Raw genomic sequence first — 56,877 nt, 5'->3', positions numbered from 1 at the left:
GCCTGGCGGGCGGGGCGACGGACGCGTCGGCGTGGCCGGAGGAGGAGCCGAGGGCGACGACCGCCCCCGCTGTCACGGCCGCCACGGCGACCAGTCCGGCCACGGCGCCGAACAGCGCGCCACGGCCGCGGCGGCGTACGCCACCGTCGTTCAGTTCCACAGAAGCCCCCCCGGGCGTACACGCGTGCGATGCACGCGGACTCGCATTATGTCGAGACGACACAGCGGCTTCACAACGAAATTTGCCGACGCCTGCGTGACGTACGACACAACCGGAGGGCAGAGGTGCCACCGGTACGGGTGCGGTGCGGCTCCGGGACGGCTGCGCCTACGCTGGCCGGATGGCGAAGAAGCTCGTGATCAAGGTGACGGCGGGCGCCGACGCGCCCGAGCGGTGCTCGCAGGCGTTCACGGTGGCGGCGGTCGCGGTGGCCAGCGGAGTGGAGGTCTCGCTCTGGCTGACCGGTGAGTCCGCGTGGTTCGCGCTGCCCGGCCGCGCGGCGGAGTTCGAGCTGCCGCACGCGGCGCCGCTGCCGGATCTGATCGACGCGGTGCTCGCCGCCGGGCAGGTCACCTTGTGCTCGCAGTGCGCGGCCCGCCGTGACATCAAGGAACAGGACGTCATCGCGGGCGTACGGATCGCGGGCGCGCAGCTCTTCGTCAGCGAGATCATGCCGGACGGCGTGCAGGCGCTGGTCTACTGAAGGCGCGGGCGCTACGGCGGACCGCCGCGGTCCAGCTCGTCCCACCACCGGTCGGACTCCGGGTCGCCGGACGAACCGTAGCTCTGGCGCTCGGACCGCGCCGGGGTCATCCTCCGGTGCTCCTCCATCGAGGTCGCGCCCGGCGGGGGCGGGTCATCGCGCTCTTTCCCGGTCGGCTTGCGCTCCTCGGGCCGCAGCGGCTCCTCGTCCCACCACCGGTCCTCAGGGCCCTTCCGGTTCGCCACGATCGCCGCGACCGGCGGGATCACCATCGCCACCAGGCACATCGCGATGGCCGCCGGCACCGACCAGATGCGGACAACCGACCACGCCATGACGAACAGCACCACGCAGGTGCCCATCATGGCGAAATACCAGTGACGGCGACGCGCGTTCACCCTTCAACGGTACGTCCGCCACGCCGGATCAGCACCCGCCGCGCACCCCCCGCCGGACGGAGTCCCGGAACAGCGAAGGGCCGCGCCCCCTTGCGCGGGGTGCGGCCCTTCACGGCGGGGTCAGACCGCGATGGCGACCTCGGACGGGGCGCCCTGCTGGGCGACGACGGTGCGGTCGACGGTGGCGCCGGGGACGAGGGCGCGGAGCGTCCAGGTACCGGGGGCCGCGAAGAAACGGAACTGCCCGGTCGCGGAGACCGGCACCTCGGCGGTGAACTCGCCGCCGCCGTCGAGCAGCCGGACGTAACCGGTGACCGGCTCGCCGTCGCGGGTCACCGACCCCTGGATGATCGTCTCTTTCGCCACGTCAACTCCTGCCAGATCGGGCCCACCGGCCTTGGCTCCACACATAACGTTCAGTCCTCCGGGGTCAGTTGGAGCCGAGCTCGATCGGAACGCCGACCAGCGAGCCGTATTCGGTCCACGAGCCGTCGTAGTTCTTGACGTTGGCCTGGCCGAGCAGCTCGTGCAGCACGAACCAGGTGAGCGCGGAGCGCTCGCCGATGCGGCAGTACGCGATGGTGTCCTTGGCCAGATCGACCTGCTCCTCGGCGTACAGCGCCGTCAGCTCGTCGTCCGACTTGAAGGTGCCGTCGTCGTTGGCGTTCTTCGACCACGGGATGTTGCGGGCGCTCGGCACGTGGCCGGGGCGCTGCGACTGCTCCTGCGGGAGGTGCGCCGGGGCGAGCAGCTTGCCGGAGAACTCGTCGGGCGAGCGGACGTCGACCAGGTTCAGCGAACCGATCGCGGCCACGACGTCGTCGCGGTAGGCGCGGATCGAGGTGTCCTGCTCCTTGGCCTTGTACGTGGTCGCGGGGCGCTCGGGCACGTCAACGGCCAGGTCGCGGGAGTCCAGCTCCCACTTCTTGCGGCCGCCGTCGAGCAGCTTCACGGAGTCGTGGCCGTACAGCTTGAAGTACCAGTAGGCGTAGGAGGCGAACCAGTTGTTGTTGCCGCCGTAGAGCACCACGGTGTCGTCGTTGGCGATGCCCTTGGCGGACAGCAGCGCCTCGAAGCCGGCCTGGTCCACGAAGTCGCGGCGGACCGGGTCCTGGAGGTCGGTCTTCCAGTCGATGCGGACGGCGTTCTTGATGTGGTTCTTGTCGTAGGCCGAGGTGTCCTCGTCGACCTCGACAATGACCACCTTGGGGTCGTCGATGTGGGCCTCGACCCAGTCGGCGTCCACCAGGACGTCACTGCGGCTCATCTTGTTTCTCCTCCGGGGCAGTACGGATGTGCGGTGCGCGACGGGCGCGCGGGGCTTGCGAGGGATACGCGATGCGCGTGATGCGCGGGGATTCGCCTGGCAGGCAGGGGAGGCAGGCTGCGCCGGGGGCCGTTACGGCCGGCATCGGCACGGAGGAACCGCCACCCCTAGGGCATGCGACAGAGCATGGCGGCGACGCGGCACAGGTCGACTGCCCGCCGCTTCGTGAGATCCGCCTGTCGCTTCATGGTCCCGATCGTAGGGATATCAACCCGTAGGTGTCACCGTCGTGTCATATACCGAGACAAGATTGTCCGCATGGCGGAATCACCATGCCACGCAACCCGTGTCTCGGCCCGTCCGGCGGCCTGCCGACGGCGTACGAGCGGCTTAATACCCCATGCCGGACCGTTCCGAACCACCCGATCGGGCGATACGGTCACCCCGCCCACCTGCGGAGGACTGCGGTACGGACACCGCCGTCTCAGTTGGCGAGAACGACGTTCTTGCCGCCCGCCGCCACCGACAGCCCGTCCGGCGTGCTGGTCACGGACGTCAGCGCGATCCCGGAGGGCAGGTGGGTGAGCTGCCGGGTGAAGTCGATCTGCTGCCGCACCTGGTCCTCCAGGCCCAGCTCGGTGAACGCCTTCGGCAGCTCCGCCGCCTGGAGGCCGATCTCGTCGGCGCCGCGCACCGTCACCTCGCTGAGCACGCTCAGCCTCGCGCCCATGAACTCGCCGGTGATCTTGACCAGCGCGCCGCCGTCCTTGCTCTTGGCGTCGCCCGCCGACGAGACCGTGATCCCGGTGGGCGCGGCCTTCGTCAGGTCCTCGTAGGTGAGGAAGGCGATGCCGTCGGCGGTGTCCGCGACCGCCCGCCGGTAGCTGTCGGAGAGCCGTACGCCGTGCAGGTCGGCGTGGAAGGAGTCGATCCGCAGGGTCTGCTCGCCGTTGCCCGCCGCGATGTCCTTCGCGGAGATCTTGACCTCGTCCAGCTTGCCGCCGGCGGCCTGGGTGAGGAACGGGAAGCCCTCGATGGACACCTTGGGCTTGGTGGTCAGGCCCTCGGTGAGCGCGGCGCGGTCGGCGGCCTTGTTCTGCGCCACCGACACCGTGATCCGGTCGGCCGCGACGAAGAGGCCGCCGAGGATCACCAGGACGATCAGAACTGTCCGCGCCACTCGCATGTGCTGTCGCTCCCCGCTCGTTCCCCGCTGATCTCCCCTCAGCCCTGACGGCGGGGCAGACCCGACGGTTCCCCTCGCGGCCAACCGTTACCGCGGCTCAATCCGCCCTTCACACGGTGCGCACGTGACCTGTGCGCCGCCTGTGCGAACAATTCACCGCCCGCGCGGACGGACCACCGCCCAGGCAGACGGATCATCGCCCGCGCGGACGGATCACCGCGCGGGCGGATCGAGCCGGTGGTCGCCGTCAGCCCGCGAGGACGCGGCCGAGGATGTAGACGGCCGGGGCCGCGGCGGTCAGCGGCAGCGCCACACCCGCGGTGAAGTGCACGAAACGGGACGGGAAGTCGTAGCTGGCGACCCGCAGGCCGATCAGCGCGCAGACACCGCAGGCCGCGGCGAGCAGGACGGCGTCCCCGCCGCTCATCCCGGTGGCCGGTCCGGTGGCGAAGCCGGTGGCCGCGGCGGCCAGCAGCGCCACGACGACGGAGGCGGCGCCCGGCAGCGGGAGGGCGCGGACGAGGGCCGCCAGGGCCACCGCGACGGCGCCGACCACGACCGGATCGGACCCGGCGTCGGAGGCCGCGGTGGCGAGGTAGCCCGCCGCGACGACCGTGAGCAGCGTGGACGCGGAGGTCGCCGTCAGCGAGGACATGCGTTCGTCGGCCGAGCCGTGGTGCCGCAGTTGCAGGACGAGCACGAGGAGCAGCCATACGCCGAGGGTGCCGATCAGCACCGCGGGGCCGTGGTCGTCACCGGCGATCAGCAGGCCGATGTCGGCGGTCACGCCGGACAGGAACGCCAGCGCGATGCCCTGCCGGGCGGGCCACATGCCGTTGAGCCGGAACCATCCGGCCGCCGTCACCGCCTGGAGCACCACCAGCAGCACCGCGAGGCCCGGCTTGCCGAGCGCCGCGCCACCCGCCATCAGCAGGCCGAGCGCCGCCGTCAGCGCCGCGGGCTCCAGCCCGGGGGCGATGATCGGTGAGCCGGTCCTGACCGGTGCCTGCGGCTGCCCCTGGGCCGGGGACTGGCCCTGGCCCTGGCCCTGGTCGCCGTGCCTGCCCGGCGTCTGCTGCGGCAGGCTCTCGACCACCGGCAGCACGGCGGTCTGCTCGACCCCGCCCGCCTGCGGGTGCGGGTGCGCCGCCCCCTGGGCCCAGTCCGCGCCTCCCGCGTGCCCGCCCCACGCGTCCCCGGGCGTCGGCGGCGCGTACGGCGCCCCCGGCTCCGAGTACGGCGGCATGGGCCCGGCCAGTGGCTCCGGCACGTACGTCCGGCCGCCGTCCGGGTGGTCCCCGTATTCGCGCGCGCCATACCCCTCGTCGTGGCCGCCGACCGGATAGACCCCGGCCCCCTGACCGGCGTGCCGGCCGCCGCCGTCCTGACCGTCACCGGCGTACGCGCCACCGGGCGCCGCGTACCCCTGACCCGCGTATCCCTGACCCGCGTATCCCTGACCCGCGGGCCCGCCGGGTGCCTGGCCGCCGTACGAACCGCCGCCGGTTCCGCCGTACCCGGCGTCCTGGCCCGCGCCGTGGCCGCCGCCCGGATACGCGGTCCCGCCGTTGTCCCCGGGCGCTCCGTACCCCGCGGCCGGGTAGCCCTCGGGCGCCTGGCCGCCGTACGGGCCCCCGTGGCTGCCGTACCCGGAGTCGTGTCCCTCGGGTGCGTAGGAGCCAGGGACGTAGGTGCCGCCGTGGCCCTCGGCCGGGTACGTGCCGGGGAGCTGACCGCCGTAGCCGGGGTCGTAGCCACCGCCGGTACTCGCGTCACCCGGGGCTCGGTGCCTGGCGTGGTTCGGGTCGGACGGGGAGCGGCCGTCGTGGTCGCCCTGGGCGGTGTCCGGGTCCGCGGGCCGCCGGCCGGATTCGTCGCCGGGCTGGAAGCCGTGCCATTCGTTGGTCATGTCATCCTCCCGCGAACGGTGGGAGGACCTCCACCGTGCCGCCGTCGGCCAGTTTGACCGAAGTGTGGTCCCGGGTGCCGACGGGGTTGCCGTCGACGAGGTATGAGCTGCGCAGCAGGACGCGGGCGAACTCCGGGCGCTGGGCGTGCCGTTCGCGTGCGGCGGCCAGGGCGTCGGCGAGGGTCGCCGCGCGGTACGGCTCCTCCGCCGTGCCCGCGGCGGCCTTGGCGGCGGCCCAGTAGCGGATCGTGCCCGCCGCCGGGCGCGCGGCCGTGTCGGGTGCGGCCATCGCGGCTCCGTCCTTCGTTCTGTCCTGTGCTCGCCGTGCGTGTCACTCGCCGTACGTGTCACTCGCCGTGCGTGTCTGACGTGTGGTGCGGCGTCCATCATGGCCCGTCCACGTCACCTCGCGGGAACGCGGCCCGTCAGCCAGTCGCCGATCCGGCGCAGCAGCGCGTCGTCCGCGGCGTTCTCCGCGTGGCCGAAACCGGGTTCGATCCACAGCTCCGCCCGGTCCCGCCCGGCCGCGTCGGCCAGCGAGAGCGGGTGGTCCAGCGGGAAGTATCCGTCCCGGTCGCCGTGCACGATGAGCAGCGGGATGTCCGGGTCGATCAGCGGGACGGCCTCGACCGGGGAGAGCGGCACCGGGTCCCAGTCCGCCGCGCGGATGCGGGTCTTCAGGCCGAGCCGCGAGACCAGGCGGCCCGCCGGGCGGGTGATCGCCCAGTGCACGCGGCGCATGGGCGCGGTGCCGCGGTAGTACCAGCGGGCGGGCGAGCTGACGGAGACGACCGCGTCCACACGCGCCGGTGAATGCGCCGTCGTGCGCCCGTCACGCGCCGGGCGCACGACCCCCCGCCCGTTCCGTCGTACGTCGCCACGTACGCCGTCCCCGCCTGCGTCGTTGCCGCGTACGTCCTGAGGCCCCGCCGCCGAGCACACCGCCGCGTGCACCGTCTGTCCCGCCGCGTGCCGCAGGACCACGGAGCCGCCCATGGAGAAGCCGACGGTGGCCACCCGCCGGTAGCCGAGGCGGCGGGCCCAGGAGACGGCCGCGTCGAGGTCGAGCACTTCGAGATCGCCGACCGTGGACAGGCCGCCGGACCGCCCGTGACCGCGGAAGGAGAAGGTCACGACACCGGCCGAACCGCCGAGGACACGGGCCGCCCTGCGCACCGCGGGCCGCTCCAGCGCACCGGTGAATCCATGGGCCACGACGATCGCCAATTCGCGCTCTTCGGCCATCGATTCGCGCACTTCGGCCGCCGATTCACCCCTCGAATCGGCGGCCGATTCACGGGTCGTTTCGACGCGCCGGACATCACCTGTCCGGTCCGCCGTATCGACCGCCGATTCCGTGTCCGCGGGCCGGTGTTCCGCCTCGATCCGTACGCCGTCGGCCGTCAGGAGCGTTCTCCGCCCAGCGGCATTACCGTCGCCGGAAGTGATCGGTGCTACACGGAAACGCTGGTCATCGGTCTCGGCAGGGCTGTCCATGTGGGCTATTCTTCCGTGCAAGAGGACCTGGGCAATGTCGCCCCCGGGTCCTTTCGTGCTTTCCGGCACGAGGTACGTCCTCGCAGGGACCGAGGAGGGTTCGGAAATGAGCAAGCGCACCGCGTGCGGAAACCGCGCACAGCCACGAGCACACCGACGAAACGTCCGGACGACCGACGGGAGCTGCCGGTGAGTTCTCTCCTGCTTCTGACCAATGCCCTCCAGCCCTCCACCGAAGTGCTGCCCGCGCTCGGGCTGCTGCTGCACAGCGTCCGCGTGGCGCCCGCCGAGGGCCCGGCCCTGGTGGACACCCCGGGCGCCGACGTGATCCTGATCGACGGCCGCCGCGATCTGCCGCAGGTGCGGAGCCTGTGTCAGCTCCTGCGCTCGACCGGGCCCGGCTGCCCGCTGATGCTGGTCGTCACCGAGGGCGGACTCGCCGCGGTGACCGCGGACTGGGGGATCGACGACGTGCTGCTGGACACCGCGGGTCCCGCCGAGGTGGAGGCCCGGCTGCGGCTGGCCATGGGCCGCCAGCAGATCACCACGGACGACAGCCCGATGGAGATCCGCAACGGCGACCTGTCGGTCGACGAGGCCACGTACAGCGCGAAGCTCAAGGGCCGGGTTCTGGACCTGACCTTCAAGGAGTTCGAGCTGCTGAAGTACCTGGCGCAGCACCCGGGCCGGGTCTTCACCCGCGCCCAGCTCCTCCAGGAGGTGTGGGGCTACGACTACTTCGGCGGCACCCGCACGGTGGACGTGCACGTACGGCGGCTGCGCGCCAAGCTCGGCGTGGAGCACGAGTCGCTGATCGGCACCGTCCGCAATGTCGGCTACCGCTTCGTGACCCCGGAGAAGGTCGAGCGGGCCGCCGAGGAGGCCGCCAGGAGCGAGGCCGCGCAGGGCCGCGGGCCGCAGCGTTCCGACGAGCCCGCGGACGTCCCCGTCGAGCGGCTGAAATCCGCCGAACAGACCGTATGACGAGCCATGTGACGACTGGATAGACACGCGTAGACTGCGCGACGTGCCCAAGGTGACGCGTGACGACGTGGCAAGGCTGGCGGGGACGTCCACCGCGGTCGTCAGCTACGTCATCAACAACGGACCCCGGCCGGTAGCCCCGGCCACCCGCGAGCGCGTGCTCGCGGCCATCAAGCAGCTCGGCTACCGCCCGGACCGTGTGGCCCAGGCGATGGCGAGCCGCCGTACCGACCTCATCGGCCTGATCGTGCCCGACGCGCGCCAGCCGTTCTTCGCGGAGATGGCGCACGCGGTGGAACAGGCCGCGTCGGACCGCGGGAAGATGGTGCTGGTCGGGAACTCCGACTACCTCGACGAACGCGAGGTGCACTACCTGCGGGCCTTCCTCGGCATGCGGGTCTCCGGGCTGATCCTGATCAGCCAGGGCCCCAGCGAGAACGCGGCGACCGAGATCGACGCCTGGGACGCGCGTGTGGTGCTGCTGCACGAGCGGCCCGAGGCGATCGACGACATCGCCGTGGTCACCGACGACATCGGCGGCGCGCAGCTCGCCACCCGCCACCTGCTGGAGCACGGGCACGCGTACGTGGCCTGCCTCGGCGGCATGGAGAAGACGCCGGTGATCGGCGACCCCGTCACCGACCACGTGGTCGGCTGGCAGAGGGCCATGCAGGAAGCGGGGCGGTCCACGGAGGGCCGCCTTTTCCAGGCCCCGTACAACCGGTACGACGCCTACGAGGTCGCGCTGGGCCTGCTGGCCGGGCCCGACCGGCCGCCGGCCATCTTCTGCGCCACCGACGACCAGGCGATCGGCGTGCTGCGCGCCGCGCGTGAGCTGCGGATCGACGTGCCGGAACAGCTCGCGGTCGCCGGGTTCGACGACGTGAAGGAAGCCGCGCTCGCCGATCCGCCGCTGACCACGGTCGCCTCCGACCGGCAGGCGATGGCCAGGGCGGCGGTGGACGCGGTGCTCGACGACTCGCTGCGGGTGCCGGGCGCCCGGCGCGAGCGGCTGCGGCAGTTCCCCTCCCGGCTCGTGGTGCGGGGGTCGTGCGGCTGCCACGGGTAGCCGCGGGAGCCGGGGCGCACGGCCGCCGCGCGTAGCCGTACGCGCGGCGGCGCACGGGCGGCGGTGTGCGGGCGGTCGCGGGCGGCGGTGCGCGGGCGGTCGGGACCGGGTGTTCCCGATCTTGTTTATATGGGGCATACCCACTTCTGCCGGGCTTCTCAGCGAGTGCTCAGGAAGCTCTCATCTTCCGGGCACAGAGTCATTGTCATGACCGAGAGCAGCCGCACCGGCGGCGAACACCAGAACCCGGACGAACCGCAGCTTCCGCTCTACTTCGGCGATGAGGCCCCCCAGGTCTCCGAGCCGGAGGCCCCGCAGTACCGCCAGGCCCCCGACTACGACGCCCCCTCCGCGACCGGCTTCCCGCCGCCGCCCCCGTACGACCCCGCCACGCCCGCCGTCGCCGGGGCGTCGCCCGCTCCCCGCCGCAAGGCCCGCAAGCCCGTCGCGCTGTTCGCCGCCGTCGCGCTCGCGGCCGGTGTGATCGGCGGCGGCGCGGGAGCGCTGATCGGCAACGCGACGCACGACAACGGCACGACGACGACGGCCAGTTCGGCGGTCAACGCGAGCGTCGTGAACGGCAGCGTCAGCAGCGTGGCCAAGGCGGTCAGCCCCAGCGTCGTCGAGATCAACGCGACGTCCGGCGCGGGCAAGTCCACCGGCGCCGGTGTCATCATCACCAGCGGCGGCGAGATCATCACCAACAACCACGTGGTCGCCGGATCGACCTCGGTGTCCGTGACGTACAGCAACGGCAAGACGGCCACCGCGACGGTGGTCGGCACCGACTCCGCCAAGGACCTCGCGCTGATCAAGGTGCAGGGTGCCAGCGGACTGCCCGCGGCCACGCTCGGCGACTCCTCGAACATCGCCGTCGGCGACTCGGTGGTGGCCATCGGCTCCCCCGAGGGCCTGACCGGCACTGTCACCAGCGGCATCGTGTCCTCGCTCAACCGCGACGTGACCGTGTCCACCGACGAGAACCAGGGCCAAGGCCAGGGCGGCCAGGGCAACGGCCAGTGGCCGTTCTCCTTCGGCGGCAACCAGTACAACGGCGACACCGGCAACTCCACCACCACGTACAAGGCGATCCAGACCGACGCCTCGCTCAACCCCGGCAACTCCGGCGGTGCCCTGATCAACATGAGCGGCCAGATCATCGGCATCAACTCCGCGATGTACTCGGACGCGTCCTCCTCGGGCAGCAGCTCCGGCAGCGTCGGCCTCGGCTTCGCGATCCCGATCAACACCGTGAAGTCCGACCTCGCGAGCCTGCGCGCGGGCGGCACCAGCGGCAGCGGCACGACCGACAACAACGGCAGCAGCAGCAGCGGGAACGGCAACGGGAGCAGCGGCGGCGGTAACAGCGGCGGCGGCTTCGGCGGCTTCTGAGCCGACGGGACCGCGGGCACGCGGAACCGCTGAGGGGCCGCCCTCGCCTCTCCGCCCCTCCGCCTCACCGACCCTCTGCCTCACCGACCCTCCGCCTACCCAACCGTCCGTCCCCCCCGCCCCTCCGGAAAGAACGGCACCACCCCGAACCACCCTGGGAGAACGCCATGAGCAGCAGCACCCTCACCGTCAGCGCCAACCGGCTGCGCCGCGCCCTCAGTGCCGCCGTCTCCTGGAGTCCGCACAACGCGGCCGTCGCCACCGGGCCCGCCGATCTCGACCTGCCGCTCGCCCACATCGCCGCCGGCGCGGCCCGCGACGCGGCGGCGGACCGGGCCGTCCGGCGGGAGTCGGCCCCGCGCCCCGCCGAGGTCTCCGCCTCCGCGAAACCCGTGAGCCGCGCGCACCGCGGGACCGCACGACGCGGGACGCGCGCCGTGCGACGCTGAGAGAGTTCCGGCACCATTCCGATGTCCATCAGTGAGGTACCCGACACCATGAGCCCCGGCGACAGCGGCGAGGCCCCCGCCCGCATCCTGATCGTGGACGACGAGCCCGCCGTACGGGAGGCCCTGCGCCGCAGCCTCGCCTTCGAGGGGTACGACACCGCCCTGGCCGCGGACGGGCTCGCCGCCCTCGACCAGGCGGAGGCGTACCGCCCCGACGCGATCGTGCTCGACGTCCTCATGCCGCGCATGGACGGCCTCACCACGGCGCGCCGCCTGCGCGCCACCGGAGTGACCACCCCGATCCTCATGCTCACCGCGCGGGACACCGTCGGCGACCGCGTCACCGGCCTCGACGCGGGCGCCGACGACTACCTCGTCAAGCCCTTCGAGCTGGACGAGCTGCTGGCCCGGCTCAGAGCCCTGCTGCGGCGCAGTTCCTACGCCACCGTCGGCCACGAAGGCGACGGTGGCGGCCACGCGCTCACCTTCGCCGATCTGCGGATGGACACCACCACCCGCGAGGTCACCAGGAACGGGCGCCCGGTCGAGCTGACCCGGACCGAGTACACCCTGCTGGAGCTCTTCCTCACCCACCCGCGCCAGGTCCTCACCCGCGAGCAGATCCTCAAGTCCGTCTGGGGCTTCGACTTCGAGCCCTCGTCCAACTCCCTCGACGTCTACGTCATGTACCTGCGGCGCAAGACCGAGGCGGGCGGCATGCGACGGCTCGTCCACACGGTACGAGGAGTGGGGTACGTCCTGCGCGCCCCGGACGGCGGCCACGCGTGAAGCGGCTCCCCCTGAGGTCCCGGCTCACCATCCTCACCGCGGCGGCGGTGGCCGTGGCGGTGGCGGTGGTGTCGCTGGTCTGCTGGCTGCTGGTGCGCGACCAGCTCATGAGCGAGCTGGACAAGTCGCTGCGCCAGCCGGACATCGTGCCGGTACAGCAGATCTCGCGCACGCTCAACACCCAGGGCTGCCAGTCGAGCGTTCCGGCGATGAACAGCACGCAGGGCGCCAACGGCGGCTCCGTCGGCTTCATCACCACCAACACCCTGGCCCAGGTGGTGCTCTCCGACGGCACGCCCTGCTGGGTGCAGGGCCGTACGACCATCCCCGTCGGCCCCGCCGACCACGCGGTCGCGGACGGCCAGCGACGCGACGCCCTCCACACGGTGACCGCGCCCAACGGCCAGAAGCTACGCGTCTACACCTCACAGGCACGGATCAATCTCCAGCCGGCGGCGATTTCCGTGGCCCGGCCGCTGAGCGATGTCGACCGCCCGCTGACCACCCTGGCCTGGGTCCTGCTGGCCGTCGCCGGGATCGGCGTGGTCGGCGCGGCGAGCGCGGGGCTGTGGATCGCGCGGACGGGGCTGCGGCCGGTCGACCGGCTGACCGAGACCGTCGAGCACATCGCCCGCACCGAGGATCTGAACGTCAACATCCCGGTGGAGGGCGAGGACGAGATCGCCCGGCTGAGCGCGTCGTTCAACGCGATGACGGCCGCGCTGGCGTCGTCGCGCGACCGGCAGCAGCAGCTCATCGCGGACGCCGGGCACGAACTGCGCACGCCGCTCACGTCGTTGCGGACCAACATCGAGCTGTTGGAGCGCAGTGAGGCCACCGGCCGGGCGATCCCGCCGGAGGACCGCAAGGCGCTGATGGCGTCGGTGAAAGCGCAGATGACCGAACTGGCCTCGCTGATCGGCGACTTGCAGGAGCTGTCCCGGCCGGACGCCGTACCGACCCTTGAGGTGGTGGCGCTGCACGAGAGCGCGGAGACGGCGCTGGAGCGTGCGCGGCTGCGCGGGCCCGACCTGAAGATCAGCGCGGAGCTGGCGCCCTGGTATGTGCGGGCGGAGCCGGCCGCGTTGGAGCGGGCGATCGTCAATCTGCTGGACAACGCGGTGAAGTTCAGCCCGCCCGGCGGCGGGATCGAGGTGCGGCTGGCCGACGGGCAGCTCACCGTACGCGATCACGGGCCGGGCATCCCGGAGGACGAACTGCCGCATGTCTTCGAGCGGTTCTGGCGGTCGCCGTCGGCGCGGTCGCTGCCGGGCAGCGGGCTCGGGCTGTCGATCGTGGCGCGCACGGTGCAGCAGTCGGGCGGCGAGGTCGCGCTGACCCGGGCGCCGGGGGGCGGCACGCTCGCCGCCCTCCGGCTGCCGGGAGCGCCGACCGCGCCGCCCGAGGGGCCCGCCGTGTCGTCCGGCGGCTCGACCGTATTCGCCGGTTTCGACGAATGACCGTGCTCTGAGCCCTACTTGATGACGGTGACCCGGTCGGCGGCGGGCGGGGCGAGGGGCGCCGCGGCCGTGGAGTGGGCGGTCAGGTAGGTGGCGAAGGCGGCCAGGTCGTCGCCGCCGATCAGCAGGGACGTGCCCTGGGCGAGGACGGGGAAGCCGTCGCCGCCGCCGGTCAGGAAGTTGTTCATCGCGACGCGGTAGCTGGCGGCCGGGTCGATCGGGGCGCCGTTGAGCTTGACGGAGTCCGCGACGACGCGCGCCGCGCCGGACTTGGTCAGGTCGAGCGTGTAGGTGAGCCCGGCCGAGATCTGGAGGATCTTCGTCGCCGCCTCGTTCGGCCCGCTGACCTGCTGCTGGAGCGCGGTCACGAGCTGCGCGCCGGTCAGCGTCTCCAGGTTCACGGTGTTGCTGAACGGCTGTACGGCGAAGCCCTCGGCGTAGGTGACGACGCCGTCGCCCTCGTTGCCGGAGGCCGCGTAGACCAGGTCGGTGCGGATGCCGCCGGGGTTCATGAACGCGATCTGCGTGGTCGGGTCGAGGGTCTTGGCGTATTCGAGCTGCGCGTCGGCGATGAGGTCGCCCAGCGGCGTCTCGTTGGTGCCGGTGCGGGCGATGTCGCCGCTGATCCAGCCGACGGTGCGGTTGGCGATCGGGGCGGCCAGCGCGTTCCAGCGGGTGATCAGCGAGGTCATGTCGGCGGCCTTGGGCTGGACGCGGTCCACGACGTGGTTGCTGCCCTTGACCGAGGTGCGCACGATGTCGCCGGTGCGCTTGTCGACCTTCATGTCCAGCTCGGTGTAGAGCCGCCCGAAGGACGAGGCGCTGGTGACCAGCCGGGGCTTGCCCGCCGGGTCGGGGATGGTGCAGACGTACGCGTTGTGGGTGTGGCCGGTGACCAGCGCGTCGACGTCCGGCGAGATCTTCTTCGCGATGTCCACGATCGGGCCGGAGATGCCGGTGCCGGGACCGCCGCTGTCGCAGTCGTAGTTGTAGCTGCCGGAGACCGGGAAGCCGCCCTCGTGGATCAGCGCGACGACCGACTTGACGCCCCGCTTGCGCAGTTCGGCCGTGTACTTGTTGACCGTCTCGGCCTCGTCGAGGAACTTCAGGCCCTTCACACCGGACGCGGTGACGATGTTCGGGGTGCCCTTGAGGGTGACGCCGATGAAACCGACGCGGACGCCCTTGACGTTCTTGATCGTGTAGGGGGCGAGCAGCGGGCGGCCGGTCTTCTCGTTGACGACGTTCGCCGACAGGATCGGGTAGTCGGCGCCCTTGAACTTCTTGCCCTTCTCGTAGCAGCCCTCGACCGGGTGGCAGCCGCCGTTCTGGAGACGGAGCAGTTCGTCCTTGCCCTCGTCGAACTCGTGGTTGCCGACGCCGGTGACGTCGAGGCCGATCTTGTTCATCGCCTCGACGGTGGGCTCGTCGTGGAAGAGGCCGGACAGCAGCGGGCTCGCGCCGACCAGGTCGCCCGCGGCGACGGTCAGCGAACGGTCGTGGCCCTTGCGGGCGTTGCGCAGGCTGGTCGCCAGGTACTCGACGCCACCGGCGTCGATGGTCTTGACGGTGCCGTCGGCCTGCTGCTCGGTGACGCGGCCGGAGGAGCCGGCCGGGGGCTCCAGATTGCCGTGGAAGTCGTTGATCGTCAGCAACTGGAGGTCGACCGTGTTGCCGGACTGCCCGTGGCCCGGCTTTCCGGGGTGGCCGGGCCGGTCGTGGCCGCCACCGTGCTGGGCGGGCCCGGCCGCGACAAGCGCGCCGACGGCCACGAGCCCGACGGCCGCGACGGAGATTCTGCGCGTCAGAGACATGGATCCCCTCGGATCAAGGACTGGCGTCGGCTGGGGTCAGCCGCCGTCAGATGAAGTCAACAACTGGTCAAATACGGGTCACGCGGAGGGCAGCATAGAGTCAACGCGCGTAGCGCGGCAGGGGGGCGGGGGTTAAGACCCGGTTACCGCCCGGTGGGCCGGGATCGTCCGGGTGAGGTCCGGTGGCGCGATGTCGCCGTATCGGGTCTCACGATGCGAAACGAACTGTCTCAAACTGCGGAGCAGCCGCCATAGTTGGATGCACCACCCACTCACCGAGGAGGTGCTTCCGACGTGCGTCGTTGGATCATGCTGGCGCTGGGAACGGCCGCGCAGACCGCGGCCTGCGCCTTCGTGTACGGGGTCCCGTATCTGGCCGACGAGCTGCGCGGCCAGCAGGGGCTGAGCCTCACACGGGTCGGTTTCCTGGTGGCGTGCCCGACCGCGGGGCTGGTGCTCGCGCTCTACCTGTGGGGCGCGGCGGCCGACCGGTGGGGCGAGCGGGTGGTGATCGCGCTCGGCCTCGGCATCGCGGCCGGCGCCCTCGGCGGGGCCGCCTGGGCCGCGCACGGCATGGTCGCGCTCGGCGCGCTGCTGGTGCTGGCGGGCGCGTCCGGCGCCTCGGTCTACTCGGCCAGCGGACGCCTGGTGATGGGCTGGTTCTCCGCCGAGGAGCGCGGGCTGGCCATGGGCATCCGGCAGACCTCCACCCCGCTCGGCATGGGCGTGGCCGCCCTCGCCATGCCGCCGCTGGCCGCCGCGCACGGGCTGCGCGGCGCCTTCGGCTTCCTCGCCGCGATCTGCGCCGTCATCGCCGTGCTGATCGCGGTCTTCGCCGCCGACCCGGCGCGCGCCGAGGCCGCCGCGGCGGGCCCCGCGCCGAACCCGTACCGCGGCTCGCGGCTGCTGCCCCGCATCCACGGGTCGGCCGCGCTGCTGGTGATCCCGCAGTTCACCGCGGGGGCCTTCGCGCTGGTGCTGCTGGTCGACGTACGCGGCTGGTCGCCGGTGCACGCCGGGCAGCTCATCGCCGTCGCCCAAGGTCTGGGCGCGGTGTCCCGCATCCTGGTCGGCCGCTGGTCGGACCGGGTCGGCGACCGGCTGCGGCCGATGCGGCAGCTCGCCGTCCTGACCGCCGCCGTGGTGGCCGCCACCGCCGTGAGCACCGCCTTCCCCTCCCCGCTGACCCCCGTGCTGCTGGTCGCCGCCATCGCGATCACCTCAAGCACCAACGGCCTGTCCTTCACCTCCACCGCCGAGCACGCGGGCCCCGCCTGGTCGGGTCGCGCCCTCGGGGTCCACAACACCGGCCAGAATCTGACCGCCGCCGTCGTCCCGCCGGTCATGGCCGCCGTCATCTCGGCCACCGCCTACTGGCCCGGCTTCGCCCTCGCCGCCGCCACGACCTGCGTCTCCGCCGTCCTCATCCCGATCCCCCGCCGCGCCGCCCCCGCCGACGCCGAGGCCGCCCGCCGTACGGTCTCGGCCTGACCGACGCTTTCGGCTCCGCGGGCACCCGCCGCCACCGATGCCGGGGGCACCCGCCGTACGATCTCCGCATGACCGACGCGCGGATCGAGGCCCTGACAGAACTGCCCGCTGACACCGCCGAAGCGGTGCTCGGCCTGATCGGGGCGGCGACCGCCGCGGACGGGCAGCCCGCCGTCTCCGAGAGCGGACGGCTCCATGTGCGCGGCGGCGCGCGCGAGGGCGTACGGCACCTGCTGCTGTGGACGCCTGGACAGGACGGGGCCGAGGGGGCCGACGGAGCCGGGGCCGACCTCACCGGATACGCGCAGATCGACGGCTCGGACCCGGTCGAGGCGCCCTCCGCCGAACTCGTCGTCCACCCCGCGCGGCGCTCCCGCGGCCACGGCCGCACCCTGGCCGCTGCCCTTCTGGACGCCACCGGCAGGCGCGTACGCGTCTGGGCCCACGGCGGGCACCCCGCCGCCCGGCACCTCGCCGTCCAGCTCGGCCTCAAGCTCTTCCGCGAGCTGCGGCAGATGCGGCGGCCCCTGACCCCGGACGCCGCCGACCTCCCCGAGCCGCGGCTGCCCGACGGCATCACCGTCCGCACCTTCGTCCCCGGGCGCGACGACGCCGCGTGGCTCGCCGTCAACGCCGCCGCCTTCGCCCACCACCCCGAGCAGGGCTCCCTCACCCAGCGCGACCTCTCCGACCGCCTCGCCGAGCCCTGGTTCGACCCCGCCGGCTTCTTCCTCGCCTTCCGCGGCGACGACCTCGTCGGCTTCCACTGGACCAAAGTCCACCCCGAAGGGCTCGGCGAGGTCTACGTCGTCGGCGTCCTCCCCGCCGAGCAGGGTTCCGGCCTCGGCCGCGCCCTCACCGCCGTCGGGCTCCGCCACCTCGCCCGTGACCGCCGCCTTCCCGCCGCCCTGCTCTACGTCGACGCCGACAATCCCGCCGCCCTCTCCGTCTACGAACGCCTCGGCTTCACCACCCACGAGGTCGACCTCATGTACCGCACCGAAACCTAAGCCCCCCCCCCGCAGGGCCTGCCCTTCCGGGGGCGCGCCCCCAGTGCCTCCGCCCCGCGCACGGCCTGCCTTCAGGGCGCGCCCCCAGTGCCTCCGCCTTGCGCAGGGCCTGCCCTTCCGGGGCGCGCCCAGTGCCTCCACCCCGCGCACGGCCTGTTTTTTTAGGGGCGCGGGGAACTGCGCGACCAGCCCCCACCGGGCTGTCAGCCCGAAAACAACCGCATCTGCCCCGCTGGGGCCGGTTCCTCACCCGCGCCACCGCGCGGGCTGAGCGCGCAGTTCCCCGCGCCCCTAACTACACGGCGTGCCGCCCCGGCAGAAGAACCGCCCCGGGGCCGCGCCCCTAAAAGATCGGCCCACCCCCCGGCAGAAGCCCCCCGGGCCGCGCCCCAAAAAACACGGGGCCGGCGCCCGGCAGAAGAACCGCCCCAGGGCGCGCCCCTGGGAAGATCGGCCCACCCCCCCGGCAGGGGACCCGCGGGGCCGCGCCCGTGGAAAGGGGCTCACCTGCGCGAGGTGGAGGGGGAGGGGGCGGACCGGAGGGTTCGGACGGGGCGCGAGCCGTGCTTCGAAGGCACCCCCGCTGGAAGCGTCCCGCTTGCCTGACGGCAACGCTCTCGTTACCGGCGATTCAACCTCGCTTGCGAGCATCGCAGGATGCAGCCCGCTGCCCCCGCACCCCCTCCCCCGCCCGACCTGCCGAAACCCTCGGGTACACGGGACAATGGACCGACGGCCCACGGTCGCCCCGAGCCGGCCGCAGGCCGCCCCGTGCCGGACCAGGAGGAGGGCTCGCATCCCATGGCCCAGACGAATCACCCCAGTTTTCCCGCCCAGCCCCAGCAGTCGTTGGCGTCCGGGACGTTCCGCCCCCGCGTCGTACCGAATCCGGACCCGGGATCGTCGAGCCTGGGCGAGGCGAGCGAGGAATTCGGTGAGGAATTGCCGCAGGGCCGCTTCCTGGACCGCGAACGCAGCTGGCTGGCGTTCAACGAGCGGGTGCTCGAGCTGGCCGAGGACCCGGCGACCCCGCTCCTCGAACGGGCTAACTTCCTGGCGATATTCGCCAGCAATCTGGACGAGTTCTTCATGGTCAGGGTCGCGGGCCTGAAGCGGCGTATCGCGACCGGTGTCGCGACCCGTTCGGCGTCCGGCGCCCAGCCGCGCGAGGTGCTGGACCTGATCCTGACCAGGTCGCGGGAGCTGATGGCCAGGCACGCGGCCTGCTTCCAGAACGACGTGGCGCCGCAGCTCGCGGACGAGGGCATCCACGTCATCCGCTGGCACGAGCTGACCGAGAAGGAGCAGGCGCGGCTGTTCACGCTGTTCCGGCAGCAGATCTTCCCGGTGCTGACCCCGCTGGCCGTCGACCCGGCGCACCCGTTCCCGTACATCTCGGGTCTGTCGCTGAATCTGGCGGTGGTGGTACGGAATCCGGTCTCGGGCAACGAGCACTTCGCGCGGGTGAAGGTGCCGCCGATCCTGTCGCGCTTCCTGGAGGCGGGTCCGCAGCGGTACGTGCCGCTGGAGGACGTGATCGCCGCGCACCTGGAGGAGCTGTTCCCCGGCATGGAGGTGCTCGACCACCACATGTTCCGGGTCACGCGCAACGAGGACCTGGAAGTGGAGGAGGACGACGGCGAGAATCTGCTCCAGGCGCTGGAGAAGGAACTCATGCGCCGCCGCTTCGGCCCGCCGGTCCGCCTGGAGGTCGAGGAGTCCATCGCCCCGCGCGTGCTCGACCTGCTGGTGCACGAGCTGAAGATGAAGCACAACGAGGTGTATCCGCTGCCGGGTCCGCTGGACCTGACCGGGCTGTTCGCCATCGCGGGCCTGGACCGCCCCGAGCTGAAATACCAGAAGTTCGTGGCGGGCACCCACCGCGACCTGGCGGAGGTCGAGTCCGCGTCGGCGCCCGACATCTTCGCGGCACTGCGCCGCCGGGACGTGCTGCTGCACCACCCGTACGACTCCTTCTCCACCTCCGTGCAGGCGTTCCTCGACCAGGCCGCCGCCGACCCCGACGTCCTGGCGATCAAGCAGACGCTGTACCGGACGTCGGGCGACTCGCCGATCGTGGACGCGCTGATCGACGCGGCCGAGGCGGGCAAGCAGGTGCTGGTGCTGGTCGAGCTGAAGGCGCGCTTCGACGAGCAGGCCAACATCAAGTGGGCGCGCAAGCTGGAGGAGGCGGGCTGCCATGTCGTGTACGGCCTGGTCGGCCTCAAGACGCACTGCAAGCTGTCGCTGGTGGTCCGCCAGGAGGACGACACCCTGCGCCGCTACAGCCACGTCGGCACCGGCAACTACCACCCGAAGACGGCCCGGCTGTACGAGGACCTCGGTCTGCTGACGGCCGACCCGCAGGTGGGCGCGGATCTGTCGCACCTGTTCAACCGGCTGTCCGGCTACTCGCGCCGCGAGGTCTACAACCGGCTGCTGGTCGCGCCGCGCAGTCTGCGCGACGGCCTGATCTCCCGGATCATGGAGGAGATCGCGCACCAGCGCGCCGGGCGTCCCGCGTATGTCCGGCTGAAGGTGAACTCGATCGTCGACGAGCAGATCATCGACGCGCTCTACCGTGCCTCGCAGGCCGGGGTCCCGGTGGACATCTGGGTGCGCGGGATCTGCGCGGTACGGCCGGGTGTCGCCGGTCTGTCCGAGAACATCAAGGTCCGCAGCGTGCTCGGACGCTTCCTCGAACACTCGCGGGTGTTCGCGTTCGGCAACGGCGGCGAGACCGAAGTCTGGTTCGGCAGCGCCGACATGATGCACCGTAACCTCGACCGCCGCATCGAGGCGCTGGTCAGGGTCGCCGACCCGACCCACCGCGCCACCCTCAACCGCCTGCTGGAGGACGGGATGTCGGACACGACCTCCTCCTGGCACCTGGCGGCGGACGGTAATTGGACCCGGCACAGCACCGACCCGGACGGGAAGCCGCTGCGCAATGTCCAGGAGATGCTCATCGACGCCCGGAGGCGCCGGCGTGGCCCAGCAGCAGCTACCTGACAGCCCCCCGCTGACCCCCGCGGGGAGCGGCGACCCGGGCCCACCGGCCGCCGCCCCCGCACCGGGCGGCACGACGGGGACACGTACGACGCAAGCGCGTACGCCGCAGTCGCGGACGGCCGCGGCGCCCACGGCCGACGCGGGCCCGGCGCCCGCGGGCCCGCCCGGCGGTACGGCGGGCGGCACCCTCGCGCGCTATCTGCACGACCAGGCCACCGCCTTCCTGCGGGCCCTGAGCCTGCGGGGCGAGCACGAGGGCGACGCCGACGAACTGCTGCGGGCCAGCGCCCGGCGGATCGGCGGGGTCCTGCACATCTACGCGCCGCTGACCGACCCGGTGTGGGCCGAGTCGCTCCGCGCCGAACTGGGCTGGCTGGCCACCACCTTGGCCCGCGAGCCGCAGTACACCGCCCGGCTGGCGCGGCTGCTGGAGGCGCTGCGGCGGCTGTCGGCCGCCGCGGACCCGGACCCGGACGCCGGCGGCAAGGCCCCCGCGGACACCGGCGACGTCCCGGGGCCGCCCGCGCCCGCGGTCCCGCCGCCCCCGGCCGGGAGCGGTCCGCTGGCGCTGGGCGCCGCGCGCGCCGGGGCGCTCCTGGAGCGGCAGCTCACCCTGGCCCGTACCCGGGCGCACTCGGCGACGCTCCAGGCGATGGGCTCCTCGCGTTTCCACGCGCTCGCGGACAACATCGCCGTCCTGGCCTCCGAGGTGCCGCTGACCGCGGCGGCCGAGGGACCGGCCGCGACCGTACTGCCGCCGCTCGCCGCCCAGGCCGACCGGCGGCTGGCCGACGCGGCGGGCGCGCTGCCGCTGCTGCGCGCGGCGCACCCGTACAACGCGGAGGCCGTCCAGGCGGCGCTCGGCACCGAGCTGACGGCCGACCTCCAGGACTCCCCCTGGCACCAGGTGCGGGTGCTGCTGCGGCTGAGCCGTTACGCGGCCGAGGTCTGCCGGGGCATCGACCCGGACGGCGAGGCGGCGGCGCAGCGGCTGGCCGAGGCGGCCGTGCTGCTGGCCAGGCACCGCGAGGCGGCCGAGTGCGCGGCGGCCGTCGCGGCGGCGGCCCGCACCCCGCGCATAGCTCCGGCGACCGCGTACGCGCTGGGCGTGCTCCACGCCGACCAGCGGCACGAGGTGGAAGCCGCGCGCTTCGCCTTCTCGCGGCTGTGGCAGCCGGGCTCTGGCGCCTCTCGGCCCGGTCCGCCCGGTCCCGCAGCGAGTGCCGCGCCGGGGTCCGCACCGGGACCCGTACCGGGCCCTGGGCCGAATTCCGTACCGGGGGCGCGCACGGAATGAAACGCGCGGGCGACAAGAGCGGAACGACCGTACGGGCGGCGGGCGTCGTGCTGTGGCGCGTCTCGCCGTACCACGGCGGGATCGAACTGGCGCTGGTGCACCGGCCGCGTTACGACGACTGGAGCCTGCCGAAGGGCAAGCTGAAGCGCGGCGAGGAGTTCCCTGCCGCCGCGCTGCGCGAGACCCGTGAGGAGACCGGCCTGGGCTGCTCACTCGGCGCCCCGCTGCCGACGTCGCGCTATCTGGTGGACGGCCGCCCCAAGGAGGTCCGCTACTGGGCGGCCGAGGCGTGGGAGGGCTCTTTCATCCCCAACGACGAGGTGGACCGGATGATCTGGCTGCCGCCCTCCGCCGCCCGCCGCAGGCTCACCCACGACCGCGACCGGCCCCTCGTGGACGCCCTGCTGCACGCGCTGGCGGGCTGACGGCCGTCGTCGGAGCGGTCCCACAGCGGGCTCACCGGGCCGCCCGCACCGGCTCGCGGGGCCCGAGCGGGGGCACGAGCGGGCACCCGAGCGGGTGGACGGCCGGTGAACCGACGTACCACCGCGTGCCGATCGGCCCGCCCGGCGGCCGTAACCGGCCCGTGTCACCCCCGTGACCTGCCCGTGTTCCTTTGTGACACAACGACAGCCCCGGATACCACTTCGTCACCACGGCGCGCGTAACGCGCGTAGCGGCACCACCCTGATAGACGAGGTTCACCTGGCGTTCACTCCCTTCCGTCGGTCGCTTCACTTCATCTGCCTAATTTCGGGCTTACCGGTGAGCATCACGCGACGCCGGGTGGATGCAGAACCCATAACCCTCTGCTTCGCCGTCCACCGGCGGGCTTTTGGAAGGAACACACGAAGGTGAAGCTTCAGCGTAAGAACGGGCTGCGGGCCCTGACCGTCGGCGCGGTCGCGATTACCGGCGCGCTGGTCCTGAGCGCCTGTGGTTCGGACAACAACAACGACTCCACGTCCACGCCCAGCGGCAGCGCCTCGGCCAGCTCGTCCGACAGCAGCGCCAACGCGAGCGGCATCGCCTGTGAGAAGGGCCAGATCCTGGCCTCCGGCTCCAGTGCCCAGCAGAACGCGATCGAGTCGTGGGTCAAGGACTACCAGCAGGCCTGCTCGGGCGCGACGATCAACTACAAGACCTCGTCCTCCGGTGAGGGCATCGTCGACTTCAATCAGGGCACGGACGCCTTCGCGGGCTCCGACTCCCCGCTGAAGCCCGAAGAGGTCACCGCCTCGAAGAAGGTCTGCACCAACGGCCAGGGCATCAGCATCCCGATGGTCGGCGGCCCGATCGCCGTCGGTTACAACCTCTCCGGTGTGAGCAACCTGGTTCTGGACGCGCCCACCCTGGCGAAGATCTTCAACTCGAAGATCACCAACTGGAACGACGAAGCGATCAAGAAGCTCAACCCGGGTGTCACCCTGCCGAGCTCCAAGATCCAGACCGTGCACCGCCAGGACGAGTCCGGCACCACGGACAACCTGACCAAGTACCTGAAGGGCGCCGCTCCGGCCGACTGGCCGTACGAGCACGCGAAGGCGTGGATGGGCAAGGGCGGCCAGGCCGCCGCGAAGTCCGCCGGTGTCGCCGCGCTGGTCAAGCAGACCGAGGGCTCCATCGGTTACTTCGAGCTGTCCTACGCGACCGCCAGCACCATCCCGACGGTGAAGATCAACACCGGTGCCTCCGCGCCGGTCGAGGCCACCTCGCAGAACGCGTCGGCCGGTATCGCCTCCGCCAAGGTCGTCGGCACCGGTTCCGACCTGTCCCTGGACCTGGGCGCCGCGTACACCACCAAGGCGGACAACGCCTACCCGATCGTCCTGGTGACGTACGAGATCGCCTGCGACAAGGGCAACAAGGCCGACACCCTGCCGCTCACCAAGTCCTTCCTGACCTACATCGCCAGCGACGCCGGTCAGGCGAAGCTCTCGGCGGCCGGCTACGCCCCGCTGCCGACCGAGATCGCCACGAAGGTCCGCTCCACCATCACCGCCCTGTCCTAGTCGAGTCGGCGGGCCCGCGGTCCTGGCGACCGCGGGGCCCGCCGTACATCCGGTGCACCGCCGCCGGGGGACCGAACGTCCCCCACCCAGACCGGAGAAATCCCTATGACCACCACCGCCCCTCCCCCTACCGCGCCACCGGTGGAGACGAAGACCGTCACCCGGCCCGGCGACCGGATCTTCGCGGGACTCTCCCGCGGGTCCGGCATCTTCCTCCTCGTCGTGATGGCGGCCATCGCCGTCTTCCTGACGGTCCGCTCGGTGAGCGCGATCTCCAAGGACCACGGCAACTTCCTGACCACCTTCGAGTGGAACGCCGGCCTCAACCCGCCGGTGTTCGGCATCGCCGTACTGGCCTACGGCACGGTCGTCAGCTCGGTCATCGCGATGGTCATCGCGGTCCCGATCGCCGTCGGCATCGCCCTGTTCGTCACGCACTACGCACCGCGCCGCCTGGGCGGTCCGATCGCCTACGTGATCGACCTGCTCGCCGCGGTGCCCAGCATCATCTACGGCCTGTGGGGCGCGCTCTTCCTGGTGCCGCACCTCAAGGGCCTCAACCTCTGGCTGGACAAGTACTTCGGCTGGACCGTCATCTTCGAGAAGCAGGACCCGAACTCGGCCGCCCGGTCGCTGTTCACCGTCGGCATCCTGCTGGCGATCATGATCCTGCCGATCATCACCAACGTCAGCCGCGAAGTGATCCGCCAGGTGCCCAAGATGCACGAGGAGGCGGCGCTCGCGCTCGGCGCGACCCGCTGGGAAGTCATCCGCCTGTCGGTGCTGCCCTTCGCGCGCTCCGGCATCATCAGCGCCTCGATGCTGGGCCTGGGCCGCGCGCTCGGCGAGACCATGGCGGTGGCCACCGTGCTGTCCGCCTCGCCGCAACTGTCCGCGCACATCCTGGACCCGCTCGGCGGCACCTTCTCGCAGAACATCGTCGCCAAGTTCGGTGAGGCCGACGAGTTCGGCCGCGACGCGCTGATCGCCTCCGGCCTGGTGCTCTTCTTCATCACCCTGCTGGTCAACGGCGCGGCCCGACTGATCATCGCCCGCCGCAAGGAGTACTCGGGGGCCAACGCATGAGCGACCTGATCGTGGACGACAAGCCGCCGGCCCCGGCGGAGGCTCCCGCCACGCCGCCGCTGGCCTCCCGTCAGCTCCCCAAGTGGGCTCCGCTGGCCATCGCGGCCGGAGCCGTCGTCGTCGCCGCAGCGATCGGCGCGGGCTTCGGGCTCGACAGCAAGATCCAGTGGGGCCTGATCGCGCTGCTCCTCTTCGTCGCCGGTTCGTACGTCATCACCGCACAGGTCGAGGGGCGCCGCCAGGCCAAGGACCGGGTGGCCACCAGCCTCGTCTGGTCCAGCTTCATCCTGGCCGTCATACCGCTCTACTCGCTGGTCGAGACGACGATCAGCAAGGGCGTCAAGGTCCTCGACGTCAACTTCCTGACGCACTCGATGAACAACGTGCTGACCATCCAGCCCGGCGGCGGCGTCTACCACGCCATCATCGGCACCCTGGAGCAGGTCGGCATCGCCGCGGTCATCGCCGCGCCGCTGGGCATACTCACCGCGATCTACCTGGTCGAGTACGGCAAGGGCGCGCTCGCGAAGTGGGTCACCTTCTTCGTCGACGTCATGACCGGCATCCCGTCGATCGTGGCCGGTCTGTTCATCCTCTCGATGTGGTTCGTGCTGATCGGCAAGGCCCCCGCGACCGGTTTCGCCGGCTCGCTGGCCCTGGCCATCCTGATGATGCCGATCGTCGTCCGCTCCACCGAGGAAATGCTCAAGCTCATCCCGAACGAGCTGCGCGAGGCCTCCCTCGCCCTGGGCGTCCCGAAGTGGCGCACCATCGTCAAGGTCGTCATCCCCACCGCGATCGGCGGCATCACCACCGGCGTCATGCTCGCCATCGCCCGCATCGCGGGCGAGAGCGCGCCGATCGCCCTGCTGGTGTTCGGCAGCAACCTGATCAACACGGACCCCTTCAAGGACCCGCAGTCGTCGCTGCCGTTCTTCATCTACCAGCAGTACGGCAACGGCAACGAGCCGAGCTACGACCGCGCGTGGGCCGCGGCTCTGGTGCTCATCGCCTTCGTGATGATCCTCAACCTGGTGGCCCGCGGCATCGCCCGCTGGAAGGCCCCGAAGCATCGATGAGCGGCTCCGCCGCGTGGCAGGTCGCTGACGCGGCCGACATCAGACGACCTTGAGAAGAGAAGTGATCCCCATGGCCAAGCGAATCGACGTCAGCGGCCTCACCGCGTACTACAGCGCCTTCAAGGCCATCGAGGACATCTCGATGACCGTGGAGCCCCGCACCGTGACCGCCTTCATCGGCCCGTCCGGCTGCGGCAAGTCCACCTTCCTGCGCACCCTGAACCGCATGCACGAGGTCACCCCCGGCGGCCGCGTCGAGGGCAAGGTGCTGCTGGACGACGAGAACCTGTACGGGACGGGCGTCGACCCGGTGACCGTACGCCGCACGGTCGGCATGGTCTTCCAGCGGCCGAACCCGTTCCCCACCATGTCGATCTACGACAACGTGGCGGCCGGTCTCAAGCTCAACGGTGTCCGCAAGAAGGGCGAGCTGGACACCATCGTCGAGAAGTCCCTCAAGGGCGCCAACCTCTGGAACGAGGTCAAGGACCGGCTCAACAAGCCCGGCTCCGGCCTGTCCGGCGGCCAGCAGCAGCGGCTGTGCATCGCCCGCGCCATCGCGGTCGAGCCGCAGGTGCTGCTGATGGACGAGCCGTGCTCGGCGCTCGACCCGATCTCCACCCTGGCCATCGAGGACCTGATCGGTGAGCTGAAGACCCGCTTCACGATCGTGATCGTCACGCACAACATGCAGCAGGCCGCCCGTGTCTCCGACCGCACCGCGTTCTTCAACCTGGCCGCGGTCGGCCAGCCCGGCAAGCTCATAGAGATCGACGACACCGAGCGCATCTTCTCCAACCCGTCGGTCCAGGCCACCGAGGACTACATCTCGGGCCGCTTCGGGTGACAGGACCGCCGCGCGGTGCTGCATGGCGGTGCCACCGCAAGGCGCAGGCCCCGCTTCCCGGTGACGGGAAGCGGGGCCGAACCCATGTCAGGGGGCGTCGCCTTGATGCGCGCGACGGGTCAGCCGAAGATCAGCCGGGGTCGCACGACGGGTGGGTCGGAGACCAGCCGGGGTCGCCCGACGGTCAGCCGAAGATCAGCCGCACCAGGTAGAAGCCGATGGCGGCCACGAGACCGGCGGCGGGCATCGTGATGAACCATCCGGCCACGATGTTCTTGGCCACCCCCCAGCGCACCGCCTTGACCCGCTTGGTCGCGCCGACGCCCATGATCGCGGAGGTGATGACGTGGGTCGTGGAGACCGGCGCCTGGAAGATGTACGAGGTCGCGTAGAGGATGCCCGCGGACGTCGTCTCGGCGGCGAAGCCCTGCGGCGGGTCGAGGTCGATGATGCGACGCCCCAGCGTCCGCATGATCCGCCAGCCGCCCGCGTACGTACCGAGCGACATCATCGCGGCGCACACGAACTTGACCCAGATCGGGATGCCGTACCCGTTGCTCGGGTCGTGGATGACCAGGGCGAGGACGACCACGCCCATCGTCTTCTGCGCGTCCTGGAGACCGTGGCCGAGCGCCATCGCCGCCGCGGAGACGGTCTGCGCGATACGGAAGCCGCGCTTGGCCTTGTGCGGATTGGCGCGGCGGAAGAACCAGAGGATCGCCAGCATCACGAGATAGCCGACGACCAGGCCGACCACGGGCGAGACGAACATCGGGACGATGACCTTGTCGACCACGCCCGACCAGTGCACGGTGACGCCGCCGGCCAGCGCGGCGCCGACCAGACCGCCGAACAGCGCGTGGCTGGAACTCGACGGCAGACCGAAGTACCAGGTGACCAGATTCCAGATGATCGCACCGGCGAGCGCGGCGAAGAGGATGCCCATGCCGTTGCGGCCGGTGGGGGTCTCGATCAGCCCCTTGCTGACGGTCTTGGCGACGCCGCTGCCCAGGAACGCGCCCGCGAGGTTCATCACGGCGGCCATGGCCAGCGCGGCCTTGGGGGTCAGCGCGCGGGTCGACACCGAGGTGGCGATGGCGTTCGCCGAGTCGTGGAACCCGTTGGTGTACGTGAAGAAGAGCGCGACCCCGATGGTCGCGACCAGAGCGAAGGTGTCCACGTAGGTCAGGACTCCTTGACCGCGATGGTCTCCACCGTGTTCGCCACGTGCTCGAAAGCGTCCGCGGCCTCTTCCAGTACGTCCACGATCTGCTTGAGCTTGAGCACCTCTATGGCGTCGTACTTGCCGTTGAACAGGTGCGCGAGCAGCTTGCGGTGGATCTGGTCGGCCTGGTTCTCCAGCCGGTTGACCTCGATCCAGTACTCGGTGAGGTTGGACATGGTGCGCAGGTTCGGCATGGCTCCCGCGGTCAGCTCGGCCGCCCGTGCCAGCACCTCGACCTGCTGCTCCACGCCCTTCGGCAGCTCCTCGACCTTGTAGAGGACGACCAGGTCAACGGCCTCCTCCATGTAGTCCATGATGTCGTCGAGCGACCCGGCGAGGGTGTAGATGTCCTCGCGGTCGAAGGGGGTGATGAAGGAGGAGTTGAGCTGGTGGAAGATCGCGTGGGTCGCGTCGTCCCCCGCGTGCTCCGCCGCCCGCATTCTCTCGGCGATCTCGGTCCGGGTAGCCGAATCGGCCCCGAGCAGTTCCATGAGGAGCTTCGAACCGGTGACGATGTTGTCCGCGGACGCGGCGAACATGTCGTAGAAGCTCGTCTCCCTGGGGGTCAGACGAAAGCGCACGTGAGGTCCTCGGTGTGCATCGGATTCGGTCTCGTTGATGCTAGGCGCATCATCCGGCCACGGCTAATGGGCGTCACCCAGTGTCGCCCATCCAGAAGTGTCCCCCTCACCGGGGATGCGTCGCACAAGGTGTCGATTCGGTACGATATACCCGGCAGGGGTATAACGGGACAGGAAGGGCGGGGTTGACGATGACGACGGAGGCCAGGGAACCGGCCGGGGTTGAGGCGGAGATCACGCCGGAACAGTCACCTCGGGACGCGGGGGCGGACACGGGTTCCGGCCCATCTTCGCGCCCCCAGGGGCCGCATGGATACAGCCATGACAAGGAGTCCCACCTCAAGCGGCTGCGCCGGATCGAGGGGCAGATCCGCGGCCTGCAGCGGATGGTCGAGGAGGACGTCTACTGCATCGACATCCTCACCCAGGTGTCGGCGAGCACGAAGGGCCTCCAGTCCTTCGCCCTCCAGCTCCTGGAGGAGCACCTGCGGCACTGCGTGGCCGCGGCGGCGGTCGGCGGCGGGCCGGAGATCGACGAGAAGGTGGCGGAGGCGACGGCGGCCATAGCGCGGCTGCTGCGGACGTAGGCGGGGGCGGCTCTTCCGGGGGTTCCAGGGGGTTCGGGGATTCCAGGGGTTCGCAGGGGTTCCGGGAGCGGCTTTCCCGGTCGTTCCGGGGGGCGTACGGGCGGCGCGCCCCGGTGTCAGCCGGTTGCGCGGTCGGAGAGCGGGGCGCGCACCAGGAGCGCGGGCATCGACTCTCGGTCGCACGCGACCCCCAGCACCTCGTCGATCCGGGCGAAGCTCAGCCGCTCCTCGTCGGCGGTGGACGCGGCGATCATCAGCTCACCGCAGAGTTCGATCTCCGCGAGGGCCACCGGATCGTCCTGGACGACCAGCATTCCGGGCGACGGCGCCATACGCGCACCACCTCCTCGTCCACGAGTGCCTGGCTCTTGGCTGTCTGCCACTGCCTCAAGCCAGGGTAGGGACCGGCACCCGGTCCGCGCATGGCACGGATGGACCATTTCGACAACGCCCTTTCCGGTGAGGGCCGTTACCGCGAAGACCCCTTACCCCTGCTGGGAAGAAACGATCTTGCCCGTCCAGATGTCGGCAGCTCGGGGCATGGTGACGGGGACGGCGCGGCCGAAATCGTCGAAGCGAGTGGTAGAGACCACGGTGACCTCGGGCGCGGCGGCGGTCGTCGTACGGCCGCCGGCAGCGGTCGTCGTACGGGTGGTGTCGGGGCCGCCCTTGGCGTTCTCGCCGGTCTGCTTGTCGTTCTGGCCGGCCTGCTTGTCGTCCTTCTTGTCGATCTTCTTGTCCTTCTGGTCGTCCGAGCTGAAGGTGAACCGCTGGCTCACCTGGCGCAGCCGCCCCGCCTCGTCCAGCCACGCGTCGAAGGGCACCCGGGTGACCGTGAACCCCTTGGCCGCCGCCTGCAAGGGCCCGCGTACGCCGGGCGCGGCGGCCTTCGCCGCGCGCCCGATATCGGCGGTCCCCCGGTAGTGCCACACCTTCGTACCGCGCAGGGTCTCGACGCCGACCAGCTCGACGTCCTGGGCGCCGCGCAGCAGTTCGGCGGCGGCCAGCGGCTCGGTGGCGCCGCCGGTCACCAGATTGCCGTCCGGCAGCCGGTCGGTGTCGACGCGTACCCACTTCCCCTCGGGCACGCCCTCGCCGCGGTCCTTCATGTAGAGGGCGCCCGGCGTGAGCAGTTCGATGATCGGCTTGTGCTCCTCGGCGCCCGCCGCGTCCCTGGGCAGCAGCAGCCGCAGTTCGCCCTGCCGCTTCACGTAGTCGAAACCGCCGGTGCCGGTGATGGTCAGCCAGGTGCCGCCGCTGGCCATCCGCATCGAGGTGTCCACGTGCGAGCTGCCCGCCCGTACGAGGACGTCCGCGGCGCCGCGTACCGCCTGCGCCGGGTCGTGCCCCTTGGCGTCTTTGCCGCTCTCGGCCGCCGCGCCCTGCCCGACGCAGCCGGTGAGCAGGGCGGCCCCGCAGGCGCAGCCGAGCGCCGCGGCCATGGCGGCCTTCGTACGTCCTCGGCGCCGCCGTACTGCCGTCGCGCGCCGTACCGTCGCTACCCCCGGGGCCATCGCCGCCACCATCCCTGAACCATTCCTGGAGCATTCCTGGACCGGCCTCGACCGGCCGGGGCCTTATGGCGTCTAACGACTGTCGGAAGTGCCCCGTCACGCCCGCTACGGTGGTCTCGTGCTCAACTTGCGTGCCGAGCAGGATTCCGCCAGGGCCTCCGTCACAGCTTCAGCCGGAACTCCATCGGGAACTCCGGCCGACGCTCCGGACGGTGGCCACCGGACGTCGATCGTCGAGCGCGGCTCCTTCGCCGTCGCCCGCTGCTCGTGTGGCTGGAAGGGTCCGGCCCGGCGGGCCAGGGACCGCGCGAGACGCGATGCGGAGGAGCACATCTCCGGCTGACGCGCGCCGCGTTCCCGCTCTTCGCGCCCGGCTGTACCGTTCCCGCCCCGCTGTAGTCTTCTCGCCCCGCACCTCGCGCTCCGCAACCGGGCTCATGATTCGCACGTCTACGGATAGGCGAAGGCGGTGGGGCAAGTGAGTCGTGTGGAGCCTGCGGTCCTGACGGACCCGGAGGACCGAAGTGACCGGGGTGACCGTATGGACAAAGGCGACCGGGTCGAGCGCAGGACCGCGCTCAAGGCGGGCGGGGCCGTACTGGCCGCCGCCTGGCTGACCGGCTGCGGACCCGACAGCGGCGACGACGCCAAGGGCGGTACGTCCGCGCCCCCGTCGTCCTCGGGCGGTTCCGCCACGCCGACCGCGGCCACCACCGCGCCGCCCGTCAAACCCGACTGGCCGGCCCTCGCCACGTCCCTGGACGGCGGCCTCGTACGCCCGGACGACAGCGCGTACGCCGCCGACCGGATCCTGTACAACACCCGCTTCGACGGCCTGCGTCCGGCGGGCATCGCGTACGTCACCGGCACCTCCGACATCCGCGCGTGCCTCGACTTCGCCCGCCGCACCGCCACCCCACTGGCCATCCGCAGCGGCGGCCACTCCTACGCGGGCTGGTCGAGCGGCGACGGCCGCCTGGTCATCGACGTCTCCCGGCTCAACTCGATCCGCCTCGACGGCACCACCGCCACGGTCGGCGCGGGCGCCAAGCTCATCGACGTCTACTCCGCCCTCGGCAAGCGGGGCCGGACGATCCCGGCCGGGTCCTGCCCGACCGTCGGCGTCTCAGGACTCGCGCTCGGCGGCGGCCACGGCGTCATGAGCCGCTCCATGGGCCTGACCTGCGACAGCCTCGTCGGCGCCACCATCGTGACCGCCGACGGCCGGATCCTCGACTGCTCCGCCGACTCCCAGCCCGAGCTGTTCTGGGCGCTGCGCGGCGCGGGCAACGGACAGTTCGGCGTCGTCACGTCACTGCGCTTCGCCACCCACCCGATGCCCGACGGCGTCATCACCGGCTACCTCACCTGGCCGTGGAGCCGGGCCGCCGCCGTGATCCGCGCCTGGCAGCGCTGGGGCCCCGACCAGCCGGACCACATCTGGTCCGCCCTGCACCTCGACTGCGACGCCGGCGGCTCCCCCACCGTGGCCGTCCCGATGCTCTCCACCGGCTCCCGCGACGATCTCGCCGCCGCCACCGACCGGCTCGCCGCCGGCATCGGCGCCGACGCCAGCACCGTCTCGCTGCGCCCGCACAGCTATCTCGACGCGACCTTCTCGTACGCGGGCTGCGCCGGTCTGTCCGCCGCCCAGTGCCGTCTGACCCCCGCCGGGCACCTGCACCGCGAGACCTACACCGCGCGCTCCGACTTCTACGACAAGGACCTGCCGGACGCGGGCATCTCCACGCTGCTCTCGGCCGTCGAGCGGCTCTCCGCCCGGTCCGGCGACGGCGCCGGCAGCATCGCCCTCACCGCCCTCGGCGGCGCGGTCAACCGCCCGTCCCCCACGGACACCGCCTTCTGCCACCGCACCTCACGTGTCCTCACCCAATACCTGGCCTCGGACGCCCTCTCCACCACCGGCTGGCTCGACACCACCCACAAGGCCATGTCCCCCTACGCCTCGGGCGCCGCGTACCAGAACTACGCCGACCCCACCCTCCCCACCTGGCGCACCGCCTACTACGGCCCCAACGCCCCCCGCCTCACCACCCTCAAATCCCACCTCGACCCCCACCGCCTCTTCACCTTCCCCCAGGCCCTCTAGCCCCCGGGGGAAACCCGAGCAAAGGTGAAGCGACCCACCGCGGTTCAGCGGTTGACAGCCTGAATCTCCTGCACGGTGACGTCCTGCGGCAGGTCGAAGACCCCGGGCGCCAAGGTCCCGCCTGTGCCTCCGCTCCCAGTCCACGTGATCGCCCAAGTGATGGTGGCGGTCAGGGTGAACGTTCCCTGCCCCGACGACCTCCGGTACGTCAGCCCGCAGGGCGGCTCGGCATTCCCGTAGCCGGTTTGATATGCCTTGCCGACCGAACCGTCACCGTTCAAAGGGCAATCGCCTGAGGATGGGAAATACTTCGCATCCGGTGTCCCGGCATCGAGATGCAGCCCGGCAGGCTTCGCTGTGACAGTCGCCCAGATCCCGAGTGAGTTCAAGCGCGCGGTGACGGAGACTGGCGGAATGTCCGCGCTTGCCAGCCACGCCCAGATGTTGAAGTTCACCGTCTGCGTATGCTGCGCGTCCGGCGACAAGGTCACCACCTTGTCCGGGATACGGATTCGATCGTAGGCCGATTCCGCGAGCATCTGCGGCGTCACCGCCGGGCCGGTGGGCGGAGCATCGCCATCCAAGACCCAATCATCACGCTCTTTGTCGCAGGACAGTGACGCGGGATCAGCGATCCTGTTGGGATTGGGCTGTCCGTTCCACCAAAAGCCCTTGTCCGCGTTCGCGATCTCAAAATCCTTGTGCGGATGTCCCTCGACGTAATACGCCCGCTCCGCCGCGTCCCACTCGTACCCCGTGGATTCCAACGCCCACGTGGCCTCCCGTTCCTTCTTCAACTGGTCCGGTGTGGCCACAGGTGCCATCCAGCAGGGGGGCGGGGTCCATCCGCTCGCCGCGACCACGGGATGCCCCGCCGGCGGATTCGCCGGCTCGTACTTGACCTGGAAGGCACTGGCGTCCAGAGTCCGGCCCTGATGCTCGACTTTCGTCCCCTGTCCGGGCGTCTCGTTCGCCGACGCAGGGGCGATCGACGGCAGCAGCAGGGCGAGAGACGCGGCCGCGACCATTGCGGCGCTCACCATCGAATGCGTTACCTTCGGCACTGCTTCGCCCCCTCGATCACGGTAATCTGCGAGGACTGCCAAACGCCGTTCGAGGCGGCGTCCTTGGTCAGGAGAAGGTTGTACAGAATGAAGCTGTCGTCGTTGGGCGCGCTGCGAAGCACCTCACCGGTCTTCACCTTCTTGCTGAACACCTTGCTCTGATCCCGGCAGAAACTCAGCGTCGCGGATCCGGACCGCACGATGCTGACCTTGGCGCTGTAGTAGTGGTCCTCACCGGTGGGCGCGAATCCGCCGTCGACATTCGCCTTGATCTGGTCATGGGCGTAGGTCAGGGCGGCGTTGCGCGAGTAGAACTGGTAAGCGGGGTCCTTGAGATCGTCCCTGGCGCTCGCACGCTTGAGGGCCCTCAGATACTGCTCGCCGTCGTTCAGGACCGCGTCCTTCGTCGCGTCACCGGTCTTGGGCCACTCGAATGCCATCGTCAGATCCTTCGGCAACTCTGTCGACGGCCGATTGACGCCGTCTCCCGCCGCCTGCGTAGGCGAAGCCGTCGTCGCCGTAGGCGCCGCCGTCGTCACCGTCCCCGACGGCTGAATCTTGTCCGAGCTGTCCGACCCACCCCCACCGCAAGCGGTCAGCAGCAGGCCCGCCGACGCTGCGAGGGCGACGGCGATGGGCAGGGATGAGCGGGTCACGATGAGATCCCCCGTGAGTCGTCCAGTTACCGAGTCAGTTGCGCGTAGCCCTTGACATTACCGGCGCGCGTCGTGGGGCTGTAGGGCCCTCCCGTGATCGGTACCGGTTCGCAGCACACTTCACACACCCTTCACTCCCGGAATCGCGCCCACCCCAGGGGCCCCACTTGTCACGTCGATCACCGTACGTATAGCGTCGATCACTCGAACACCAGAGCTTCGGGCGGGGCGGGGAGGGTGGGTTCGATGGGGGACGCGCGGGCGGGGAAGTTCCCGCTGCTCGGATTCGATCCGACGCCGGGGGACGTGGACAGGACGCGCGCGCTGGCGCGCCAACTAGGCGATCTGCACGGAGAGTTGACGGCGACCGTCACCGAGCTGGACCGGCTCGACTGCGGCTACTGGAAGGGCGAGGCCGCCACGGCCTTCGTCTCCCACATCGACAGCGACGTCGCGCCCCTGATCAAGAAGGCGCACGACTCGTTCGGCCGCGCCTCCAGCGCCCTGTCCCGCTGGGCCGACCAACTCCACGGCTTCCAGGCCGAGGCCGACGCCCTCGAAAAGGAAGCCGCCACCAAACAGGGCTCCCTCGACCACGCGAAGTCCGCCGCCGACCCGCCCCACCCCCCAGGCGACCGGCCCGCCTTCGTCACCCCCGCCCAACTCGGCAAGGACGCCAAAGCCCAACAAGCCGTCACCGACGCCACCAACGCCCTCGACGGCGTACGCCACCGCGCCGAAGAACTCCACCACCGCTTCACCAGCGCCGCCACCTCCATCAGCCACGACCTCGACAAGGCCGGCGACATCGCCCCGGACAAACCGGGCCTGTTCAGCCGTATCGCGCACGGCGTCGAGGACGCCTGGGACGACACTCTCCAATGGGTGAAGGACAACGCCGACATCATCAAGACCATCGGCGACCTCCTGGGCGCGGCCACCGCGCTGCTCGGCGCCATCGCGATCTTCACGGCACCGTTCGAACCGGTCGGCGCCTTCTTCGCGGCCGCGGCCATCACCTTCGGTGCCGCGACACTCGCCACACACCTTGTGGCCAAGCTCGCCGGAGCGGACGTGAGTTGGCTGACGCTCGGCCTCGACGTCGTGGGAGTGCTGCCGGGCATTCAGGGGTTCACCACGGGCGCGAAGGTGGCAGAAGTGGGCTCCGAGGCGGCGCGCTTCTCCGAATCGGCGGTGAAGGGGCTCTCGCTGACGGTGAAAGCGGTCAAGCCGTACGTGCTGTTCGGGGAACGCGTCGAGCAGGAGTTCATCAAGGGCTCAGGAGTGGTAGGGCGCAGCCGTGCCGCGCTCGAAGGCGTCATCCAGTTCAACCGTACGAATCAGCTCATTGGCACGAAGGTGCTCAACCCCGCGCTCAAGGTGTTCGGTGGCGCGCCGATAGAGGCCCTGTCTCCGGCGGCCCGCGCCATCGACGGCGGCATCAAGCTCACCACCCACGCGGTGACGGTCCCGCTGGAACTGGCCAAGGACATGAGGACGTTGGACAAGACCCACCCGCAGGTAGCCGAGAACATTCGAGTAGCGGGCAAGGCCCTTGCCTGGGCCGCGTCATTCTGACCCGGCAGACCGATCCAGCCGAGGAGGGCGGACATCCATGTCAACGACGACCCAGGACACCGAACAGAACATTCCGCCCTTCTTCTTTGAACTCCCGGACGGGTTCCACCCGTTGCCGCTGGACACGGCGGCCGAAGGCGAGGAGCGGCGGGAAGCGCTGGGACGGCTGGTGCGGGAGATCTACCCGAACGGCGACGACCGGATCTGGAACGGCTTCGCCCCGGTCTACAACGGCGTCACGGACGCGATGCTGGGTGCCGGGTTGGAGTTCGCCGCCATGGGATTCTTCGACACCGGCTCGGGCGGCGTGGCGCAGTGTTCGTTCACGATCGCGGTCGTGCCCTCACAGCACGCTTCGCCGGAGATCGCCGCCAACGGCATTCAGGAAGTGCTGACCCGTACCGCCACCGGAGTCGACGTCCTGCGGCTCGATCTCGCATGCGGCCCGGCGGTGGCCGGCATCTCGGTACAGGAAGTCACCTTCAACGGCGCCTACACGGCGACGGGCAAGGACGCGCCGCTGCGCATGGGCCGACTGCAGGCGTACGTCCCGTTCCCCAACGGACCGTGCCTGGCCGTTCTCACGCTGGAGACCGCCGCCATGGAGTACTGGGAGAACTTCTCGGTGATGCTGGGAACCGTCCTGAAGAGCGTCGCGTTTCCTACCGTGGACGCGCACGCGGCGGGCGAGGCAGCGGGAACTACTCCGCCTGGTCAGGCGTGACTCCGGGGCGGAGCGACGCCAGTTGCCCGCGCAATTCAATGTCCTTGTAGTCGGTCGTGGCGAGCCGGATCCACGATCCGTCCGTGAACGTCAGCACAACGTCCGGAATCAGGTTGTTGAGCCTTCGCAACGACGTGGCCTTGAGCTTGCTCCGCGACACCTCCCACAGCGGCTCACCCACGGGATCGGTGAACACCACGCGCCGCTGCGTCAGCCAGACGACAGCCTGTGGCTTGTCCGTATTGCGGCCAGGGTCCAGTTGCCAGGGGGCGCCGTACGCGACCGTGCCAGGGTCCGCCCACAGCACGGGGAAGTCGTCGTATTCGTTGGCCCGGTCCAGGTTGGCGGGAATGGCGTTGCTGTCCCGGCTGACGACGGCAAGGGACATGACCAACGACAAGGCGGACTCGGTGAAACGACCGGCCTTGCGCAACGCCGTCTGTCGGGTGTGCTTGACCGGCACTTCGGTCGGGGCGTCACTCGGTGGCCAATCCGGCAGGCTCTCCGAGATGTCCCGACGTTGGAAGTCCCGAAAGAAGCGCAATCCGTCGACCATCCCGAAGTGCCCGGTGGCGAATTTGACGCCGCCATGGGCAATCAGGCGCTCACCTGGCTCAAGGTCGATCCCGTCGACCCACACATCGTCGGCCACGCTTCGTTCCCTCCCCTTCGGCGGCAGGCTTCACACGGCCCCACACGTTCCGCCCGCGACACTGCCTACGCGGCGAGATCCTTGTCGTGGGCGCTTTGGTGGGGGTAGTGCTGGCCGCGGCGCGGGGGTGCGGGGGTGGTGGCGAGGCGGTGGCGGGAGTGGATGAGGGAGGCCGCGCGGGAGTGGGAGACCGCGGTGGTGAGTGAGGTGAGGAGGGCCAGGGCGAGGGGAGCGAGGAGGAGGGCCGTGGCGGCGCCGAGGGCGAAGCCGCCGATGACGTCCGTGGGGTAATGGACACCCATGTAGACGCGGCAGAAGCCCTCGCCGAGGGCGAGCAGTATGGCGACGGTGCCGACCTTGCGGCTGACCATGAAGAGGGCGACGGCCATGGCGGCGGTCAGCGTGGCGTGGTCGCTCACGAAGGAGTAGTCGGTCTTGCCGTGGACCAGGACGTCGATGCCGTCGTGGTCCACGAAGGGTCTTGGCCGCTGGACCAGGGCGCGGATCGGGATGTTGAGCAGCAGGGCGATGCCGGCGGCGAGGCCGGACCACAGCACACCGGCGACGGCGGCCGGGGCGTCCGGGACCGGGGCGCGGCGGGCGACGCGCCACCAGCACAGGGCGGCCAGCAGTACGGTGAGGCCGATCAGCCCGTACTCGCCGATGAACTCCACGGCCCGGTCGACACCGCGCGGGGCGTGCTTGGCCAGGTCGTTGATGTCGCGGAGCAGGCTGATGTCGGGGTTCACGCTGTCATTGGCGACCGCTGCCATGGGTGGTGCCCCTTACCTAGCAACTCACTGACTGTGCCTGTACGGCTCGGCTCGTCTGCAACCCCCGTCGCTTGCGTCCCGCGCCATTCTCCCCCGTACAACGACCGACACGCTACGTAGCGTTCCGGTCTTCGCCAGAAGATCACCATGCCGTTATCCAAGGGTGACCGGAGAGGACGATCTGGCCCATTTGCGGCCCGTCGCACAGGCCAGAGCCTTACGCAGAGCTGACACGAAAGCCGCGTCGGGCGGCGGGGACTTACAGAGCCGTCGGCAGCGCCGCCGCACCGTCACGCGTGACGCGGGTCGCCCCGATGTAGTCCGCCGAGCCGATCGGGTCGAAGCGGATCTTGGCCCCGGTGTGCGGCGCGTCGATCATGTAGCCGCCGCCGACGTAGATCCCGACGTGGTGGATGGTGCGCGGGTCGGTCAGGTCGGTGGCGAAGAAGACGAGGTCGCCGGGGAGGAGTTCGGCCCGTGACGGGTGCGCCCCGGCGTTCCACTGGTCGTTGGCCACGCGCGGCAGTTCGATCCCCACCGAGTGGTACGCGGCCTGCGTCAGCCCGGAGCAGTCGAACCGCCCGCCCTGCGCCGCCGTACCCTCACCGCCCCACAGATAGTCGGTGCCGAGCCGCTGCTGCGCGTAGTAGATCGCCCCGGCCGCCTGCTGCGACGGCGCGACCCGGCCGACCGGCGCGGCGAAGCTCTTCGACAGGCTGGTGATGATCTTCACGTAGTTCTGGGTCTCCGCGTACGGCGGGACACCGCCAGCGTTTATCACCGCGTACGCGCCCGCGTTGTACGACGCCAGCATGTTCGCCGTCCGGTCGCCCGGCACGTTCTTCACGTACGACGCCAACTCGCAGTCGTACGAGGCGGCCGACGGGATCGCGTCCTCCGGGTCCCAGACGTCCGCCTTGCCGTCACCGTTGGCGTCGATGCCGTGGGTGGCCCAGGTGCCCGGAATGAACTGCGCGATGCCCTGCGCGGCGGCCGGACTCTGCGCCCGCGGGTTCCATCCGCTCTCCTGGTAGAGCTGCGCCGCCAGCAGTGCCGGGTTGAGCGCGGGGCAGAGATTGCCCCACTTCTGGACGAGCGACTGATATATGGCCGGAACCGATCCCTTGGCGAGCGTCACCGTCCCGCCGCCGCCACTGCCCGCGAGCCCGGCCGCGGCCGAGTACGTGCCCACCACGAGCAGCGCGAGGAACGAAAAGCACAGGCCACAGCCGATAATGACGGGGAGCCAGATCTTCCGCGCCACAGGGCGACCCTTCCTCTCGGTTCCCGAACACGCACTCGTACGGTCTCGTACGTTCCTATCGTTGCCCTACGGTGACGCTCGTGATACACAGAGTAGTCGTCTACGTCCTATCGAACACCGGTCCGCGCACTATTTTGACGGCTACGGGCCGGATCACACGGACGATCCGCCGAGAAAGTCGTTGAGTCGACATGCAACAGCGTCATCCTCGGCCAAGATAGACCCTGGACCCTTGCGCCCCGGCGAGGGAGCCAACTGATCGAGCGGGGTGGTGAGTTACATGTTCGTGGCAGCCGCTAAGGGCGACATCAACACCATCATCGGTGGCATCGCACCGGACTGGGGACCCTTCGGGTCCCTCGGCAATGAAGCACGCGTGATGATCGAAGTGGTCATGGCGGTGGCGATCCTGCTGTGCCTGGCCATCGCGATCTGGGGCGCGGCGAAACAGAGGATCGGCGCGACCGCGCTGCGCGACACCTTCAGCGCGGAGCAGGGCAAGGGATTGATCATCGCCGGGCTGACCGGCGTGTTCATCATCGGATCACTCGGCACGCTGTTCACCATCGTGTACGGGATGGCCGTCTAGACCCGAGACCCGAGACCCGCTGGAAACAGCCGCCCGTCCCACTTCGTATCCGCTTCTCCGTCGACGTCCCTGGAGCCCGTCCCAGGCTCCACCTTCCCACCTGAGGCTGCGTGCTGATGCCCACTCAACCAAGCAGCGGTGCCGTCCGTGCCACACGCCGCTCCGGCGTGCCCGCGGCGCGGGCGCCCCAGGGGGCGAAGGCACGATGAGCCTCGGCCAGGACGGACCCCCGACCAGGACCCGGATGCCGGAGGGCCACGGCGGCCACGGAGGCGGTGCCCGCCGCCCCCAGCCCCGGCGCGCCCTGGTCACCGTCGTCAGCATCATCGCCCTCCTCGTCGCGGCCCTGGCCTTCGCCAACCGCGGCTCCCACCCGTCCTCCTCCGGCTCCGCCGACAACGGCACGGCGGCCGGTTCCGGCGCCACCGCCGGCTCCAGCAGCGGTGGCGGGGGCGGTGGCAAGACCGGCACGGACGCCCCGACCGCCCCCTCCGGCCAGAAGCCGGTCACCGGCAAGAGCGGCGGCATCCCCTCCGGCTTCGCGCACAGCGGGGAGGGAGCGCAGTCGGCGGCGGCGAACTACGCCGTCTTCCTCGGAGGCGACGGCATGTACTCCGCCGCCCGCCGCCACGAGATCGTCGACACCGTGTACGCGGCCGACGCCGCCGCGAAGGTGCAGAGCGATCTCGACAAGGCTTACTCCGACGCGGCCTTCCTCCAGCGGATAGGGCTCAAGCCCGACGGCACGGCACCGACCGGGATGACGTTCATCTCCCGGGTCAACCCGGTCGGCGCCAAGGCGGAGAAGATCAGCGGGGACACGGCCACCGTGAGCATCTGGTTTTCGTCGCTGTTCGGTCTGGCAGGCGAGGGGTCCACCAACCCGGTCGCCGAGAGCTGGTACACGAACACGTTCGAGCTGAAGTGGGTCGGCAACGACTGGAAGATCGTCTCCTTCCAGCAGAAGGACGGCCCCACTCCGGTAGGACGTGACCAGGCCGCCTCGTCGGCCCAGGACATGACCAACGCAGTGAACGGGTTCGGAGGCTTCACCTATGCCCGGTAGTCGTCGTGTCCTGACCCTGGCCGCCGTTCTGGGCAGTGTTCAGGTCTCCGCGGTGCTGCTCGCCACGCGCGCGCTGGCCGATCCCTCGCCCAGGGCCACGGCCCCGGGCTCGGGTACGGCGACCAAAGACCCCTGCGCGCTCATCCGCGGCCCGGCCAAGTCGTACTGCGAGAACGGCGCGCCCTCCACCTCCACCAAGGGCGGGACCGACTCCAGCACCACGCTCGACCCGCTCACGTCCCTCGGGCGGGGCTGCGCCGACGCCGCCGCGTGGACGATCGACAAGCTGTCCCAGGCGGTGACGAAGACGACGCAGGTCGACTTCACGAACACCGCGTTTCTGCGGCAGTACGCGGTGGTGTTCGCGGCGTCGACGATTCTGACGCTGGTGCTGTGGCTGCTGGCGGTGGCCAAGCGGGCGGTGCGCGGGGTGCCGTTGACGGAGGCGCTGACGGAGGCCGTCGGGTTTCTGTGGCTGACGGTCCTGGCGTCGGCGTTCACACCGCTGGTGCTGTACACGGTGGTGACGGCGACGGACGCGGTCACGGAGGTGATCTCGTCGGGGACATCGTCGAACACGGATGTGTTCTTCGGGTCGTTCTCGGGGGCGCTGACGAAGGGCAAGGACATCGGCGGCGGCCCGATCATGCTGATCGTGGTGTCGATGGTGTCGATCCTGGCCGCCGGTGTGCTCTGGCTCGAACTGGTGATCAGGGCGGCCCTGCTGTACGTGGGGGCGCTGCTGGGCACCGCGGTGTACGCGGGTCTGGTGGACAAGAACATGTGGGGCCACGTGCGCCGCTGGGCCGGGATCATGATCGCGGTGATCCTGGTGAAGCCGGTGATCGTGATCGTGCTGGGTCTGGCCGGGGCGCTGTCGTCGTCCAAGGACGGGCCTGACGCGTTCTCAGCGGTGGTGTCCGGCCTGTCGATCATCCTGCTGGCGATCTTCGCGAGCGCGATGATCTACCGCTTCGTGCCCGGCTTCGGCGACGACGTGGTGAATCTGCGGAACAACCGCAAGGCCAGCGGCCAGAGCCAGGCCGCCGCGGTGATCTCGTCGCCCGCGGCGCTGGTGCGGCAGGGCATCAACACGCACAGCGCGCGCGGCGGCCCGCAGGAGCAGGCGCAGGGCGGCGGCTCGCAGCCGTCGAACCCGGTGGCGGGCGGGGTGGCCGCGCACAGCAGCCGTACCGGCAATCCGGGACCGTCCGGCGGGAGCGGCGGCTCCGGCGGTGGCTCACGTACCGGTGGCAACGGCTTCGGGGGCGGAAACTTCGGCTCGAACTTCGGCAGAGGCTCGGGCTCAGGATCGAACAACGGCAATTCGCAGGGAGGTGATCGCCGGTGACGACCCAGCCCTTCACCCAGCCGCGCCGTACGTATCTGATCGGCAAGGCCCGGCCCAACGCGATCGTGGGCAAGAACCGGGAGACCGGCGAGATCGCGCTAATCGTGGCCGGAGCGGGCCTCGGCATGCTGTGCGGCCTGCTGGTCCCGGTGCTGCTGCTGCGCATCGTCGGCCTGGTCGGCTGGCCGATGCTGGCCCTGGCCGCGGTGTACATGCCGTACCGGCGGCGCACGTTCTACCGCTGGTTCGAGATCAACCGCACCTTCCGCCGTACGCTGCGGGTCTCACCCACCTACCGGTCGGGGATCGAGGAGGCCGGGATCGGGCTCGACGGGCGCGAGGTCGAGGTCGGGCCGCCGCCGGGGATCGGGCGGATCAGTTGGCTGGCGGCGCCGTTCGGGCCCGACGAGATCGCGGTGCTGCTGCACGTCGACCGGCGTACGGTGACGGCCGCCATCGAGATCGAGGGACCCGGCGTCGGGCTGCGCGACAGCGAGGACCAGGAAGCCCTGGTCGAGCGGTTCGGCACCCTGCTGAAGCATGTGGCCAACGGCGACGGCTTCGTGACCCGGCTTCAGATGCTCGCCCGCACCCTGCCCGCCGACCCTGACGCCCACGCCAAGGACGTCGCCCAGCGCGGCGACCCGGCGGCAGAGAACTGGCTCAAGGACTCCTACGACCAGCTCCAGTCCATGGTGTCGACCTCCTCCGAGCAGCACCGCGCGTATCTGGTGGCGTGCATGCACTTCACGCGCGAACTGGCCGCCGAGGGCAACGCGATGGCACGCGCCACCTCGGGCCGCGGCGTGAAGGTCGACAAGGACGCGGGACTCGCCGCGGTGATGGCCCGTGAGCTCAACGACATCTGCGCCCGTCTCGCCGAGGCCGACATCCGCGTCAGGCAGCCGCTGGGCCAGGCCAGGCTGTCGTCGCTGGTGCACTCGATGTACGACCCGGACCACCCCATCGACCACATCCAGGCGATGACCCGCCGCAACGCCTGGCCGGCCGAGCTGGACGCGACCGAGCCGACGTACTTGCAGGCCAAGACCCGTGAGTCATCGACCCGCGCGCCCTGGAACCACTCCACCGCGTGGGTCAAGGAGTGGCCCATGACGCCGGTCGGCGTGAACTTCCTGGCGCCGCTGCTGGTGCACACCCCCGATGTGATCCGTACGGTCGCGGTCACCATGGACCTCGAACCCACCGATGTGGCCATCGAGCGGATGCTGACCGAGAAGACCAACGACGACGCCGACGCCAGCCGCGCCGCGAAGATGAACCGGGTCGTGGACCCGCGCGACGTCGCCCACCACGGGCGGATCGACCAGCGCGGCGAGGACCTGGCGAGCGGCGCCGCCGGCGTTAACCTCGTCGGCTACATCACGGTGTCCTCGCGCTCCCCGGAAGCGCTGGCGCGCGACAAGCGCACCATTCGCGCTTCCGCCGGTAAGTCGTATTTGAAGCTTGAGTGGTGCGATCGTGAGCACCACCGGGCATTCGTTAATACGTTGCCGTTCGCGACCGGCATCCGCCGCTAGTCCGCCCGTACGAGGAGGCCACCGCCATGCCCATGCTGGACCCTCTTGCGGCGCTCACGGACGCCTTCACGAGCTTCCTGTTCGGCCGGGTCGAGTCGACGCGGCTGCCGGTGCGCACCTCCACCGGCCAGGCCCAGGCGGTGTACCTGCCCACCGCCGCCCCCGGCCTCGGCGACTCCGGCGTCATCATCGGCCGCGAGGTGTACTCGGGCAAGGGCTACATCTACGACCCCTTCCAGCTCTACGGCCAGCAGTTGCCAGCCCCGCACTGGCTGGTCCTCGGCGAGTCCGGCAACGGCAAGTCGGCGCTGGAGAAGACCTACGTGCTGCGCCAGCTCCGCTTCCGCGACCGGCAGGTCGTGGTGCTCGACGCGCAGGGCGAGGACGGCGTCGGCGAGTGGAACCTCATCGCGAAGTCGCTGGGATTAACTCCCATCCGGCTGGACCCGATGGCCGCGCTGGACGGCGGCATCAAGCTCAATCCCCTGGACCCGGCGATCACCCTCACCGGTCAGCTCGCGCTGCTCCGGACGATCATCGAGGTCGCGATGGGCCGCGGTCTCGACGAGCGGTCCGGCTTCGCGCTGAAGGTCGCGCACGCCTATGTGATCGAGACGATCACCGACCGGCAGCCGATCCTCACCGACATCGTGGAACGGCTGCGGCACCCGCTGGAGGAGTCGGCGGAGGCCATGAACGTCGACCTGGACGACGTCCGCGCCTGGGGCCTGGACGTGGCCCTGGTGCTCGACCGGCTGGTCGACGGTGACCTGCGGGGCATGTTCGACGGGCCCACGACCGTCGGCATCGACCTGGACGCGCCGCTGATCGTCTTCGACCTCTCCCACATCGACCGCAACTCGATCGCGATGCCGATCCTGATGGCGATCGTCGGTGTGTGGCTGGAGCACACCTGGATCAGGCCCGACCGGAAGAAACGCATCTTCCTGGTCGAGGAGGCCTGGCACATCATCAACTCGCCCTTCGTGGCCCAGCTCTTCCAGCGGCTGCTGAAGTTCGGCCGCCGCTTGGGCCTGTCCTTCGTCGCCGTCGTCCACCACCTCTCGGACGTCGTCGACGGGGCCGCGGCGAAGGAAGCCGCCGCCATCTTGAAGATGGCCTCCACCCGCACCATCTACGCCCAGAAGGCCGACGAGGCGCGCGCCACCGGGCGGGTGCTCGGCCTGCCGCGCTGGGCGGTGGAGATCATCCCGACGCTCACCCCCGGCATCGCCGTCTGGGACGTCAACGGCAATGTGCAGGTCGTCAAGCACCTGATCACCGAGGCGGAACGGCCCCTGGTCTTCACCGACCGCGCGATGACCGAGACCTCCCTGGAGCACGAAGCGGAGGTCGAGGCCGAAGCGGCGTCGGAGGCGGAGGCCGAGGCCCGTGCCGAGGCACACGCCGCCGCCGAGGTGGCGCTGGCCAAGCAGTTGGCCGACGACGCGGTGGCATGAGAGGTGGGGTGACATGGCCGGGAGGAAACGCGAGTCCTCTGGGGGCCTGCCGGACGGCCTGATCGTCGGCGTCCTCGGCTTCCTGCTGGGCGTGACGCTGCTGGTGTGGACCGCCACCGGCATCGCGGGGGTCCTCTCGCACGGCGGCTGGCCCGCCGAGGTGCACTTCACCCGCACCCCCCAAGCCATGCGGCACCTGATCGCGGAACCGCACGACGTCGCCGCGGCCTGGCCCGACTCGGCTCCCGGCCAACTGCCCGGCTCCGGGCTGTTCTGGGGCATCTTCATCAGCCAGTTCATGGTGCTGTTCGTCCTGACCGTCTTCGTGCTGAACGCGGTGGCCCGTACCCGCGCCCGCCTCAGGGCACCCCGCCAGGCCCCGCCCGCCCCGGCCCCTGAGGCGTCGCCCGAGCCGGTGGAGCGCGCCCCGCTGCCCTCGCCGCGCCGCCGCCGCGGCCAGCCGGTCGGGTCCAAGGCCGCGGGCGACGACGGCCTGGACGCCTGGTTCCGCTCCGTGCCGGGCGCGGCGGGCCCGCGCGAGGACGCGCCGACCACGGCCTTCGAGCCGATCCCCGCCACGGCCACCGAAGCGACCGGGCCCACCGCCGCCGGAGCCACCGGCACCATGGCCGCAGCCCCGATCCCGCACCCCGTCGCCGACCCACTGCCCGGCGGTGAAGTCACCCGCACCTATGCCCTGTTCGCCAGCCCGCGCGGCGACAAGTCCAAGCGCATCGTGCAGCCCGCCGTCCTGGCCGCCGCGGGACCCGCAGTGGTCACCACCGCGGACCCGGACACCTATCAGCAGACCGTCGGCAACCGCAGCAAGCTCGGTCCCGTCCACGTCTACGATCCGGCGCACCTCCTCGATGTGCCCGGGCGGCTGCGGTGGGCGCCGCACGGCGGCTGCGAGCGACCGGAGACCGCCGGGATACGCGCGGGCGCACTGCTGGCGCCACTGCGGCCCGCACGCGCCGACGAGGCCATCGTCCACGACACCGCCGTGACACTGCTGCGCTGCTGGCTGCACGCGGCGGCCCTGGACGGCGGGCCATTCCGCCAGGTGCAGCGCTGGGCGGCGAGCGGTTCAGCGGCCGGTGAGGCGGTGCGGATCCTGCGTACCGACACCGAGGCCGCCTCCGGCTGGAGCGGCGAACTGGAGTCGGTGCTGCACGCCCACCCCGAACGCCGGGACGCGGCGCAGGCGTTGATCCGCCAGACCCTCGAACCGCTGAACGCGGTGCACATCCGCGACGCCTGCAATCCACCGCGCTCAGGTGGCCTCGACATGGAGTCATTCGTCGCGGAAAGGGGCACACTTTACGTAGTGGGTGAGCGCATCGAGGATCCGCGGACCCACTTGGGTGCGATGCCCCTGCTCACCGCACTCGTCTCCAGCGTGGTCGAGCACGGCCGGCGCATGGCCGCAACGTCATCCGCCGGTCGGCTCGACCCACCACTGACCTTCGTCCTGGACGACGTCGCCGCGCTGGCCCCGCTCCCGGGCCTGTCGGACCTGCTGAGCACCGGTCACCACTCCGGTCTGCCCACCCTCGCCGTCCTGCGCTCCCCCGAACAGGCGCTCGCGCGCTGGCACGCGCCGCTGTGGCAGCACGCCGACATGCGCCTGGCCCTCGGCGATGAGACGGCCGACACGCTCCCGCCGTCGATCCCGGACGCGGTCCGCATCCGCTGATTCCGCGCGCGGGCGCCCGGCCGCACGCCCGCGCCCACGCGCCCGCCCGCCCGGCCGGTTCGCGCCCCTGCTTCCTCTGCTCCCTGTTGAGTTGTCAATGTCCGCTTGTCACTGATCATCAGTATCCGCTCCACACCGTCCTCGTGGGGCAACTGATTTCCAGCCTGTGGATAACTCATTCGCCGAAAGTCGCCCTGTGGAAAACTCCGCGAGCGAATCCGCCGACCCTGTTACCGTTCGAGAGTCGACCGCGGGACTCCGTCGCGACTTCCGGAACCTGCCTCTGAAGCAATGATTCGCAGCTCGCGCCCTCATTCCCCGGTCGACGCCGAACACCTCGAACACACCAGCACTCGACGCCCCAACACACCTACGCGAGAACAGGAGTCACCTCATGCAGCCAGAAGGACTGATCGCCGCCGAGGACGTCCTCCTGTTCGCCAATGCCGCGACCACATCCACCGCCCAACGCGAATTCCACTCCGACGCCGACACCCAGCACCTCTCGCTCGACTTCCTGCACGCGTACATGCTGGGCAACTACCGCGATCTGTACGCCGCCGCGCTCGCCCTCGACATCAACGACCACAACGCCGCCCTGATCATCCGCCGACTGCTGGAGAGCGCCACCGAAGCGACCCCCGAACAGCGCCGCACCGAAGGCCGGTTGATCGCCCGACGGCTGACCGCACTGCCCCCGCAGCGGGTCTACGCCCTCTTCGCCGCGCTGCGCCGGGCCAAGGTCAACAACCGCCGCACCCGCGCGATCATGCGGGACTGGCTGGCCACCCGCCCCGACCCGGCGTTCGACGCCGTCAAGTACCGGACCGGGGTGAAGACGGCGCTGCGGCACGCCCACCTGCCCGCACGAGAAGCCGAGTTGGGTGACTTCCTGTTCGCCCCGCGCCGCCGTACGCGCTACGGGACGCCGCTGCTGGAGACCTGGCGCCGCGCGCACTACGAGCAGGCGGCGGTCTACGAACTGCCGTTCACCGTCGCGGAGGGCTTCGCGGCCCGGCACGGCATCGCGCGCGCGGCTTTCCTGGAGCGGATCGCGCCCCGGATGACCCGGCTCGAGCGGCTCCGTTTCCAGGACTCGGCGCGCCGCCACGGCGCGACCGCCGTCCGGACCGACCTGACGCGGATGCCGCTGACCCGGCTTGCCTCGTACGTCCTCGGACTGTCCCTGGACGAACGAGCCGGGCGGCGGGCGGAGTTGACAGCGGCGCTGCGGGCCGCCGCGCGCCGGGCCGCGCGCGGCGAGCGCGGCTGGGGCCGGGTCGCGGCAGTCCTGGACGACAGCTTCTCCTCCTACGGCTCCGGCCAGAAGCGGCGCCGCCCGCTCGCGGTGGCGCTCGCAGCCCACCACCTGCTGGAGGCACTCGCCGACTCGTACACACCCCTGTGGACATCGGGACGGAGCGATCCGCTGCTGGCGTTCCCGCACGGGGCGACCCCGCTCGGCGAGCGGATTCTGGACGCACTGGAGACCGGCCCGGACCGGCTGCTGATCATCTCCGACGGCTGGGACAACGCACCGCCGGGGCTGGCCGCCGAGGTGCTGCGCGTATGGCGGACCCGGCTCGACCCGGACGGGCGGGTCACCGTCGTACACCTCAACCCCGTGTACGACGCGGACGACTTCGACGTGCGCCGCCTGGCCCCGACCGTACCCACCGCGGGCATCCGCGACGCCGAGGATCTGCCGTCGCTGGTCGGCCTGGCGCGGTTCGCCAGCGGCCGCACCGGCCTGCCTGAGCTGCGCGCCCACCTGGACAGCCGTATCACCGCGTTCCTGACCGCACCCGAGGAGGCCCGATGACTGCCACCGGCACCCTCCGCCTCGACCTGGTCGGACTCACCACGGGTCCTTCGCAGGTCTGGGGCGGCATCCGCCTCGTCCCGCTGGTCCGCGCCGAACCGCTGCCGGGCCTGCGGCTGCACGCCGAGCTGTACGGGGACGGCATCGGTGTGGTGACGGTTGGGCCGCGCACCACCTACACGTCGTACATCCCGCACGGCTTCGTCGCCGACTGGGGCGCGGACAGCGGTCATGCGGGCGCCGCGGCGGCGTACGGGACACAGTTGCGCGGCGACCGGGACGCCGAGCCCGTGACCGCGATGCCGCTGCGCATCCACCGCCGGATGGCACGCCGAGAGGCCAAGCACCGACTGCGGTTCCTGCCGCTGCACCTCGCGCTCGACGGTTATCTGGCGCTGCACTTCGGCGGCCCGACCATCGCGTGGGAGGAGTGGTCGCAGCGGGCGCTGCGGCAGGGCCTGTCGCCTCGGGTGGAGGAGGCGTACGTCGGCGTGACCGTGCGCGGGCTCGGTGACGCGCTGAAGGTGTTCGAGATACACCCGGGCCAGTGCGGGGTACTGCTCTACACGGCCGACGCCCTCGCCGCGGCCTTCGTCGTACCGCACCCGGAGGACTACCGGGCGCTGCACGCCACGCTCGTCCAGGATCTGTACGGGGAACTCATCTACCAATACGCCCTGTTGAGCGCGGCCGTGCCGGACTTCGTGCCGAGGATCGACGAGACGCGGGTGCGGACGACGGCGGATCTGCGAGCGGCGGTGGCCGCGGAACAGCGGGCGTGGGCGGAATTCCACGACGGGACGATGGCGGCGGGGCTGCTGAATACCGAGTACGCGACGCGGAAGGTGTACCGGGCGGGCGGGTTCACGCTGTCGCGATTCATACCGGCCTTTCGGCCCCGCGAGGAGAACCACATAGGTGAGGTCATCACCGCGGCGGACGGTCGGCTCGCGTATCTGAAGACCTTTCGTCTGTCCGAGACGCAGATTCGGCGCGGACACCTGTTGGAACGGTTGGCAGCGCACGACTGGCACCTGGGACGGACGGCGGAGGAATTCGGGCTGGACGAGAAGGAATTCGCTTCGCGCCTGCGGGCGGCGGGATTCGGTTCACTGCTCCGCCAGGGATGAGGACGCCTCTGCGGAGGGCCGCCTCCGAGAAGAACTCGGGGACCGCCCACCGCGGGAGCGAACGCGAAGGACCGCGCTCCTAAAGCGCCGACTCCTCCGCCGTGAGCCGTCGCACGGACTCCCGCAGGACGATGTGGGTGCCCAGGAGATGGCGGGTCTGGGCGGTGCCGCGGGCGGAGCCGGGGAGGCCGGCGTCCTCTTCGGCGAGGGCCAGGCGGACGGCGGCGCGGCCGAGCTCGTAGGAAGGGATGTTGACGGTGGTCAGGGGAGGGTTGAGGTCTTGGGAAACATCGTCGTTGTTGTAGCCGACCACCGAGATGTCCTCGGGGGTGCGGAGCCCGCGCTCGCGCATGGCGGCCATAGCGCCCGCGGCGACCAGATCGTCACCGGCGAAGACCGCGGTGAAGTCGGGGTTGCCGTCGCACCGCACGAGCAGATCTCGCATGGAGTTGTAGCCATTGGTGCGACCGAGGCCGATACCCGCGATCCGCTGGTGCTCCGGCCCGAGCCCGTGGTCGGCCAGCGCACGCTGGTAACCGCGCACGCGCGGCTCGGCCGTGCTGTGCCCCGGCATCGTGCCCAGGTAGAGGATCCGCCGGTGCCCGGCGGACAGCAGGTGGCTGACGGCGGCGTACGCACCGGCCTCGTTGTCGTACTCCACCGCGATGACCGGGGTGTCGGGGCTCGGCGCGGGGCGCCCGCACAGCACGAGCCGGGAGCCCGCGGCGGCGAGCCCGTGCGCGTACTCGGTCAGCCGCACGCGGTACGCCTCGTCCTCGACCGCGCCGCCGACCAGGATCACGATCTCGGCGCGTTGCTCACGCATCATCTGCACCAGCGCCAGCTCGCGCGCCTCGTCACCGCCGTGGCTGCACACCATGCACAGCCGGCCGCGCGCGGCGGCCTCCTGCTCAACGCCCTGGGCGACGGCGGCGAAGAAGTAGCTGTCGACCGACATCATGATCACCGCGACCGTCTTGGGCCCCGTCCCGGCCAGCGCCCGCGCCCGGCCGTCGATCACGTAGTCGAGGTCCTTGACCGCCCGCAGCACCTTGGCGCGCGCGGCGGCCGACGTCGGGTAGTTCCCGGCCAGCGCCCGCGAGACGGTGGCGACCGAGACACCCGCCCGGACGGCGACATCGCGGATGGTGACACGCCGGCTCCCGCCGCCCGCACCCGCCGCGGTCCCCGCACCCATGGGGCTTCCCGCGCCCGGCCCGTTACCCGGCCCCGGCTCTGGTGCAGTCTCCGCCATCCCCGCCATCCGATTCCTCAGCGGCCCGCGGCTCCGGATCCGCGACGGCCAACACGCGACGCAAGGACCGACCCACGGCCCGGCGCCAGGCTCAGCGCAGGGCCGGGTCCCACGCCCGACGCTTCGTTCGACACATCGTTCGACGCGGCGCCCGGCACCCCCCGCGCTGCCGCCCAGCGTAGTAGTGCGGGGCCGGGCGGCAGGCACAGGGCGTCAGTGGTTGGCCGCGTAATCCGCCGCGTACTCGTCGGCGATCTTGTTCAGGCCGTCGCCGCGCATCTTCTTCACCGCTTCGTCCCACGCGCTCAGCGGCTTGCGCCCGGCCACGATCGCGCCGATCGTGTCGAGCCGGTACTGCCCGATGGTGGCTCCCGACCGGGTGAAAGTCTCCGACTGGAGGCCGAACCGCGGATTGCGTACGAGCATCGGCGCGATCTTCACCTGCCAGGCGTGGCTGCGCTTGACGTCGTCCGGCCGCCCCGGCAGGTAGAGCACCTGCGGCGCGTCGGACAGGTACTTGATCGGAAGATTGACGGTGCTCTCCACCAGACCGAGGTCCGTCGGTATCGGCGAGCCATCCGCGTCCCGCGTGAAGTGCGTGCCCTCGATGCCGAAGTGCGTCAGCTCGTACTCCTTGGTGCCGAACGGCGCCGCCAAGTAGTCGAGCACCCGCAGGATCAGCTTGATCCGCTCGGGCGCGGCCTTCTTCAGCACCGTGTAGCCGAAGATCCCGCGCGCCCGCTCCATGCCGGGCTTGCCGCCGCCCGACGGCGTGTACGGCACCGCGCCGTCCAGGACGAAGGCGTCCTTGATGCTCGGGATGCTCGTGGTCAGTGCCCCGAAGCCGTCACCCATCGACGCGACCGTGCCGTTGTAGAAGAGCGTCTTGCAGTCGACGGTGGAGGTGCTGAGCGCGTTCGGCAGGTACGTCCCCGCCTGCCGCAGCTTCAGCATGAACTCCAGGCCCGCCTTGTACTCGTCCGTGCCGTACGCGTCGACGAAGTGCCCGCCGTCGAGCTTCCACTCCTGCGGCGCGCCGAACGCCATCGTGTGCACCGCGAAGCCGAAGCCGGTCTGCTGCGCCGCGCCCAGCGCGTACTTCTTGCCGTGCGTCGCCTCCTTGGCGACGGCCATGAAGTCGTCCGACGTCCAGCCGTCCTTCATGCCGGCCGCGCTGAAGATGTCGTTGTTGATCCACAGCGTGGTGCCGGGCGCGGACCGCTGCACCGGAATGCCGAGGATCCGCCCGCTGATCCGGCCCATGTCCTCCCACGCGTAGGTGGGGATGTTCGCCAGATTCGGGTAGTCCTTGACCGCGTCGCCCGCCAGGTACTCGCTCAGGTCCGCGCACTTGGCCTGCACGAATTGCGCCTCGCGCGGCAGTACGTGACCGCCGCCGAGGTTGATGACGTCCGGCAGGTCGTTGCCCGCCATCAAGGTGGCCATCTTGTTGTCGTAGTCGGAGTCCGGCACGACCGTGAACTCGATGTTCACCCCCAGCGCCTTGTTGACCGCCGCCCAGAACTTGTTCTCCGACGCGGGCTTCGGCGGCGTCCCGTACGAGATCGTCATCACCTTGATCGTCTCGCCGTTGCCCGGCTTGTCGGCGACCGCGCTGACCAGGTTCTTGGGATACGTCAGATAACCCGGCTGCACCCCGTCCGCCGTCCCCGGCAGATCGGGCGCGGGCCCGCTGACCGGCTTGTACGTCGGCCAGGGTGCGAGCTTCTTGCCCGCGTTGCTCACATCGTGGCCGCCGGACGAGGAGGACGAGCAGGCGGCGAGAACGGATGGGGCGGCCAGAGCGGCGCCACTTGCGGCGATCGAGCGCAGCAGCGTACGCCGCGAGAACGACGAGGTGCTCACGGTCAGTCCTTTCAGGGGTACGGGTGCGGTGATACGGGTACGGCGGCACGGTCCGCGGCCACTCGGCCGCTCGGCCGCTCGGCCGCTCGGCCGCTCGGCCCGCGTACGGCTCAGCTCTTGATGGCGCCGGTCAGCACGCCCTTGGTGAAGTACTTCTGGAGGAAGGGGTAGACGACGAGGATCGGCACGGTCGCCACCACCAGCACCGCCATCTGGATCGTCTGGGGCGACGAGACCATCCCCGCCTCGCTGGCCCCGGAGTCCGCGAGCTGCGCGCCCCCGATGACATACGTGCGCAGCACCTGTTGGAGCGGCCAGTGGTCGGAGTTGAGGTAGATCGACGCGTAGAACCAGGCGTTCCAGTACGAGACCGCGTAGAAGAGCCCGACGACCGCGAGGGCCGCCTTGGACAGCGGGAGGACGATCCTGCGCAGGATCAGCCACTCGCCCGCGCCGTCCAGCCGGGCCGCCTCGTACAGCTCCTCGGGGATCGACTGGAAGAAGCCGCGCAGTACGACGAGGTTGAACACATTGATCAGGACGGGCGCGATCAACGACTCGTAGCTGTCGAGCATGTTCAGGCCCTTGACCAGCAGGAAGCCGGGGATCATGCCGGGCGGGAAGAGGAAGGTGAACAGGATCAGCAGCAGGATCGGCTTGCCGCCGAAGACCTGCGGACGGCTGAGCGCGTACGCCAGACCGATCGTGCAGGCGAGGCTGAGGGCCGTGCCGATGATCGTCACACCAGCGCTCACCCACAGCGCGTGGGTGACGATGCTGCCGTCGAAGATCTCCCGGTAGGCGCGCAGGGTGGGGTGTTCCGGCCACAGCACCCAGCCGCCGTTGGCGACCACGTCCTTGTTGGACGCGAAGCTGGTCGACACGATGATCAGGAACGGGACGGTGACCAGGAGAACGACGGCGACCAGGGCCAGCGCCTTGGCCGCCTGGGTGACGGGCTTCGGCTTCTCCATCCACGAAGGACGGACGGGACGGACCGGGCGACTCGGACGACGCGGGCGGACCGAACGGAACGGGCCGGTACGAGGCGTGCGACCGGCGGACTGAACGGCGCTCATCGGTAGACCCCCTGCTCGCCCAGCCGGTGCGCGACCTTGTTGGCGGTGAAGACGAGTACGGCGCCCACGACGCCCTTGAAGAGACCGGCCGCGGCGGCATAGCCGAAGTCGCCGCCGATGATGCCCTTGTAGTAGACGAAGGTGTCGATGATCTCGGCCGCCTCGGGCCCGACCGCGGGCCGTTGGAGCAGCATCTGCTCGAAGCCGACCGACAGGATGTCGCCGAGCCTCATGATCAGCAGAAGAACGATGATCGGCCGCAGCGACGGCAGGGTGACGTGCCAGAACCGCCGCCACGGACCCGCACCGTCGATCGCCGCGGCCTCGTACTGCTGCTCGTCGACCTGTGACAGCGCGGCGAGGAAGATGATCGTGCCCCAGCCGCAGTCCTTCCAGATCACCTGGGCCACGACCAGCGGCTTGAACGCGTCGGGGTTGCCGATGATGTTCACGGTGTGCAGGTGGGCGTCGCCGAGCACGCTGTTGAGCAGCCCGGTCTCGCCGAGCACCTGCTGGAAGAGGGCCACCACGATGACCCACGACAGGAAGTGCGGCAGATACGCCACGCTCTGCACGAACCGCCGCACGCTGTCGCGGGTCAGGCTGTGCAGCAGCATCGCCAGCGCGATCGGCACGGGGAAGAAGAAGACGAGCTGGAGCAGCGCTATCCACAGGGTGTTGACGACCGCGGCCCAGAAGTCCGGGTCGCCGAACATCCGCTGGAAGTTCGCGAAGCCCACCCACTGGCTGGCCCAGAGCCCGTCGAAGGGCACGTAGTCCTTGAACGCGATGACGTTCCCGACCATCGCGCCGTAGTGGAAGAGCAGGAAGTACGCCACGCCGGGCGCCATCAGCAGGACGAGGGCGGCATCCCTGCGCAGCCGCTTGCGGCGCGAGCCGGGCTCGGGCTTCACACGGTTCGCCCCGCCCCTACGGGCCAGGCGTTTCGCGCGTCTCACGCGTCGTTCGGACGCGCCCACCGCATCGGCGCGGCTGGTGGCGTCCTGTTCGGCAATCGCCATCGCGTCCTCCTCGACGCTTAAGGTGGGACGGAACCTAAACCGGTTACTACGACAGGTCAACCCCTCGCGCAGCCCAAGACGTTGACCTCTGATGGCGTCGGCCCTAATCTCGAAGCCAGAGAAAGAAACCGATTACACCGACGTGCGCGGACAGCGGCCCGCACGCACGGCGCCGCACACGCACGACGACGAAGAACATGAACACGAGCAGGACCACGCACACGAGCACGTCACCGTGCACAGACACACGCAGACCTGCGGACACGTGAGGGGCAGACATGGCGGAGCGTCCGAATCTGGTGCTGGCGATGCGTCCGGACATCCTCGACCTGGTACTTCCGGCCCCCCTGCGCACCCGGCTCGACGCCCTCGCGGCCGTCCACCCCGCCCTCGTCACCGACACCACGACGCCCGCCGCGCGGGCGGCGCTCGCCGACGCCGACGTGCTGCTCACCGGCTGGGGCGCGCCCGCCGTCGACTCCGCCGTCCTGGCCCTCGCACCCCGGCTCGGCGCCGTCATCCACGCCGCCGGCACCGTCAAAGGCCATGTCGGGCCCGAGGTCTGGCAGCGCGGCATCGCCGTCTCGTCGGCGGCCGACGCCAACGCCGGTCCCGTCGTGGACTTCACCATGGCCACGGTCGTCCTCGCCGCCCGCCGCGCGCTCGGCACCGCCGCCGAGTACACCGACGGCCAACTCCTCGGCTACCGCGACCGGCGCGGCGCGGACGGCGCCGTCGTCGGCGTCATCGGCGCCTCCCGCATCGGCCGCGGCGTGATCGCCCGGCTCCTCGCCGCCCCCTCCGACTTCCGCGTCCTGCTCGCCGACCCGTACCTCTCCGCCGCCCAGGCCACCGCTCTCGGCGCGGCACTCGTGGACCTCGACGAGCTGTGCGCGACCTCCGACATCGTGACCGTGCACGCACCCGATCTGCCCGAGACCCACCACCTGCTCGACGCCCGCCGCCTGGCCCTGATGCGCGACGGCGCCTCCGTCATCAACACCGCGCGCGGCCGGCTGGTCGACACCGCGGCGCTCACCCGCGAATGCGCCGCGGGCCGCCTCGACGCCTACCTCGACGTCACCGACCCCGAACCACTCCCCCGCGGCCACCGGCTGCACAGCCTCCGCAACGTTCTGCTCACCCCGCACATCGCGGGCTGCCAGGGCACGGAGGTCCAACGGCTCGGTGCCTACGCCGTCGACGAGGTTGAGCGCTGGACACGCGGCGAGGCCCTCCTGGGAGCCGTGCTGGCGGACGACTTGGCGCGCATCGCGTAAGGCGGCGCGCATCGCGTACGGCGGCGTGCAGCGGTACGGCGGTACGGCGGTACGGTGCCGGATTCGTCGTCGTCCGGCGGCGCGGCCTAGGGCGTTTCGTTTGGATCATCGGGCGGACCAGATGAAGATGCCGGCGAGGTGGAGTCCGGCGAGGTAGATGGTCGCGGTCTTGTCGTATCTCGTGGCGAGGCCGCGCCACTGCTTCAAGCGGTTGATGCACCGCTCGACGGTGTTGCGCTG

The 56,877-nt window shown here is 70.8% G+C and carries 52 protein-coding genes and 1 pseudogene (1 of these 53 only partly in view); 29 read left to right on the top strand and 24 right to left on the bottom strand.

Annotation, left to right across the window (positions count from 1 at the left end):
• On the bottom strand, nt 1-160 hold the start of the coding sequence (locus tag ACIP4Z_RS31515) for a hypothetical protein (RefSeq protein ID WP_401313726.1). Its footprint begins 584 nt before the window's first position; 160 of the gene's 744 nt are visible here — the first part of the coding sequence; the start codon lies at nt 158-160; its stop codon lies off the left edge, out of view.
• A 181-nt stretch (nt 161-341) separates the two neighbouring features.
• Between ACIP4Z_RS31515 and ACIP4Z_RS31510 the strand changes: the two genes are divergently transcribed.
• A complete protein-coding gene (locus ACIP4Z_RS31510; protein ID WP_355341920.1) occupies nt 342-704 on the top strand; it encodes a DsrE family protein in 363 nt (120 codons plus the stop codon).
• 11 nt (nt 705-715) lie between these two features.
• Here the strand turns inward: ACIP4Z_RS31510 and ACIP4Z_RS31505 are convergent, their stop codons facing one another.
• From ACIP4Z_RS31505 to ACIP4Z_RS31470, 8 genes are all read right to left on the bottom strand, one after another.
• Entirely contained in the window at nt 716-1,102 is a 387-nt protein-coding gene (locus tag ACIP4Z_RS31505) for a DUF3099 domain-containing protein (protein WP_355341917.1), read from the bottom strand.
• A gap of 120 nt (nt 1,103-1,222) precedes the next feature.
• A complete protein-coding gene (locus ACIP4Z_RS31500) occupies nt 1,223-1,513 on the bottom strand; it encodes a DUF1416 domain-containing protein (RefSeq protein ID WP_355341914.1) in 291 nt (96 codons plus the stop codon).
• A gap of 19 nt (nt 1,514-1,532) precedes the next feature.
• On the bottom strand, nt 1,533-2,369 hold the full coding sequence (locus ACIP4Z_RS31495; RefSeq protein ID WP_355341911.1) for a sulfurtransferase: 837 nt from the start codon (nt 2,367-2,369) through the stop codon (nt 1,533-1,535).
• A 167-nt stretch (nt 2,370-2,536) separates the two neighbouring features.
• Nucleotides 2,537-2,617 carry a putative leader peptide gene (locus tag ACIP4Z_RS31490; RefSeq protein ID WP_355342331.1) on the bottom strand — a complete coding sequence of 27 codons (81 nt, stop codon included), beginning with the start codon at nt 2,615-2,617 and terminating at the stop codon, nt 2,537-2,539.
• A 236-nt stretch (nt 2,618-2,853) separates the two neighbouring features.
• Complete coding sequence (locus tag ACIP4Z_RS31485; RefSeq protein ID WP_355341908.1) at nt 2,854-3,555, bottom strand: DUF2993 domain-containing protein; 702 nt, start codon at nt 3,553-3,555, stop codon at nt 2,854-2,856.
• 247 nt (nt 3,556-3,802) lie between these two features.
• Nucleotides 3,803-5,464, bottom strand: coding sequence for a hypothetical protein (locus tag ACIP4Z_RS31480; protein WP_401313723.1), 1,662 nt, complete (start codon nt 5,462-5,464; stop codon nt 3,803-3,805).
• 1 nt (nt 5,465) lies between these two features.
• The gene (locus tag ACIP4Z_RS31475; RefSeq protein ID WP_355341902.1) at nt 5,466-5,753 is read right to left on the bottom strand and encodes a MoaD/ThiS family protein; all 288 of its coding nucleotides are present in this window, start codon (nt 5,751-5,753) and stop codon (nt 5,466-5,468) included.
• A gap of 113 nt (nt 5,754-5,866) precedes the next feature.
• Nucleotides 5,867-6,709 carry an alpha/beta hydrolase gene (locus ACIP4Z_RS31470; RefSeq protein WP_401313720.1) on the bottom strand — a complete coding sequence of 281 codons (843 nt, stop codon included), beginning with the start codon at nt 6,707-6,709 and terminating at the stop codon, nt 5,867-5,869.
• A gap of 441 nt (nt 6,710-7,150) precedes the next feature.
• On the opposite strand from ACIP4Z_RS31470, the gene ACIP4Z_RS31465 reads away from it, so the two are divergent.
• The 6 genes from ACIP4Z_RS31465 to ACIP4Z_RS31440 all read left to right on the top strand — a co-directional run bounded on the left by ACIP4Z_RS31465 (nt 7,151) and on the right by ACIP4Z_RS31440 (nt 13,104).
• Nucleotides 7,151-7,945 carry a response regulator transcription factor gene (locus ACIP4Z_RS31465; protein ID WP_355341896.1) on the top strand — a complete coding sequence of 265 codons (795 nt, stop codon included), beginning with the start codon at nt 7,151-7,153 and terminating at the stop codon, nt 7,943-7,945.
• 43 nt (nt 7,946-7,988) lie between these two features.
• Nucleotides 7,989-9,014, top strand: a complete 1,026-nt coding sequence (locus tag ACIP4Z_RS31460) for a LacI family DNA-binding transcriptional regulator (protein WP_355341893.1) — start codon at nt 7,989-7,991, stop codon at nt 9,012-9,014.
• Between the two features lie 207 nt (nt 9,015-9,221).
• Complete coding sequence (locus tag ACIP4Z_RS31455; RefSeq protein WP_401313717.1) at nt 9,222-10,406, top strand: S1C family serine protease; 1,185 nt, start codon at nt 9,222-9,224, stop codon at nt 10,404-10,406.
• A gap of 167 nt (nt 10,407-10,573) precedes the next feature.
• Entirely contained in the window at nt 10,574-10,855 is a 282-nt protein-coding gene (locus tag ACIP4Z_RS31450) for a hypothetical protein (protein ID WP_355341887.1), read from the top strand.
• 48 nt (nt 10,856-10,903) lie between these two features.
• A complete protein-coding gene (locus ACIP4Z_RS31445; RefSeq protein WP_401313866.1) occupies nt 10,904-11,644 on the top strand; it encodes a response regulator transcription factor in 741 nt (246 codons plus the stop codon).
• Nucleotides 11,641-13,104 carry a HAMP domain-containing sensor histidine kinase gene (locus ACIP4Z_RS31440; protein ID WP_355341884.1) on the top strand — a complete coding sequence of 488 codons (1,464 nt, stop codon included), beginning with the start codon at nt 11,641-11,643 and terminating at the stop codon, nt 13,102-13,104. Before ACIP4Z_RS31445 ends, ACIP4Z_RS31440 begins: the two co-directional genes overlap by 4 nt.
• 14 nt (nt 13,105-13,118) lie before the next feature.
• Here the strand turns inward: ACIP4Z_RS31440 and ACIP4Z_RS31435 are convergent, their stop codons facing one another.
• Nucleotides 13,119-14,918: a bifunctional metallophosphatase/5'-nucleotidase gene (locus tag ACIP4Z_RS31435; RefSeq protein ID WP_401313715.1), complete on the bottom strand. Its 1,800-nt coding sequence runs from the start codon at nt 14,916-14,918 to the stop codon at nt 13,119-13,121.
• A gap of 294 nt (nt 14,919-15,212) precedes the next feature.
• On the opposite strand from ACIP4Z_RS31435, the gene ACIP4Z_RS31430 reads away from it, so the two are divergent.
• The 9 genes from ACIP4Z_RS31430 (at nt 15,213) to pstB (ending at nt 26,752) form a co-directional block, all read left to right on the top strand.
• Entirely contained in the window at nt 15,213-16,409 is a 1,197-nt protein-coding gene (locus tag ACIP4Z_RS31430; protein WP_391049747.1) for an MFS transporter, read from the top strand.
• Between the two features lie 68 nt (nt 16,410-16,477).
• A complete protein-coding gene (gene mshD / locus ACIP4Z_RS31425) occupies nt 16,478-17,419 on the top strand; it encodes a mycothiol synthase (RefSeq protein WP_401313712.1) in 942 nt (313 codons plus the stop codon).
• Between the two features lie 801 nt (nt 17,420-18,220).
• Nucleotides 18,221-20,431, top strand: a complete 2,211-nt coding sequence (locus tag ACIP4Z_RS31420) for an RNA degradosome polyphosphate kinase (RefSeq protein WP_355341872.1) — start codon at nt 18,221-18,223, stop codon at nt 20,429-20,431.
• Nucleotides 20,409-21,728, top strand: coding sequence for a CHAD domain-containing protein (locus ACIP4Z_RS31415; protein ID WP_401313710.1), 1,320 nt, complete (start codon nt 20,409-20,411; stop codon nt 21,726-21,728). The genes ACIP4Z_RS31420 and ACIP4Z_RS31415 overlap by 23 nt, the downstream gene beginning before the upstream one ends.
• A complete protein-coding gene (locus ACIP4Z_RS31410) occupies nt 21,725-22,153 on the top strand; it encodes an NUDIX hydrolase (protein ID WP_401313708.1) in 429 nt (142 codons plus the stop codon). Before ACIP4Z_RS31415 ends, ACIP4Z_RS31410 begins: the two co-directional genes overlap by 4 nt.
• A 429-nt stretch (nt 22,154-22,582) precedes the next feature.
• Nucleotides 22,583-23,740, top strand: coding sequence for a phosphate ABC transporter substrate-binding protein PstS (gene pstS / locus ACIP4Z_RS31405; protein WP_355341863.1), 1,158 nt, complete (start codon nt 22,583-22,585; stop codon nt 23,738-23,740).
• Nucleotides 23,741-23,845: 105 nt separating this feature from the next.
• Entirely contained in the window at nt 23,846-24,826 is a 981-nt protein-coding gene (gene pstC, locus ACIP4Z_RS31400; protein ID WP_391128451.1) for a phosphate ABC transporter permease subunit PstC, read from the top strand.
• A complete protein-coding gene (pstA, locus tag ACIP4Z_RS31395; RefSeq protein WP_401313705.1) occupies nt 24,823-25,905 on the top strand; it encodes a phosphate ABC transporter permease PstA in 1,083 nt (360 codons plus the stop codon). The genes pstC and pstA overlap by 4 nt, the downstream gene beginning before the upstream one ends.
• Before the next feature lie 70 nt (nt 25,906-25,975).
• Nucleotides 25,976-26,752, top strand: coding sequence for a phosphate ABC transporter ATP-binding protein PstB (gene pstB / locus ACIP4Z_RS31390; protein ID WP_188285540.1), 777 nt, complete (start codon nt 25,976-25,978; stop codon nt 26,750-26,752).
• 184 nt (nt 26,753-26,936) lie between these two features.
• Here pstB and ACIP4Z_RS31385 read toward each other — a convergent pair whose 3' ends face one another.
• Both ACIP4Z_RS31385 and ACIP4Z_RS31380 read right to left on the bottom strand, forming a co-directional pair.
• Nucleotides 26,937-27,932: an inorganic phosphate transporter gene (locus ACIP4Z_RS31385; RefSeq protein ID WP_355341853.1), complete on the bottom strand. Its 996-nt coding sequence runs from the start codon at nt 27,930-27,932 to the stop codon at nt 26,937-26,939.
• Between the two features lie 5 nt (nt 27,933-27,937).
• Complete coding sequence (locus ACIP4Z_RS31380) at nt 27,938-28,558, bottom strand: DUF47 family protein (protein WP_188285542.1); 621 nt, start codon at nt 28,556-28,558, stop codon at nt 27,938-27,940.
• Nucleotides 28,559-28,749: 191 nt separating this feature from the next.
• On the opposite strand from ACIP4Z_RS31380, the gene ACIP4Z_RS31375 reads away from it, so the two are divergent.
• Nucleotides 28,750-29,145 carry a metal-sensing transcriptional repressor gene (locus tag ACIP4Z_RS31375; protein WP_391049799.1) on the top strand — a complete coding sequence of 132 codons (396 nt, stop codon included), beginning with the start codon at nt 28,750-28,752 and terminating at the stop codon, nt 29,143-29,145.
• A 116-nt stretch (nt 29,146-29,261) separates the two neighbouring features.
• Here ACIP4Z_RS31375 and ACIP4Z_RS31370 read toward each other — a convergent pair whose 3' ends face one another.
• Nucleotides 29,262-29,477 (bottom strand): hypothetical protein, encoded by a 216-nt coding sequence (locus ACIP4Z_RS31370; RefSeq protein ID WP_355341850.1) that lies wholly within the window; start codon nt 29,475-29,477, stop codon nt 29,262-29,264.
• Between the two features lie 153 nt (nt 29,478-29,630).
• Nucleotides 29,631-30,587, bottom strand: a complete 957-nt coding sequence (locus ACIP4Z_RS31365; RefSeq protein ID WP_401313702.1) for a hypothetical protein — start codon at nt 30,585-30,587, stop codon at nt 29,631-29,633.
• Between the two features lie 613 nt (nt 30,588-31,200).
• On the opposite strand from ACIP4Z_RS31365, the gene ACIP4Z_RS31360 reads away from it, so the two are divergent.
• Nucleotides 31,201-32,769 carry an FAD-binding oxidoreductase gene (locus tag ACIP4Z_RS31360; protein ID WP_401313701.1) on the top strand — a complete coding sequence of 523 codons (1,569 nt, stop codon included), beginning with the start codon at nt 31,201-31,203 and terminating at the stop codon, nt 32,767-32,769.
• 44 nt (nt 32,770-32,813) lie between these two features.
• Here ACIP4Z_RS31360 and ACIP4Z_RS31355 read toward each other — a convergent pair whose 3' ends face one another.
• Nucleotides 32,814-33,812 (bottom strand): hypothetical protein, encoded by a 999-nt coding sequence (locus ACIP4Z_RS31355; RefSeq protein WP_391049758.1) that lies wholly within the window; start codon nt 33,810-33,812, stop codon nt 32,814-32,816.
• A gap of 8 nt (nt 33,813-33,820) precedes the next feature.
• Nucleotides 33,821-34,489, bottom strand: coding sequence for a hypothetical protein (locus ACIP4Z_RS31350; RefSeq protein WP_391164022.1), 669 nt, complete (start codon nt 34,487-34,489; stop codon nt 33,821-33,823).
• Between the two features lie 246 nt (nt 34,490-34,735).
• On the opposite strand from ACIP4Z_RS31350, the gene ACIP4Z_RS31345 reads away from it, so the two are divergent.
• Both ACIP4Z_RS31345 and ACIP4Z_RS31340 read left to right on the top strand, forming a co-directional pair.
• Nucleotides 34,736-36,067: a putative T7SS-secreted protein gene (locus tag ACIP4Z_RS31345; RefSeq protein ID WP_401313698.1), complete on the top strand. Its 1,332-nt coding sequence runs from the start codon at nt 34,736-34,738 to the stop codon at nt 36,065-36,067.
• A 37-nt stretch (nt 36,068-36,104) separates the two neighbouring features.
• Nucleotides 36,105-36,791: a hypothetical protein gene (locus ACIP4Z_RS31340; protein ID WP_401313696.1), complete on the top strand. Its 687-nt coding sequence runs from the start codon at nt 36,105-36,107 to the stop codon at nt 36,789-36,791.
• Here the strand turns inward: ACIP4Z_RS31340 and ACIP4Z_RS31335 are convergent.
• The 3 genes from ACIP4Z_RS31335 to ACIP4Z_RS31325 form a co-directional block, all read right to left on the bottom strand.
• Nucleotides 36,769-37,443, bottom strand: coding sequence for a hypothetical protein (locus ACIP4Z_RS31335; protein WP_401313695.1), 675 nt, complete (start codon nt 37,441-37,443; stop codon nt 36,769-36,771). The two genes, ACIP4Z_RS31340 and ACIP4Z_RS31335, sit on opposite strands and share 23 nt — an antisense overlap.
• A gap of 65 nt (nt 37,444-37,508) precedes the next feature.
• Nucleotides 37,509-38,216, bottom strand: a complete 708-nt coding sequence (locus tag ACIP4Z_RS31330) for a phosphatase PAP2 family protein (protein ID WP_401313693.1) — start codon at nt 38,214-38,216, stop codon at nt 37,509-37,511.
• 259 nt (nt 38,217-38,475) lie between these two features.
• A complete protein-coding gene (locus ACIP4Z_RS31325; RefSeq protein WP_401313691.1) occupies nt 38,476-39,480 on the bottom strand; it encodes an NlpC/P60 family protein in 1,005 nt (334 codons plus the stop codon).
• A 280-nt stretch (nt 39,481-39,760) separates the two neighbouring features.
• Between ACIP4Z_RS31325 and ACIP4Z_RS31320 the strand changes: the two genes are divergently transcribed.
• The 8 genes from ACIP4Z_RS31320 (at nt 39,761) to ACIP4Z_RS31285 (ending at nt 50,135) form a co-directional block, all read left to right on the top strand.
• Nucleotides 39,761-40,069 (top strand): hypothetical protein, encoded by a 309-nt coding sequence (locus ACIP4Z_RS31320; protein WP_093717809.1) that lies wholly within the window; start codon nt 39,761-39,763, stop codon nt 40,067-40,069.
• 205 nt (nt 40,070-40,274) lie between these two features.
• Nucleotides 40,275-41,135, top strand: coding sequence for a hypothetical protein (locus tag ACIP4Z_RS31315; protein WP_401313689.1), 861 nt, complete (start codon nt 40,275-40,277; stop codon nt 41,133-41,135).
• The gene (locus tag ACIP4Z_RS31310) at nt 41,125-42,486 is read left to right on the top strand and encodes a hypothetical protein (RefSeq protein WP_391164017.1); all 1,362 of its coding nucleotides are present in this window, start codon (nt 41,125-41,127) and stop codon (nt 42,484-42,486) included. The genes ACIP4Z_RS31315 and ACIP4Z_RS31310 overlap by 11 nt, the downstream gene beginning before the upstream one ends.
• Nucleotides 42,483-44,027 carry an SCO6880 family protein gene (locus ACIP4Z_RS31305; protein ID WP_188285554.1) on the top strand — a complete coding sequence of 515 codons (1,545 nt, stop codon included), beginning with the start codon at nt 42,483-42,485 and terminating at the stop codon, nt 44,025-44,027. The genes ACIP4Z_RS31310 and ACIP4Z_RS31305 overlap by 4 nt, the downstream gene beginning before the upstream one ends.
• Before the next feature lie 32 nt (nt 44,028-44,059).
• Nucleotides 44,060-45,487 (top strand): ATP-binding protein, encoded by a 1,428-nt coding sequence (locus ACIP4Z_RS31300; protein ID WP_188285564.1) that lies wholly within the window; start codon nt 44,060-44,062, stop codon nt 45,485-45,487.
• A gap of 13 nt (nt 45,488-45,500) precedes the next feature.
• Nucleotides 45,501-47,183: a type VI secretion protein gene (locus ACIP4Z_RS31295; RefSeq protein WP_401313687.1), complete on the top strand. Its 1,683-nt coding sequence runs from the start codon at nt 45,501-45,503 to the stop codon at nt 47,181-47,183.
• Between the two features lie 394 nt (nt 47,184-47,577).
• A complete protein-coding gene (locus ACIP4Z_RS31290) occupies nt 47,578-49,005 on the top strand; it encodes a hypothetical protein (RefSeq protein WP_401313685.1) in 1,428 nt (475 codons plus the stop codon).
• A complete protein-coding gene (locus ACIP4Z_RS31285) occupies nt 49,002-50,135 on the top strand; it encodes an ARPP-2 domain-containing protein (RefSeq protein WP_401313683.1) in 1,134 nt (377 codons plus the stop codon). The genes ACIP4Z_RS31290 and ACIP4Z_RS31285 overlap by 4 nt, the downstream gene beginning before the upstream one ends.
• A gap of 79 nt (nt 50,136-50,214) precedes the next feature.
• Here ACIP4Z_RS31285 and ACIP4Z_RS31280 read toward each other — a convergent pair whose 3' ends face one another.
• The 4 genes from ACIP4Z_RS31280 to ACIP4Z_RS31265 form a co-directional block, all read right to left on the bottom strand.
• Nucleotides 50,215-51,333: a substrate-binding domain-containing protein gene (locus ACIP4Z_RS31280; protein ID WP_391164012.1), complete on the bottom strand. Its 1,119-nt coding sequence runs from the start codon at nt 51,331-51,333 to the stop codon at nt 50,215-50,217.
• Nucleotides 51,334-51,603: 270 nt separating this feature from the next.
• Nucleotides 51,604-53,256 (bottom strand): extracellular solute-binding protein, encoded by a 1,653-nt coding sequence (locus ACIP4Z_RS31275; RefSeq protein WP_401313681.1) that lies wholly within the window; start codon nt 53,254-53,256, stop codon nt 51,604-51,606.
• 110 nt (nt 53,257-53,366) lie between these two features.
• Nucleotides 53,367-54,230 carry a carbohydrate ABC transporter permease gene (locus ACIP4Z_RS31270; protein WP_355341801.1) on the bottom strand — a complete coding sequence of 288 codons (864 nt, stop codon included), beginning with the start codon at nt 54,228-54,230 and terminating at the stop codon, nt 53,367-53,369.
• A 101-nt stretch (nt 54,231-54,331) separates the two neighbouring features.
• Complete coding sequence (locus ACIP4Z_RS31265; protein ID WP_188285565.1) at nt 54,332-55,186, bottom strand: sugar ABC transporter permease; 855 nt, start codon at nt 55,184-55,186, stop codon at nt 54,332-54,334.
• Between the two features lie 449 nt (nt 55,187-55,635).
• Between ACIP4Z_RS31265 and ACIP4Z_RS31260 the strand changes: the two genes are divergently transcribed.
• Nucleotides 55,636-56,637, top strand: a complete 1,002-nt coding sequence (locus ACIP4Z_RS31260; RefSeq protein WP_401313680.1) for a hydroxyacid dehydrogenase — start codon at nt 55,636-55,638, stop codon at nt 56,635-56,637.
• Between the two features lie 105 nt (nt 56,638-56,742).
• On the opposite strand, the pseudogene ACIP4Z_RS31255 reads toward ACIP4Z_RS31260, so the two are convergent.
• A pseudogene (locus ACIP4Z_RS31255) lies at nt 56,743-56,877 on the bottom strand (IS5/IS1182 family transposase); the annotation flags it as partial.

The organism is Streptomyces sp. NPDC088910, from assembly GCF_044749865.1.
Lineage (GTDB): Bacteria > Actinomycetota > Actinomycetes > Streptomycetales > Streptomycetaceae > Actinacidiphila.
This window is presented reverse-complemented; position numbering and strand designations above follow the sequence as displayed.

Coding starts and splice junctions, on each gene's coding strand:
- ACIP4Z_RS31510 (WP_355341920.1), top strand. CDS start 342: ATGGCGAAGAAGCTCGTGATCAAGGTGACGGCGGGCGCCGACGCGCCC.
- ACIP4Z_RS31500 (WP_355341914.1), bottom strand. CDS start 1,513: ATGTGTGGAGCCAAGGCCGGTGGGCCCGATCTGGCAGGAGTTGACGTG.
- ACIP4Z_RS31495 (WP_355341911.1), bottom strand. CDS start 2,369: ATGAGCCGCAGTGACGTCCTGGTGGACGCCGACTGGGTCGAGGCCCAC.
- ACIP4Z_RS31490 (WP_355342331.1), bottom strand. CDS start 2,617: ATGAAGCGACAGGCGGATCTCACGAAGCGGCGGGCAGTCGACCTGTGC.
- ACIP4Z_RS31485 (WP_355341908.1), bottom strand. CDS start 3,555: ATGCGAGTGGCGCGGACAGTTCTGATCGTCCTGGTGATCCTCGGCGGC.
- ACIP4Z_RS31480 (WP_401313723.1), bottom strand. CDS start 5,464: ATGACCAACGAATGGCACGGCTTCCAGCCCGGCGACGAATCCGGCCGG.
- ACIP4Z_RS31475 (WP_355341902.1), bottom strand. CDS start 5,753: ATGGCCGCACCCGACACGGCCGCGCGCCCGGCGGCGGGCACGATCCGC.
- ACIP4Z_RS31470 (WP_401313720.1), bottom strand. CDS start 6,709: ATGGCCGAAGAGCGCGAATTGGCGATCGTCGTGGCCCATGGATTCACC.
- ACIP4Z_RS31455 (WP_401313717.1), top strand. CDS start 9,222: ATGACCGAGAGCAGCCGCACCGGCGGCGAACACCAGAACCCGGACGAA.
- ACIP4Z_RS31450 (WP_355341887.1), top strand. CDS start 10,574: ATGAGCAGCAGCACCCTCACCGTCAGCGCCAACCGGCTGCGCCGCGCC.
- ACIP4Z_RS31445 (WP_401313866.1), top strand. CDS start 10,904: ATGAGCCCCGGCGACAGCGGCGAGGCCCCCGCCCGCATCCTGATCGTG.
- ACIP4Z_RS31435 (WP_401313715.1), bottom strand. CDS start 14,918: ATGTCTCTGACGCGCAGAATCTCCGTCGCGGCCGTCGGGCTCGTGGCC.
- mshD (WP_401313712.1), top strand. CDS start 16,478: ATGACCGACGCGCGGATCGAGGCCCTGACAGAACTGCCCGCTGACACC.
- ACIP4Z_RS31420 (WP_355341872.1), top strand. CDS start 18,221: ATGGCCCAGACGAATCACCCCAGTTTTCCCGCCCAGCCCCAGCAGTCG.
- ACIP4Z_RS31410 (WP_401313708.1), top strand. CDS start 21,725: ATGAAACGCGCGGGCGACAAGAGCGGAACGACCGTACGGGCGGCGGGC.
- pstC (WP_391128451.1), top strand. CDS start 23,846: ATGACCACCACCGCCCCTCCCCCTACCGCGCCACCGGTGGAGACGAAG.
- pstA (WP_401313705.1), top strand. CDS start 24,823: ATGAGCGACCTGATCGTGGACGACAAGCCGCCGGCCCCGGCGGAGGCT.
- pstB (WP_188285540.1), top strand. CDS start 25,976: ATGGCCAAGCGAATCGACGTCAGCGGCCTCACCGCGTACTACAGCGCC.
- ACIP4Z_RS31375 (WP_391049799.1), top strand. CDS start 28,750: ATGACGACGGAGGCCAGGGAACCGGCCGGGGTTGAGGCGGAGATCACG.
- ACIP4Z_RS31370 (WP_355341850.1), bottom strand. CDS start 29,477: ATGGCGCCGTCGCCCGGAATGCTGGTCGTCCAGGACGATCCGGTGGCC.
- ACIP4Z_RS31365 (WP_401313702.1), bottom strand. CDS start 30,587: ATGGCCGCGGCGCTCGGCTGCGCCTGCGGGGCCGCCCTGCTCACCGGC.
- ACIP4Z_RS31360 (WP_401313701.1), top strand. CDS start 31,201: ATGGACAAAGGCGACCGGGTCGAGCGCAGGACCGCGCTCAAGGCGGGC.
- ACIP4Z_RS31355 (WP_391049758.1), bottom strand. CDS start 33,812: ATGGTGAGCGCCGCAATGGTCGCGGCCGCGTCTCTCGCCCTGCTGCTG.
- ACIP4Z_RS31345 (WP_401313698.1), top strand. CDS start 34,736: ATGGGGGACGCGCGGGCGGGGAAGTTCCCGCTGCTCGGATTCGATCCG.
- ACIP4Z_RS31340 (WP_401313696.1), top strand. CDS start 36,105: ATGTCAACGACGACCCAGGACACCGAACAGAACATTCCGCCCTTCTTC.
- ACIP4Z_RS31330 (WP_401313693.1), bottom strand. CDS start 38,216: ATGGCAGCGGTCGCCAATGACAGCGTGAACCCCGACATCAGCCTGCTC.
- ACIP4Z_RS31320 (WP_093717809.1), top strand. CDS start 39,761: ATGTTCGTGGCAGCCGCTAAGGGCGACATCAACACCATCATCGGTGGC.
- ACIP4Z_RS31315 (WP_401313689.1), top strand. CDS start 40,275: ATGAGCCTCGGCCAGGACGGACCCCCGACCAGGACCCGGATGCCGGAG.
- ACIP4Z_RS31310 (WP_391164017.1), top strand. CDS start 41,125: ATGCCCGGTAGTCGTCGTGTCCTGACCCTGGCCGCCGTTCTGGGCAGT.
- ACIP4Z_RS31300 (WP_188285564.1), top strand. CDS start 44,060: ATGCTGGACCCTCTTGCGGCGCTCACGGACGCCTTCACGAGCTTCCTG.
- ACIP4Z_RS31295 (WP_401313687.1), top strand. CDS start 45,501: ATGGCCGGGAGGAAACGCGAGTCCTCTGGGGGCCTGCCGGACGGCCTG.
- ACIP4Z_RS31290 (WP_401313685.1), top strand. CDS start 47,578: ATGCAGCCAGAAGGACTGATCGCCGCCGAGGACGTCCTCCTGTTCGCC.
- ACIP4Z_RS31285 (WP_401313683.1), top strand. CDS start 49,002: ATGACTGCCACCGGCACCCTCCGCCTCGACCTGGTCGGACTCACCACG.
- ACIP4Z_RS31280 (WP_391164012.1), bottom strand. CDS start 51,333: ATGGGTGCGGGGACCGCGGCGGGTGCGGGCGGCGGGAGCCGGCGTGTC.
- ACIP4Z_RS31270 (WP_355341801.1), bottom strand. CDS start 54,230: ATGGAGAAGCCGAAGCCCGTCACCCAGGCGGCCAAGGCGCTGGCCCTG.
- ACIP4Z_RS31265 (WP_188285565.1), bottom strand. CDS start 55,186: ATGGCGCCCGGCGTGGCGTACTTCCTGCTCTTCCACTACGGCGCGATG.
- ACIP4Z_RS31260 (WP_401313680.1), top strand. CDS start 55,636: ATGGCGGAGCGTCCGAATCTGGTGCTGGCGATGCGTCCGGACATCCTC.